Raw genomic sequence first — 55025 nt, forward strand, 5'->3', positions numbered from 1 at the left:
CGGTGGAGCGCCCCTCCAGGTGGTCAAGGACTACATCGAGAACCAGAAGCGGCCGGACTGAGCGCGGCTGTCGTCGTAGAGCATTCCGGAGCGATGCTGCGGCGCTCCGCGCCGCAGGGCCCAGGATCGGATTCCCTCCCCGCCTGAAGGCGGGGATTCCCTCCGAAGAGGAGGGCCGCCCTCCCGGTACGCCGCGGAGGCGGAGGCCCGGGCGAGGGCCGAGGCCGAGGCCAGGGCGCGGGCGGAAGCGGCGGCCGAGGCCGAGGCGGCGGCCAGGGCGGAGGCGGAGGCCGCGGCGCTCACCGCGCGCCGTCGGGCCGGCCGCTCGCGCCGGATCGCGGTGGACCTGCTGCCGCCGGTCGTCACCCGCACGATCCGCAAGGCCCGCGCCGGCCGCTGACCGCGCGCCGTGCCCGGGGCCCGGAACTCGGGGCCCGGAGGAATCGCGCCCCGGGGCCCGCAGGAGCCGCACGCCGAGGCCCGGGGCCCGCAGGAGCCGCACACCGGGCCCCCGCAGTCACAGTCGCAGCCGACCCGTAGCCGCGGTCAGCCGGGCCGGTAGCGGGCCTCGATGCCCGCGATCACCAGGTCCAGCCCTTCCGCGAAGCGCTGGTCGTACTGAGCGAAGATCTCCGCGCCCGCCGCCGCCGTCAGGGGGAAGTCGGCCAGCAGGCGGGCCCGTTCGCCGATGTCGTAGCCCTCGCGGCGCTCCCCGGGCAGCGGCTCGACGCCCTGTTCCTCGGTGACGAAGCCGAGGGTGTAGGCGAACGTGGTCGTCATGGCGCGCACCGCCTGGGTGAGGGTGAGGCCGGCGGCCGTGAAGAGGCGCAGGTCGTCCTCCATGCGCGCGGCGTGGTCGATGCCCGTGAAGCGGGAGCCGCTGAACACCTTGGCGCCGTCGCGGTAGGCGAGGAGCGCGTCCCGCAGGCCGTGGCCGGTCCTGCGCAGCCGCTCCTGCCAGGTGTCGCCGGGATCGGGTCCGGCCCCGGCGGCCATCCGGCGGTACATCTCGGTCGCCATCTCGTCGAGCAGCGCCTGTTTGTCCTTGAAGTGCCAGTACAGGGCGGGCGCCTTGACGTCGAGTTCCCTGGCGATGGCGCGCAGGGTCAGGCCGTCCAGGCCGACCTCGTTGAGCAGGTCGAGGGCGGTGGCGGCGACGCGACGGCGATCGAGGGGGGCACGGCGCTCGGTGGTCACCCTTGACAGCTTAACGGAGTTAAGGGCACGCTCGTCGACGACAGAACTTAACAACGTTAAGGGGGAGTGGGCATGCTGGACGTCCTGATCGCGGGGGCCGGGCCCACCGGTCTCACGCTCGGCGTCGACCTGGCCCGGCGCGGGGTGCGGGCGCTGGTGATCGAGGCCGGCGACGACGTCGCCGCCGGCTCGCGCGGCAAGGGCCTGCAGCCGCGCACGATGGAGGTCTTCGAGGACCTGGGCGTACTCGACGCCGTGCTGGCGGCCGGCGGCCGGTACCCGGTCAGCCTGATCTGGAAGAACGGCGAGCCGGCCGGGGAGCACGTCATGTTCGACCCGGCGGAGGAGGGCGAGAAGGACTGCCGCTTCATGGAGCCGTGGATGGTGCCGCAGGAGCGTACGGCGCGGATCCTGCTGGCCCGCCTCGGCGAACTGGGCGGCAGCGTGCGCTTCGGCGCGCGGGCCGTCGGCGTGGAGCAGGACGCCGACGGCGTCACCGTGCGCCTGGCGGACGGCGAGGCGCTGCGCGCCCGCCACGTCGTGGCCGCCGACGGCGGCCGCTCGACGGTCCGGCGCGCGCTGGGCGTCGCCATGACGGGCGGCGGAGTCGCCCCCGGGCGGGAGAAGCCGGGCACGGGGGAAGTGGACCCGGACCCGTTCCTGGTGACGGACGTGCGGATACCGGGGCTCGACCGCGGCCACTGGCACATGTTCCCGCCGCCCCGGGAGGGTTCGGGCTTCCTGGCGCTGTGTCCGCTGGCCGGCACCGAGGACTTCCAGCTGGTCGCCGGGTTCCCGGGCGGGGGAACTCCCGACCTGTCGCTCGCCGGGGTCCGCGCGGTCGTCGCCGAGCGCACCCACCTCGCCGCCGGGGACGTGACGGCGGTGAGCTGGGTGTCCGCCTTCCGGCCCCGCGCGGCCCTGGCCGACCGCTTCCGCGTCGGCCGGGTGTTCCTCGCCGGGGACGCGGCGCACGTCCACTCACCGGCCGGCGGCCAGGGCCTCAACACCAGCGTGCAGGACGCCTACAACCTGGGGTGGAAGCTGGGCGCGGTGCTGCACGGGGGAGCGCCGCCGCGGCTGCTGGACACCTACGAGGAGGAGCGCCGCCCGGTCGCCGCCGCGATGCTCGGCCTGTCCACGGCCATCCACCGCGCCGAACGGACGCGGGGCGCGGCGACCCGCCAGCTCGGCCTGCACTACCGCGAGTCCCCGCTCAGCGAGGAGACCCGCCGCGACCCCGGCCCGCTGCGCGCCGGGGACCGCTTCCCGGACGTAACGGTGGACGGCGTGCGCCTCTTCGACCGGCTGCGGGGCCCGCGGTGGACGTCGCTGACCCTGGACTCCGGCGTGTATCTGGTCCGCCCGGACGGCTATGTCGGCTGGGCGGGCGAGACCCCGGAGGGACTCGACGGGTACCGGCGGCGCTGGTCGGTCCCGGCCGCCTGAGCGGCCGGGCCGGGTCTCAGGCGCCGGCCAGCGACAGCTTCACCGCGAACCCGAGGAACAGCGCGCCCGCCGCCGAGGTGGCCCCGGCCGCCAGCCGTCCACGGCGCCGGAACGCCTCGGCCAGCCGTGTGCCGCCGAAGATCAGGAGGGACAGGTAGAGGAAGCTGGCGAGCTGGAGCAGGGCCCCCAGGACGACGAAGGACAGCGCCGGGTAGGCGTAGTCCGGGTCGACGAACTGCACGAAGAAGGAGATCAGGAAGAGGATCGCCTTGGGATTGACCAGGGAGACGGCCAGCGCCCGGCGGTAGGGCCGCTCGTCGCCGCCCTGGACGGCGGCGGGTTCCCGGCCCGTGGTCCGCACGGGTTGCCCGGTCCGCCCCCGCGCCCGCCACATCTCCCGCGCGGAGCGCAGCATCCCGTACGCCATCCACGCGAGGTAGCCGGCGCCGGCGTACTTGACCACGAGGAACAGCAGGGGGGTGGTGGTGAGCACGGACGCCGCGCCGAGCGCCGCGAGGGTCATCAGGACGGTGTCGCCGGTGAACACGCCGGCGGCGGCCGCGTACCCGGTGCGCACGCCCTTGCGGGCGGCCACGGACAGGACGTAGAGCGAGTTGGGCCCCGGGAGCAGCACGATGAGCACGAGCCCCGCCAGATAGGTGGGCAGGTCGATGACGCCGAACATGTGAAGGAGTGTCGCACGCGGGTACGACACTCCTTCCGGGTGACCGGGCCGGCACCGGCCGGACGGCTCAGAAGGCGTCCGACGGGACGTACGTCCCCCAGACCTCCCGCAGCGCGTTGCAGACCTCGCCGACGGTCGCGCGGGCACGCAGCGCGTCCTTCATCGGGTACAGCACGTTGTCCTCGCCCTCGGCGGCCTTCTTCAGCGCCGCGAGGGCGGTGTCCACGGCCTGCTGGTCGCGCTCGGCCCGCAGCCGGGCCAGGCGTTCGGCCTGCTGGGCCTCGATGGCCGGGTCGACGCGCAGCGGCTCGTAGGGCTCCTCCTCGTCGAGCTGGAAGCGGTTGACGCCCACGACCACGCGCTCGCCGCTGTCGGTCTCCTGCGCGATGCGGTAGGCGGAGCGCTCGATCTCGTTCTTCTGGAAGCCGTGCTCGATCGCGTTGACCGCGCCGCCGAGGTCCTCGACCTTCTGCATCAGCTCCAGCGCGGCGGCCTCGACGTCGTCCGTCATCCTCTCGATGACGTAGGAGCCGGCGAACGGGTCGACGGTGGCCGTCACGTCCGTCTCGTACGCCAGCACCTGCTGGGTGCGCAGGGCGAGCCGCGCGGACTTGTCCGTGGGCAGCGCGATGGCCTCGTCGAAGGAGTTGGTGTGCAGCGACTGGGTGCCGCCCAGGACCGCGCCCAGGCCCTGCACGGCGACCCGGACCAGGTTGACCTCCGGCTGCTGCGCGGTCAGCTGCACGCCCGCGGTCTGGGTGTGGAACCGCAGCATCAGGGACTTGGGGTTCTTCGCCCCGAACTCCTCCTTCATCACCCGCGCCCAGATCCGGCGGGCCGCGCGGAACTTGGCGACCTCCTCCAGGATCGTGGTGCGGGCCACGAAGAAGAACGACAGGCGGGGCGCGAAGTCGTCGACGTCCATACCGGCCGCGACGGCGGTGCGCACGTACTCGATGCCGTCGGCGAGGGTGAACGCGATCTCCTGCGCGGGGGACGCGCCGGCCTCCGCCATGTGGTAGCCGGAGATCGAGATGGTGTTCCACTTCGGGATCTCGGCCTTGCAGTACTTGAAGATGTCCGCGATCAGCCGCAGCGACGGCTTGGGCGGGAAGATGTACGTCCCGCGCGCGATGTACTCCTTCAGCACGTCGTTCTGGATCGTGCCCGTCAGCTTGTCGGCGCTGACGCCCTGCTCCTCCGCCACCAGTTGGTACAGCAGCAGCAGGAGCGCGGCCGGGGCGTTGATCGTCATCGACGTCGACACCTTGTCCAGCGGGATCCCGCCGAACAGCACCCGCATGTCGTCGACGGAGTCGATCGCCACGCCCACCTTGCCGACCTCGCCGTGCGCGATCGGCGCGTCGGAGTCGTGGCCCATCTGGGTCGGCAGGTCGAAGGCGACCGACAGGCCCATGGTGCCGTTGGCGATCAGCTGCTTGTAGCGGGCGTTGGACTCGGTCGCCGTGCCGAAACCGGCGTACTGGCGCATGGTCCACGGGCGGCCCGTGTACATCGTCGGGTAGACGCCGCGCGTGAACGGATACGACCCCGGCTCGCCCAGCTTGCGCTCAGCGTCCCAGCCGACGAGGTCGTCGGGTCCGTAGACCGGTTCGATCGGCAGCCCGGACTCGGACTCGCGTGCCATTTGTTGCCTCCGCGCTTATTGGTTACTCGCCAGTACGACCGACTCCTCGGCACGGACTGTAGCGGCGGCCGTGCGCCCGGTGGAGTGGACCAGGCTGGGAGCTTGCTCACAACGATGCCGTGTCGTTCGCAACCCGTCACGCACGGGCAGCATCTCTAGGGGAACAAGGGTCGCCGCCTCAGGCGACCGGTGGGACGGCTGGGGGCGCGATGGGCGGCGGGAGCAGAGGCAGATCCGGGCTGAGCGGCAGATCCGGGACCAGAAGCAGATCCGGGCTGAGCGGCGGATCCGGGCTCAGAAGCAGGTCCGGGACCAGAAGCGGAGCGGTGATCGCGACCGCCGGCCTGGCGGCCCTCGCCGTGCTCTGCGGCTGCACGGTCCGCACGACGGAGGCGGACGGCCCGCCGGTGCGGGTCACCCCCACCCGGCCGGGCGAGCCGAGCACCGCCACCCCGGCCACCCCGGCCGACGGCAAGCCGGGTGACGACACCCCGGCACCGTCCTCCGCCGAGCCGCCGTCCTCGCCCCCGCCGTCGTCCCCGGCACCGCCCTCCCCCACGCCCACCCCCGCCCGGGTGCTGTGGCGGCCCGGCGACCAGGGCCGCGACATCCGCGAGCTCCAGGCCCGGCTGCGCCAGGTCGCCTGGCTGTACGACGGGCCCACGGGCGTGTACGACGACCGCACCGAGGAGGCGGTACGCGGCTTCCAGGGCAAGCGCGGGCTGCCCGGGACGGGGACGACGGACACGGTCACCTGGCGGCGGCTGCTGGCCATGACGCACGAGCCGGGCCGGTGGGAGCTCTACCTCATGGGCGGCCAGGAGGCCGCCCCGCCCGACCCGCGCTGCCTGACCGGCCGGGTGCTGTGCATCGACAAGACCTCCCGCACCCTGCGCTGGATGATCGACGGCCGCACCCTGTCGACGGTGGCGGTCCGCTTCGGCGCGCAGTACACGCCGACCCGGGAGGGCGTCTTCCAGGTGTACTGGAAGTCCCGGCACCACGTGTCCACGCTGTACGACTCGCCGATGCCCTACGCCATGTTCTTCAGCGGGGGACAGGCCGTGCACTACTCGGCCGACTTCGCCGCCCGTGGCTATGCCGGCGCCTCGCACGGCTGCGTCAACGTACGGGACGAGGCGGCGATCGCGAAGCTGTTCGACCAGGTGCGCACGGGCGACAAGGTCGTCGTGTCCTGGTGAGCCGCCGGTGCGGCGCGCGAGATCCGCGGCAGGACCGGGAGTGAGCGGGAGGGAGATTGGGCGCGGGCGGGACCGGGGGAACGTGTCCCGCCCGCGCCAGGTGCACGAGCCGTAGGTACGGGGGGAACCCCGGCTCTGTGCGAGGGCCGATGACCAGTCGGCTCGCTTATTACTGCGCGCCCGGGGCCGAAAACGTCACACCTGCCGGGAAGAAATTTCCAGAACTTCCAAAACCGCAGGTCAGAGTGGTTCCGAGGGGGTCAGTGACCGTGGCGCCCGGGGTTGCCGCCCTGGGCGCCACCGTCTCCGTGGCCGCCGCCATGCCCACCGGACCCGCCTTGGCCACCGGACCCTCCGTGGCCGCCGTGAGCGCCGCCGGCGGCCCGCTCGCCGGTGCCCCCGGCACCTCGGGTGTCACCGGTTCCGCCGCTGCGGCCGTCCCGGCCGCCGGTCCGGCCGGTGCCGCCGCCTCCGGAGTGGCCCGCGCCGCCGGTACCGCCCGTACGTCCGGTGCCTCCGGTGTGGGCGCCCGGCTCGTCCCGGCCGTGGTGCCCGCCGTGGTGCCCGTCTTCGCGCTCGTCGTCACCGTCGTCGAGGACGTGCGCGCAGTACGACGGGACGCGGGCCGCGCCGCCCGCCGTGCGCTCCAGGGAGCGGCGCCGCTCGCCGTCCAGTGGACGGCCGTCGTGCAGGTCGCGGCAGGAGTCGGTGATGTCACGGGGCGGGGCGCCCCGGCGGTCGGTGCCGCGCGGGCCGGGCGTGGCGGGTGCGGCGCCCGGGTCGGCGGAGCCGCCCGTCGTGCCGGCCGCCCCGCCTTCCGACGCACCGGCCGTCGCTCCGTCCGGGGTGGCGGCGCCGGTGTCCGGGGTCGCGGAACGCGGCGGGCCGACCGGGCCGGGCGTGGCGGCGGAGACGGAGGCGGCGGGCTCGGGGCCACCGCCGTCGAACGGACCCGGCAGGATCCCGGTCCCGGCGGCGACGGCGACCCCGCCGGCCATTCCGGCGACCAGAGCGGCGGCCAGCCCGAACCGCACCGGCCGGCCCCACCGGGGCCGCGGCACGTCGAACCGGCGCCCGCGGCCGAGCCGGTACAGCCCGGCGTCGGACCCACGCGCGCCCCTCCGTGCCCCGTCCCCGGCGCGCTCCTCGGCCCGCTCCTCCGGCTCACCCGCGCCCGCGGCGCGGAACGCGGCGAGCGCGCCGGCCTCACCGGGCGACGCGGGGCCTGCGGGCGCGGACCCACCGAACCCGTCGGTGGCACCCGCCTCCACGGCCGCGTGCGCCGACGGCACCCCCGCCCGGCCGGACCGCTCCCCCGGCGCGGACGCGTCCGAGCGCGCGGCGGTGGCAGCGGCCCGCTCGTCCGGCACGGCAGCCCCGGACGCCGCCGGGGGAGCCGACGCGGACGAGACCGCGCGTGCCGCGCGGAAGGCGGCCAGTGCGGCGGCCTCACCGGGGAGTTCCGCCGCGGCCTGCGAGGTCCGCGGGGGCGGGGTGCCGAGGGCGGAGAGGGCGGCGAGAGTGCGGGCGAGGCGTTCGGCCTGGTCCCGGTCGGCGGGCCGGGCGCCGGCGTCGGGTGACTCGCCGCGCAGCAGACGCTCGGCGGTCTCCGGGTCCAGCCAGCGGGCGGGGGCCCCGGGCTCGTCCCCGGGGAAGACATCGCGCTCGTCGCCCATCACATGTCCTTCTGCGTCCGCGCCCGGGCGTGCGTCACGCCGGCGGAGCTGACCGCGCCGGCCCGCGGGCCCCGCTGCGGCGGCAGCGCGTCGAGCACCCCGGCGGTCTCCGGGTCCTCGCCGATCAGCTCGGCGAGCTTCTTCAGGCCGCGGTGCGCGGCGGTACGGACGGCGCCGGGCCGCTTGCCGAGCGTCTCGGCCGCGGTCTTGGCGTCCAGACCCACGACGACCCGCAGCACGACGGCCTCGGCCTGGTCCTGGGGCAGCCGCGAGATGAGGGAGAGGGTGCGGTTGGTGGCCAGCGCCTCGATGGCCTCCCCGGCGGTGTCCGACTCGGCGGCCCGGCCCGTCAGCTCGGTCTCGTCGCCGCCGACCGCGGGACGGCGGCCGCGCATGCGTATGTGGTCCAGGGCTCGGTTACGGGCGATCCTGGCGGCCCAGCCGCGGAAACGGTCCGCGTCGCCGCTGAAGCGTTCCAGGTCACGGGCGATCTGGAGCCAGGCCTCGGAGGTGACGTCCTCGGCGTCGATCTCGCCGACGAGGGTGCGGACGTATCCCAGCAGCCGGGGGTGCACCGCGCGGTACACGGAGCGGAACGCGTCCTCGTCCCCGTTCTGCGCCGCCAGCACGGCGGCTGTCAGCTCGGCGTCGTCCCCCAGCACCCTGGTTCCTCGATCGATGGTCGCGGTCCGCGCGACCGCGGGTCTTCGCGGTGGTCGGGCCGCCCGCAGTCACCCCCCGCGGTCCGGCGCGAAAAGGCACGTTACGGCGTGAAACCGCGACTCGTCCACGCCGGTCCGTCCTGCAACTATCTCGTGACATCGCCGACGCGCGACGGGGGTGTGACACAAAACGCACCGCCGGCGCTGTAGGGAGTACGGGCCGTACGCGGCTCGTGCCGCGCGACGGCCGGGGCCTCTCCTGTGGGGGGTGGCGGCCCCGGCCGTTGCCTCGGCCGGCCCCTCGCGAGGACCGGCCGCTCCTTCTTTCCCGCCCACGGCGATGGTCAGCGCAGGAGTGGCGGCCCACCGGGCCGCGGCTATCGTGGTCCAGGGGGCCGCGACTGCCGGTGAGCGAGGTCTCCATGAGCGGATCGGTCACTCCTGCGGGCACCGAGGGCGCCATGGGCCGCGGTTATGCGCGCCACTCCCGCGTCCAGCACCGCGCCGCCGACTACGGGATGCCCCTGCTGGGCCGGGCCCTGGACGAGGTCGTCCTGCCGGAGGAGGGCGCGCCCTTCCGGGCCGCGGACCTCGGCGTGGCCGCCGGAACCAACTCGCTGGACCCGTTACGGGCCGTGGTGGAGGGGATCCGCCGGCGTACCGGCGAGGACACCCCCGTGACGGTGGTGCACACCGACATCCCCGCCAACGACTTCAACGCCATGTTCACGACGATCATGGAAGCGCCCGGCTCCTACGCCCACCTGCCGCAGGTCTTCGCCCACGCCGAGGCGCGCTCCTTCTACGAGCCCCTCTTCCCGCCCGCCGAGCTGCACCTGGCGTGGAGCGCGATCGCCGTGCACTGGCTCTCCCGGGTACCGGAGCCCGTCCCCGGCCACATCTACTCCTCACGGGCCGCCGGCGGCACGCGCCGGGCCCTTCGGGAGCAGTCCCGCGCCGACTGGGAGGCGTTCCTCACCCACCGGGCGCGGGAGCTGCGTCCCGGCGGTCAGCTGGTCGTCCTGGGCGGGGGGCGCGCCGACGACGGGTCCGGCGGGGCCGACGGTCTGATGGACGCCGCCGACGCCGTGCTGGCCGACCTGGTGCGGCAGGGGCTGGTCACGCCGGGCGAGTACGCGCGGATGACGATCCCGACCTGGAACCGGACCAGGGAGGAGTTCCTCGCGCCCCTCGGGGCGGGTCCCCTGTCAGGGGTCCTGCGGGTCGAGGAGTGCGATCTGGTGGTGCTGCCCGACGTCCTCCTCGAACAGCTGCGGGCGAGCGGGGACGTCCACGACTTCGCCGGGCAGGTGACGGCGTTCTTCCAGGCGGCGTTCCAGTCCTCCCTGTTCAGCGCGCTGGACCCGGGCCGCGGCCCCGGCGGGGTGGACGCCCTGGCGGAGGCGTTCGCCGCCGGGATGCGGAGCCGGGTCGCCGCGGACCCGGAAGCGGTCGAGACCCACTGGCACGTCGTCCCGCTGCGCATCGCCCGTGCGTGACGCGCCGGGCGCCCGGACGACCCCTGCCGCCCCGCCGCGTCCCGCGCGCCGTGGCCCCGACGGGCCTCCGGCCCGTCACGCGCGCGGTGCCCGACGGAGTGCCGGGCGGGCCGCGTATCCGCCCATGCCGCCCAGGACGCCCGCCGCCGCGACCAGCAGGGCCGCGGTGATGCCCACCCGCAGCAGCAGGGTGCCGAGGGCCGCGCCGGTCAGCACCGCCACCAGGCCCGCGGCCCGGTAGGGCTGGAACGGGTCGCCCGCCCCACCGCCCAGAGCCGACTTCCGGATCCAGGTGACGAGGGTGCCGGTGACGAGCGTGGTGTTCAGGACCGCCCCGAGCCTCCACATGGTCGCGCTGCGCACGCCCATGGCCGCCGCGGTCGCGGCGATCACCGCGTAGTGCCGGGGCGAGGGCTCCTCCGCGGCGGGCGGCAGACCGACCGCGGCCACCGCCCCGGCCACCAGCAGGGTCGCGGCGATGGCGGCCGAGGTGAGGATCCACCGCCGCCGTCCGGCCTCCAGGGCCGCCCCCAGGCGGTTCCCGACGACGGCGCCGGCCATGAACGCGGCGAGCGCCGTGAACGACGCCAGCGGCGCCGGGCCCCCGCCCCGGGCGAGCGCGAAGCCGAGGAAGAGGATGTTGCCGGTCATGAAGGCGGTGAAGACCTGCCCGAGGCCGAGGAAGGCCACCGCGTCGACGATCCCCATGACCGCGGTGACCACGGCGAGCACCTTCGGCAGTGGATCGGGGTGAGCGGGTGCGGGTACGGACATCGGCTCGCCTTCCTGGTCCCGACGCGCCGGTGTGGAGGCCGGTCCGGGCAGCTCTCCCGGCGAGCGCCCGCGCCGCCCCGCGGAACGGGTCCGCCGCCCATTACAGCCCCGAACCACCCCGACCGGGTCACACGGCACGCCGGGGTCCGGGCCGCCGCCCCGGCTCCGCTAGGGGTTCCGGCCCTGGCCGGTGCCCGCCGTCGGCCGGCCCTGGCCGTCCTGCCGCGGTCCGTTCGTCCCCGCCTCGGCCGCGCTGCCGCCGCCCGGGGTGACGGGCACGCTGGGCGCGGACGGCTCCGTCGGCCGGCCCGCCGCGGCCGTGCCGGCCGGCGGCGTCGGTACGGCGGCCCCCGGGTCCCGGTCCTCGCCCGCCCCGGTCCCGGCCGTCTGCCGGGCGCAGAACGCGTCGACCTGGTCCGCGCCGCCCGCGGCGGCAGCCAGCCGCTCCCAGGCGGTGGCGTCCAGCGCCTTGCCCCGCGCCTCCACCAGCGCGTACGCCTGGCACTGGGCCTCGGTGTCCTGGGCGGTGTCCGGGCGGTCGGTGGCCCCGGGGTCGGCGGCGGAGCGGGAGGCGTCGGCGGAGCGGGAGGCGTCGGCGGACGGCTCGGCGGAGTGGTCCGGTGCCCCGGCCGACGGAACGGGCCGGCCGGGCCGGTCCTGCTCGGGGCCGTCGCCGGAGGATCCGGCCGTCCCGATCGCGGCGACCGCGACCCCGCCGAGGGCGAGGCCGGCCACCGCCATGGACAGCGTGACCCGGACCGGGCGGCGCCCGGACCGGCGCCGGTGGCCGCGGGGGCGCCAGTCGTCGCGGTGCCGGGTACGGGTGCGGTGCTCCCCCGCCTCGCGGGCGGCCCGGAAGGCGGCCACGGCACGCCGCTCGCCCTCGCTGCCGTCGAGCGGCCCGTCGCCGGTGTCCCGCAGCGCGACGGCGAGCAGTTCCTCCAGTCCGGCCGCGAGGCTCAGGTCGTCGGTGCCGCGGACGGGGCCGCCGGACGCGGTGGCGCCAGGGTGCGCACGCCGCCGGTGGCCGTGCGCGGCCCCGCCGTCGTCCTGCCGTTCACCCATGTCCTGTTCCGCCTCTGTCCCGTTGATACGTGTTGCCGTCCGCGCCGCCGCGCGCGGTTCCGCGAGCCGTCGGTGATCCATACGGATGTCCGCCCCGGCCGTTCATGTCGACTCACCCAGCGTCCGGGAGCCGCCATCCGTCACACCCTCGACCCCGAGCTGGCGGGCCAGCCGCTTCAGTCCGCGGTGCGCGGCGGTCCGTACGGCGCCGGGCCGTTTGCCGAGCACCCGGGCCGCCGCGGGCCCGTCGAGGCCGACCACCACCCGCAGCAGCACCGCCTCGGCCTGGTCGCGGGGCAGCCCCCGCACCAGCTCCAGGGCGCGCTCGGTGGAGAGGGTCTCCAGCGCCTGGTCGTGCGTGCTCTGCGGTCCGGGCAGCTCCAGTACGTCCTGCTCCAGGGCGGTGCCCCGGGGCCGTACCCGCAGCCGCCGCAGATGGTCCAGCGCCCGGTGCCGGGCGATGGTGGCGGTCCAGCCGCGGAAGCCCGCGCCGTCGCCCTTGAACCGGCCGAGGTCCCGGGCTATCTCCAGCCAGGCGTCGGACGCGACGTCCTCGGCGTCGTCGCCGACGATCCCGCGCAAGTAGCCGAGCAGCCCCGGCTGCACGATCCGGTACGCCACCGCGAACGCGGCCTCGTCGCCGCCCTGGGCCCGCACCACCGCCGCGCCCAGTTCCCCGTCGTACGCGTGAGCGCGCCGGGGTTCCCCTCCCTGGCCCAAGACTGTCCTCGTTCGTGCGGAGTTCGTGGCGGGTGCGCGGTCCCGGCGCCGGGTCGGCGGTCCGGCCGGGGGCACGCTCCCACGGTCATCAGCGTCGCCGCTGACGGAAACGTCACAGAGCACCGGCGACGCCGACGCGGCCCACCCCCGTAGGACCGTGCCGGTGCCGCCGGTGCGCCCCCCGGTCAGGCCGCTGCCCTCCTGACCCTGCCGGGCAGGGTCAGGAAGAAGAGGTGCAGGGACTCCTCCGGCCCGCCCACCTCGTACCGGTTGACGACCTTCCCGAGAGGGTTCCAGATCCGCCCGTCCGGCATCCGGACGCCGACGGGCTGACCGAAGTAGGCGCGCTGCTCGGTGTCGAAGTCGACCCAGACGGCCCCGGCGCGCCGGACGAGCACCTCACCGACGTAGGCGCCGAGCGAGACGAGGGTGTCGTGCACCAGTTCACGGCTCCCGCCACCCTTGCGCAGGCCGTCGACCAGCGAGTCGACGACGCGCAGGCTGGCGACGGAGTAGTCCAGCGGCAGCCGGCGGCGCGCGCCGACCCGGGCCACGAATCCGGCCGCCCGGGCCGTCATCGCGTCGGCGTCCTCCATAGGGTCCGTTCCCCTCCTCGACATGGCGGGGAACACCGAGTCAGGTCTCCCCGCCTGCCCCAGCGCACGGACCTCCGAAGACGTCACACCAGTCCCATGTGTCACCGCTCACACAACGCCCCCGCCCCGCCGCGTCACCCCACGGCGTCCCGGCACAGCAGCCGCAGCGACCCCTCCCCGGCGAAGCAGCGCCGGGCCTCGTCGAGGGGGTCCCACAGGCGGCCGTCGGGGGTGCGCACCCAGTGGTCGCCGCCGCTGGTCCACCACTCGCCGCCGGTCTCCCGGACGATCACCTCGCCGGCGTACGCGCCGAGGCCGCGCAGCGCGCTTGCCATGGCGGCGTACGGCGTGCCCTCGCGGCGGATGTCGTCGATCACCCGGTCGACGCGCCACAGACTCTGTGCCGAGTAGTCGAGGTACAGCCGGGCGCCCTCACGCATCGTCGCCACGGCGTCGGCGGCCCACCGCTGAGGTCTGGCGGCGGCCGTGGGCCGGGTCTCCTGGGTCTCGCTCATCGCACTGGTCACACAGGGAAGAGCGACTCCGGCCCGTCATTCGTCACCGGCGCGAGGCACCTGACACGGGACCGGCGCAGGACCGCCCCACCTCCCCCGCACCCCGGTCACCGGCGGTCCCCGGTGTGACACTCCGCCCCGGCCCTGCGCTCTCGAAGTGATGAGCGCGTACTTCCATCTCCGCGCCGTGCCCCCGGCGGCGCTGCGCAACAGCGCGTCCTGGCTGCGCAGGCTGTTCGACGACGACTGGAACACCGTGCGGGACCGGATCGACCGGCACCGCGAGGAAATGCTCGACGCCCGCTACCACGACCACCAGCTTCTCTACGCCGACGCCCCGCCGGAGCACACCGACGCCGGCCCCGGCGCCCAGGTGGTGCTCGGCGGCCAGCGGGTCTACACGACCGACACCGGGCAGCCACCGTTCCTCCTGCTGACGGCGGCCCAGACGGCGCGGGTGGCCGCCTTCCTGTCGGCCGCGGACTTCGACGCCCTGTGGCGCCCGGCCCGCGGCAGTCTCCTCGCCCACTACGGCGGCCCGGCCCACGAGCCGCGTGCCAAAGCCGCGTTCGCCTCCGCGCACCGCGACCTGACGGCCTTCTACACGACGACGGCCCAGTACGGGGACGCCGTGGTGAAGTGGCTGGTGAGATAGGGGGCGGTCGTCACCCCACGGCCCGTGCGCGGCGCGAGACCACCGCCCGCAGTACCCGCCGCCCCTCGGTGGACACGTCCAGCGCCCGGCGCAGCCCGCCCGCGCCGTGCTCCGCGAGGAGTTCCAGGATCGTCAGCTGACGGCGCAGCTCGGCGGCGGCCAGCGGCGGCATCCCGTCGGTACGGCCCTCGCGGCGCGCGTCGACCGGGTCGGGGTCGTCGGAGGGGTCGAGCAGCCGGTGTATCTGCAGCGCGGCGACCGAGCAGGCGTCGGCCCACGTCCGCAGCTCGCCGTTCGACCGCTCGGCCGGCACCGCGGCGAGCATCCGCCGGGCGAGCGCCGCGGCCTCGTCGCCGGCGCCCTCGGCGTCCTCGGGGGTCTCGCCGATCCGTTCGCGCGCCTGCTCCACCAGGCCGCTCCAGGCCGCCGCGTCGGCCCCCGCCGCGAGGTTCCCCCACAGCGGCCGCAGCACCTCGTCGTCGCCTCCCAGCAACGGCACGCACCGGTCCAAACAAGCCAAGCCGCTGGCGGCCAGTCCACGCTCGTCGGCCTGAGCGATCAGTTCCACCAGGCTCATCACGTCTCCCTCGCCGGGGCGCCATCCCTTACGGAGCCCGCACTTCCCCTTACTGCGTGCGACGGCACCGGAATGTCACTGGAGCACCACACCGAGTCCCGCCCCACTCACGACCGGCGCTTTTCAGCCAAGCACCGGGGCCTGCATGATCCCGCCGGCCACCGGTCCGCGCAACGCCTTCTCGTGCTGCATCCGCGTCAGCCGCAGCACCAGCAGGACGGCGAGCACGGCGGCGAGGGCGTCGGTGAGGTCGGCGAAGAGGAGCAGCCGGACGGCCGTACGCCCCACCTCGGCCTCATCGGCGCGCCCGTACATCCGCGACGCGACGCGGCTGACGCTGATCGAGACGACCCACATCACCCACCAGGCGTTGACCAGCCCGTGTCCGCGGGGCCGCTCCGGGTCGCCGCTGGCCTTCCAGACGTCCACCGTGATCCGGCGCGGGAACCACAGGTTCACGAGCGGCACGAACCACGCCCCGATCGCCCAGCCGCGCTTCATGGTGTGCCCGAACGGGTCGAACACCTCCGCGTTGACGCGCACCCGGTAGAACCAGCACAGGAACACGACCGCGGCGGCCAGCAGGGCGCCGCTCTGCAGCACCCCCGAGGTCTCGAACAGCGAGTCGGCGCGGTCGGCCCGCCGGGCCAGGTCCGCTCCCCCGCCTCCGTTCACGATGTCGTCCAGGACATTGTGGACGTACAGCTCGACCCCGACCGCGAACAGGTCGACGACCAGGACCAGCCCGAGCAGGGCCGCCGTCGCGCGCCCCAGTCCGACCGGCGAGCGCAGCCAGGCCACCGGCGCCACCCCCTTGGCCGGCGGCACCGGGCTCACCGGCGGCGCCGACGGCAGCTCCCGCGGGGTCCCGGACGGCGCGGCGGCGCACTGCCCGCACGACGGCTCCCCCTCCGGCACGGCACCGGCCCTCCCGCAACGCGCGCACGACATGAAGCCCCCTCCCCTCCCCGGCGGTCCCCCCGGACCGCATGGAGCGGAACCTACGGTTCATCACCGTCGCGGGTCCACACCCGTTACCGACCCGTCACCCCACGCGCCCGGCCAGCGCCCCGAACTGCGCCCACGTCAGCGCCGGCTCGCGGGCGTCCCACAGCTTCTGGGCGGTCGCCCGCAGCGGCATCCGTATACCGGCCGCCACCTGGTCCTGCGTCTGCGCGCCGGCCAGGTCGCACCACACCGCGAAGAACCCGCCGGGTATCTGCGCGTCGTACCGCGACGCCACCGGCGTCGTGCCGCGCAGCACCAGCGGCGTCCACTGCTCGTAGATCCGCCGCCCCGTCGGATAGACGAAGGTCTGCGGCTCGCCGAGCACGTAGTAGAGGAACTCGTCGTTGTAGTTGACGACCTTCCGGCCGGCGCTCAGGTACTCCACCGGCTTGCGCGCCCCGAGTTCCTTGCCGGTCCAGTACGCGGCCCGCAGGTCGTCGGCGGGCCGTACCGAGCTGTCGCGGAAGAAGCCGTCGTTCCACACCGACATGGTCCGGCCGTGGGCGCGGACGGTCCCGGCCCGGTCGTTGAGCCAGCCGGTGGTGAGGTCGGCGACCCCCGCCCCGGCCCCGTACCGCTTCCGCGCTGCGGCCGCCAGCTGCGGGTAGGAGGCCTCCGGGTCGGACGCCATCAGAGCCAGGTACTCGTCCCCGCCGAGGTGCCACTCGCCGCCCGGGAACAGATCGGCGTACTCGTTCAGCAGGTCGTCGACGAGCCGGGCGGCGGCGGGGTCGGATATGTCGACGGCGCCGCGAGCGGCGGCCCCCCGCACGTTGCGCAGCTGGAGCTCGGGGTGCGCGGCGATGACCGCGCCCAGGTGGCCGGGCGAGTCGATCTCGGGGACGACGGTGATGTGCCGCGCCGCCGCCAGCGCGACGATGTCCTTCACCTGCGCCTTGGTCAGGTGCTGCCGCGCCACGATCTCCGGATGGCTGTCGGACTCGATCCGGAAGGCCTGGTCGTCGGAGAAGTGCAGCTGCAGCCGGTTGTACTTCAGGTCCCCCAGCTCCCGCACCCGGTCCTCGATCCACCCGGCGGTGAAGTGCTTGCGCGCGATGTCCAGGGAGAGGCCGCGCACCGGCTTGGCCGGCTGGTCGCGCACCACGCCCTCCGGCGCCGTACCGCCCCCGCGCACCTCCTGCTTCAGCGTCCGGGTCCCGTAGAAGACCCCCGCCTCCGGCCCGCTGATGGTGACCCGCCCGTCGCGCACGGTCATCGTGTACGACTCCGGGTTCGCCCCCTTCCCGTCGTCGAGCTCAAGCCGCAGGTCCCCGGGCCGGGTCCCCGCCGACTCGCCCGCGTACGCCAGGCCCAGCTCCCCGGCTATCAGCCGGCCCTCGTCGGCGAGCCGGGCGTCGTCGACGACGACCCGCTGTCCCTTCGCCGGCCGCCACCCGGGTCCGCGCGCCGCCGTGTGCGACCGTACGGCGGGTATGGTCCGGGGCGCCTCGGACAGGGGGTACGTCCGGGTGGGTGACGGGTCGGCCGGGGTCGACGAGGCGGCGGACGGACTCTGCGCCGAGACCGTGCCCGGAGCCCGCTCCGCGCCGGCCCCGGCGTCGTCGCCGCCGGTCGACGCCCACACCCCGATCCCGACGCCGAGTCCGACCGTCGTGACGAGCGCCCCGACGAACAGCGCCCGCCGCCCCGTCCTGCCGTCGCCCCGCACCCTGCGCCTGTGCCTGCTCATTCCGCCAACCTACGACCGGCGGCAGCCGAACGTGTCCACCGGGCGTTCCGAAACTCTCCCGTTCGGGTGAAATTCAGGCAACCGTCGGCCGCCTCGTGACCATTCTGGATAGCGTGGCGTCACACCTTTCACAGCATCCCCTGCCGCACCACTTCGTGACGCGAGGATCCACGCTGCCCGCCCACCGACTCCCCCACCCGCCCGGCCCGGTCGCCATACCGGACCTGCCCCTGCTGAGGGGCTTCAACACCGCCCCGGCCCCCGAGGCCCACCGGGCCCTCCTCTCCTGTCTGCGCAGCCCGCGCTGGGCCCACCGCGTCGCCGCGCACCGCCCCTACCCCACCCCGGACGCCCTGCTGGCCGCCTCCGACGAGGCCGCCTACGACCTGACGTCGGCGGACCTGGCACAGGCCCTGGCGGGCGAATCGCTCCCCGCCCTGCCGGACGGCACCTACGAGGCCGCCCACACCGCCCTGAGCGCCGCCCACGCCGCCTACGAGGCGAAGTTCGGCCACGTCTTCGTCATCTGCCTGGCGGGCGTCTCCCCGCGCGAGTCGCTGGACCGCGTCCTGGAGGGAATCCGGTCACGATTGGCGAACGATCCGGAAGACGAACGTGTAGTGGCCACGGAAGAACTCCGCCACCTCGCCCGGGAGCGTCTGATCGCCCTCCTCACGGACGGAACTCACCCGTACGTGCGCTCTTGAATGCCAGTTTGATCACACCACAGACCCCCGGCTGAGCCCGGCGGCGGCGCATGGCTACGATGCTGGGGGCCGGTGGACCGTACCCGGCCGGGCCCGACCGACACCGAAGCCGGCGCGGCCCTAGTCCCCGCTCCCGGAGGGTTCTTCCGTGCCGGCTGGAACGCTGTACCGCGGCCGGGAAGGAATGTGGTCCTGGGTGGCTCACCGAGTCACCGGCGTCCTCATCTTCTTCTTCCTGTTCGTCCATGTGCTCGACACCGCTCTCGTGCGCGTCTCCCCCGAGGACTACGACAACGTCGTAGCCACGTACAAGACGCCCATCGTCGCCGTGCTGGAGTACGGCCTCGTCGCCGCCATCCTCTTCCACGCGCTCAACGGCCTGCGCGTCATCGCCGTCGACTTCTGGTCGAAGGGCGCCCGCTACCAGAAGCACATGCTGTGGACCGTTGTCGGCGTCTGGGTCGTGCTGATGCTCGGGGCGATCTACCCGGTGCTCGGCCACGCCGCTCGTGAACTGTTCGGGAAGTGACGTCGATGGCCACCACTGAAACCACCGCGTCGGGCGTCGGCCCGGTCGAGGACGCGCACGGCGGCTACGGCGTGGACAACCCCGCGCCGCTCATCGAGGCCCCGCGCAAGCGCACCAAGAAGACCCCGCGGTCCACCCGCGGCAACTTCGAGATGGCCGCCTGGCTGTTCATGCGCCTGTCCGGCATCGTCCTGGTCGTCCTGGTCATCGGCCACCTGCTCATCCAGCTGGTGCTGGACGGCGGCGTGTCGAAGATCGGCTTCGCCTTCGTGGCGGGCCGCTGGGCCAGCCCGTTCTGGCAGGTCTGGGACCTGCTGATGCTGTGGCTGGCGATGCTGCACGGCGCGAACGGCCTGCGCACGGTCATCAACGACTACGCGGAGCGCGCGAACACCCGGCTGTGGCTGAAGGCGCTGCTCTACACCGCCACGGTGTTCACCATCCTGCTGGGCACGCTGGTGATCTTCACCTTCGACCCGAACATCCGCTAGGCACGGGGCTGCGAGAATCATGAAGATCCACAAGTACGACACCGTCATCGTCGGCGCCGGCGGCGCGGGCATGCGCGCGGCCATCGAGTCGACGAAGCGCAGCCGCACCGCCGTGCTGACCAAGCTCTACCCCACCCGCTCCCACACGGGCGCCGCGCAGGGCGGCATGGCCGCCGCGCTGGCCAACGTGGAGGAGGACAACTGGGAGTGGCACACCTTCGACACGGTCAAGGGCGGTGACTACCTGGTCGACCAGGACGCCGCCGAGATCCTGGCGAAGGAGGCCATCGACGCCGTCCTCGACCTGGAGAAGATGGGCCTGCCGTTCAACCGCACCCCGAACGGCACCATCGACCAGCGCCGCTTCGGCGGCCACAGCCGCAACCACGGCGAGGCCCCGGTCCGCCGGTCCTGCTACGCCGCGGACCGCACCGGCCACATGATCCTCCAGACGCTGTACCAGAACTGCGTCAAGGAGGGCGTGGAGTTCTTCAACGAGTTCTACGTCCTCGACCAGCTGATCACCGAGGTGGACGGCGTCCGCAGGTCCGCCGGTGTGGTCGCCTACGAGCTGGCCACCGGCGAGATCCACATCTTCCAGGCGAAGGCCGTGATCTACGCCTCCGGCGGCTGCGGCAAGTTCTTCAAGGTGACGTCCAACGCGCACACGCTGACCGGCGACGGCCAGGCCGCCGTGTACCGCCGGGGTCTGCCGCTGGAGGACATGGAGTTCTTCCAGTTCCACCCGACCGGCATCTGGCGCATGGGCATCCTGCTCACCGAGGGCGCCCGCGGCGAGGGCGGCATCCTGCGCAACAAGGACGGCGAGCGCTTCATGGAGAAGTACGCTCCCGTCATGAAGGACCTGGCGTCCCGTGACGTCGTGTCCCGCTCCATCTACACGGAGATCCGCGAGGGCCGCGGCTGCGGTCCCGAGGGCGACCACGTCTACCTCGACCTGACGCACCTGCCGCCGGAGCAACTGGACGCCAAGCTCCCGGACATCACCGAGTTCGCGCGCACCTACCTGGGCATCGAGCCGTACACCGACCCGATCCCGATCCAGCCGACCGCGCACTACGCCATGGGCGGCATCCCGACCAACGTCGAGGGCGAGGTCCTCGCGGACAACACCACCGTCGTACCGGGTCTGTACGCGGCGGGCGAGGTGGCCTGCGTGTCGGTGCACGGCGCCAACCGCCTGGGCACCAACTCGCTCCTGGACATCAACGTGTTCGGCCGCCGGGCCGGCATCGCGGCCGCGGAGTACGCACAGAAGGCCGACTTCGTGGAGCTGCCGGAGAACCCGGCGCGGTTCGTGGCCGACCAGATCGAGCGGCTGCGCGAGTCCACCGGCACCGAGCGGGTGGCGACCCTGCGCAAGGAGCTGCAGGAGACCATGGACGCCAACGTCATGGTGTTCCGCACCGAGCAGACGATCAAGACGGCGGTCGAGAAGATCGCCGAGCTGCGCGAGCGCTACAAGAACGTGGCGATCCAGGACAAGGGCAAGCGGTTCAACACCGACCTGCTGGAGGCCGTCGAGCTGGGCAACCTGCTCGACCTGGCCGAGGTCATGGCCGTCTCCGCGCTGGCCCGCAAGGAGTCCCGCGGCGGTCACTACCGCGAGGACTACCCGAACCGCGACGACGTCAACTTCATGCGCCACACCATGGCGTACCGCGAGGTGGGCGACGACGGCACCGAGTCCGTCCGTCTCGACTACAAGCCGGTCGTCCAGACCCGCTACCAGCCGATGGAGCGTAAGTACTGATGGCAACCCCCGTTCTGGACAAGGTGGAAGCGGAGTCCGCCGCGTCCCCCTACATCACCGTCACCTTCCGCGTCCGCCGGTTCAACCCGGAGGTCTCGGCCGAGGCGACCTGGGAAGACTTCCAGCTGGAGATCGACCCCAAGGAGCGCGTCCTCGACGGTCTGCACAAGATCAAGTGGGAGCTGGACGGCAGCCTGACCTTCCGCCGTTCCTGCGCGCACGGCATCTGCGGCTCGGACGCGATGCGGATCAACGGCAAGAACCGCCTCGCGTGCAAGACGCTGATCAAGGACATCAACCCGGAGAAGCCGATCACGGTCGAGCCCATCAAGGGCCTGACGGTCCTGAAGGACCTGGTCGTGGACATGGAGCCGTTCTTCCAGGCGTACCGGGACGTGATGCCCTTCCTGATCACGAAGGACACCAACGAGCCCACGCGTGAGCGGCTGCAGTCGGCCGAGGACCGCGAGCGCTTCGACGACACCACCAAGTGCATCCTGTGCGCGGCGTGCACCTCGTCGTGCCCGGTGTTCTGGAACGACGGGCAGTACTTCGGCCCGGCGGCCATCGTCAACGCGCACCGCTTCATCTTCGACTCGCGCGACGAGGCCGGCGAGCAGCGCCTGGAGATCCTCAACGACCGGGACGGTGTGTGGCGCTGCCGCACGACGTTCAACTGCACGGACGCCTGCCCGCGCGGTATCGAGGTCACGAAGGCGATCGCCGAGGTGAAGAAGGCGCTGATCACGCGCCGCTTCTGAGCCGTCCGGCGCCCGTACGGCGGTTGTACGACGGCGAGGGCCCCGCTCCGTGAGGAGTGGGGCCCTCGCCGTTGCGGCGCCGGTGACGTCAGCCGCGCAGCACGCGGCCCTGCGCGTCGGTGCGGTCGTTGCTGGTGAGGAAGAGGATGCCGTCGATCAGCGCCCAGACGCCGAGGCCGCCGCAGGTCAGCAGCTGGGCGACGCCCACGCCGACGCTGCCGACGTAGAAGCGGCCGATGCCGAGGGAGCCGAGGAAGAGCTGGAGGATGCCCGCGACGATCTTCGACTTGTCGGAGTACGGGCGGCCCTGGGGGTCGTAGCCGTAGGGCGCGTCAGGGGTGGGGACGGTCATGTGAGCTTGCTCCTGGGATGACTTCGTGAGAGCCCGGAGCGGAACGGCTCCGGGGCCGGGGAGCACGCGCACGCACGTATCCGGCCGAACCCGGCCGCCCCCCGTCTGGCGTGAGACTAGAGAGACGGATGGGGCGAAGGGGAGGGACCCGGGCGGATCGTTCCTGTTCTGTGATCAGATTCTCGCCATGTAACAGCCGGAAAGCGTCACCGGTCGAAACGTCGGGCAACCCGCGGCCGTCAGACGACGTTGCGCACCACGGTCCAGGTCACGGCGAGTCCCAGGATCAGGATCTGGGTGCGGCGGCTGAGCCGCGGCCGCCAGCGGCGCCCGCGCAGCCCCTCCCACGCCCAGCGTCCGAGCAGCGCGAGGGCGAAGGGCGAGGCGAGCAGCAGGGCACGGTTGTCGTGCCAGGCCCCGGCCAGGTCGCCGTGCAGCAGGTCGTACGCCATGCGGGTGCCACCGCAGGCGGGGCAGAGCTGCCCGGTGACCAGGCGGAACGGGCACTGCGGCAGGAGGTGGCCGGGCTCGTGCGGGTTGGTGCCGTACAGGTACACGCTGCCCGCCAGACCGGCGGCGAGCACCGCGAGGGGTGCCGCCGCCGGGTGCCGCAGCAGGGCGGACGCGGGGGCAGGGGGCGTCCGGGGCGCGTCGGCCACGTCAGCCACGCAGCACCCGTCCGTTGGCGTCGGTGGTGTTGCTGCTGGTCAGCAGGATGATGCCGTCGATCAGCGCCCAGATGCCGAAGCCGCCGCAGGTGAAGAGCTGGGCGAGGCCGAGGCCGACGTTGCCGATGTAGAACCGGCCGACGCCGAAGGTGCCCAGGAAGAGCTGGAGGATACCGGCGACGATCTTCGACTTGTCGGAGTAGGGGCGCCCGTAGGGGTCGTAGCCGTAGGGCGCGTTGGGGTCGCCGGTGTAGCCGCCGGGAGCGGCGTACCCGGGCTGCTGGTAGCCGCCCTGGGCGTACCCCTGCTGCTGGTAGCCGGGCTGCTGGTAGCCCTGCTGCGGATACCCGTAGGGACCGGCCTGGCCTCCCGCGTACGGCCCTTGACCGGCGTTCGGATAGCCGTACCCCGGCTGGGGCTGCTGCGGCTGCTGCGGCTGTTCGGTCACGGTGACTACTCCCCGAGGCCAGATGATCGGATGTGACAGTTAAGTGAGTTCAGGTCATCTTGCAGGAGGAGGCCGCCCGTTAGGAAGTCGGGTCGGTACGGGGACGAACCCGTCAATCACGGCTTTTCATCCGGTGTGCACCTATTCTGACGGTATGTCGGATGACCAGTCCTACGAACTGCTCGGGTTCGACAACGTCCTGCTGCCCGTCGGGGATCTCGGCGAGGCGGTGGCGTTCTACGAGCGCGCGGGGTTCACCACGGCGTTCCGGTTCGACGAGGCCGGGATCGCCCTGCTCAAGGTGGGTGGTGAGACCCCGGGGATCCTGCTGCGGCAGGAGGACGGACTGGGGCACCGGCCGCCGTCGTGGCCGGCCCCGCGCCTGTGGATCGAGGTCCCGGACGCGTCCGCGGCCGCCCACCGGCTCGCGGAGGCCGGGATCACCCCGCTCGACGCCCCCTTCTCCGGGGCCACCGGCTGGACCGTCGAGTTCGCCGACCCCTGGGGCAACATCCTCGGCCTCACCGACTACTCCAAGCGCCCGGAACTGGCCCGCCACAGCTGACGCCGACGGCCGGACAGCCGCGCCCCGCAGGCGAGTTGAACATGTTCAAAAGGAGGTCTACAGTCTCCCCTTGTCAGCGTTTTGAACGCGTTCAAGAAGGGGTGGGGCATGGACCGCACCGTCATCGCCTACGTCATCTACCTGGTCGTCAGCGTCGGTCTGACCGTCTGGGTGGCCCGGACCCTCAGCCGCAACGGCCGGATCTTCCTCGCCGATGTGCTCCACGGCGACGAGAAGCTCGCCGACGCCGTCAACCACCTCCTGGTGGTCGGCTTCTACCTGGTCAACCTCGGCTTCGTCGCGCTGTACCTGAGCGACGACCAGACCGTCACGGACACCCGGGGGATCTTCGAGGCACTGTCGACCAAGCTGGGCGTGGTGCTGCTGGTGCTCGGCGGGATGCACCTGGGCAACGTGTACGTGCTCAACCGGATCCGGCGGCGCGGACTGCTGGAGCGCGAGCAGGTCCCGCCGGTCGCGCCGCAGGGCTGGACCGCTCCGGCGGCCGGCGCGTGACCGGGGTGGAGGCCACCGAGGCCGCCACCGCGGACCGGGGCGCCCCGCGCGTCCCGGTCCGCCGGCTGACCGTCCTCTACGACGCCGGGTGCGGGCTGTGCGCCTTCGTGCGCGACTGGCTCGTACGCCAGCCCCAGCTGGTGCCGCTGGACCTGGTCCCGGCCGGCTCGCCGCAGGCCCGCCGTCGCTTCCCCGGGCTCGACCACGACAGCACCCTCGACGAGATCACCGTCGTCGGCGACGCCGGCCAGGTCTACCGCTCCGCCGCCGCCTGGATCGTCACCCTGTGGGCCCTGCGCGGCCAACGGGCACTGGCCCACCGGCTGAGCACACCGGCGGGGGCCCGCCTGGCGCGCGGCGCGGTCCTGGCCGCCGCGAAGTGGCGCGGGCCGCGGACCGGCGGCAGGGGGTCCCGCCCGGGCGGCGGGGAGTGGGGCGGGCGGATGTACCGCGGCTCCGACGGCTGGTCGTACGACCCGCGCTCCGGCTGGACCCGCACTCCGCCCACCTCCTGTACGGACGGCGCCTGCGGCACTGACTAGGCTCTCTGTCCGTGCCCGCGAACCACGACGGCCCCCACGCGGCGGCCCCCGCCCCCGGCCCCCCGCCCAGCAAGTCCGAGCAGACCCGCGCGCTGATCCTGGAGACCGCCATGCGGCTCTTCCAGGAGCGCGGGTACGACAGGACGACGATGCGGGCCATCGCCCAGGAGGCCGGGGTCTCCGTCGGCAACGCGTACTACTACTTCGAGGGCAAGGAACACCTGATCCAGGGGTTCTACGACCGTCTGGCCGCCGAGCACCGGCAGGCGGTCCGGGCGGTCCTGGACCGGGAGACCGATCTGGAGGCGCGGCTGGCGGGGGTGCTGCGGACCTGGCTGGACGTGGCGACGCCGTACCACGAGTTCGCCGTCCAGTTCTTCAAGAACGCCGCCGACCCGGACAGCCCGCTCAGCCCGTTCTCGCCGGAGAGCGAGCACGCGCGCGTGGAGGCCATCGCCGTCCACCGCGAGGTGCTGGCGGGCTCGAAGGCGAAGGTTCCGCAGGAGCTGCGGGACGCCCTGCCCGAGCTGATGTGGCTCTCCCAGATGGGCCTCGTCCTCTACTGGATCTTCGACCGGACGGAGGGCCGCGAGCGCAGCTACCGCCTGGCCGAGCGCGGCGCCCGCCTCACCGCGCGCGGTGTGTCCCTGGCCCGCTTCCGGGTGCTGCGCCCGCTGGTCCACGACGTGCACGAGCTGTTCACGGACTTCCTGCCGGGCATGACGAGGGTCCTGCCGGACCCGGGGAGCAGGGGCGTCCGGAAGGACTGATCCACTTTCGGGTGAAGGGGCCGGAACGGGACACCGGGGGTGCGGGCTGCCTACGATGATGCTCTCGACACCAGCCCCTAGGAGGCACGCGATGTCCGCCGCATCCGTCGAGCAGCCCTTCGACGACGAGCCGTTCTCCCTCACGGCCATCGCCGACGAGATCATGGAGCGCCATCCGGGCTACCGCGTCGAGATCATCGGAGGCCACCTCCTCGTGACCCCTTCACCGGATGCCCCGCACGCCCGCGCTCTGACCAAGCTCATGCGCCCCTTCATCGCCGCCGGCCTCGACGACGGCGAGACCGAGGTCCTTCAGAACGTCGGCCTCTGGCTGCCCACCGGTACCGAGGACTACGCCATCCCCGACCTCGTCGTGGTGGACGCGGACATCGACGAGCACTTCGTCGAGAACAACTGCTACGACCCGGTCTGCTTCCGGCTCGTCCTGGAGGTCACCTCCAGCAACTGGAAGGACGATCTCAAAACCAAGGTCAAGGCGTACGCCAGCGCCGAGATCCCGGTCTACGTCATCGTCGACCGCAAGCACCAGCGCCTTCACGTCCTCACCGACCCCGTCGCGGGGGACTACGAGCACCACCGCCCGTACTCCCCCGGCGAGACCGTCACCCTGCCCGACTCCATCGGCGCCAAGGTCACGCTCGACGTCGCCGAAACCATCAAGGCCGGGCAGGCGAGAACGGCTAGCTGACCGCGTCCACCTCCCCCTCCGCCAGCTCCACGTCGTACACCACCGGCCCCTCCGCCACCGTCACCTGCCGGGCGCGGGGCGCGTACGACGGTGCCGTGACCGCGAGGAGGTAGCCGCCCGGGGACGGCACCGAGAGGATGTAGGAGCCGTCGGCCAGGGAGGTCACCCGGTCGAGCTGACGGCCGCCGGGGGACATCAGCGTGACCGCCGCGCCCTCGACCGGCGCACCCGAGGAGTCGCGCACGAGACCGTGGACCACCGAGGCGGGACCCGCCTCGACCGGTGCCGCCAGATCCTCCTCCTTCGGTTCGACCGCGAGGTGGGGCAGCCGCTTCTCCAGCCAGGCCGGCAGCCACCAGTTGGACGTGCCGAGCAGGTGCATCGCCGCCGGCACCAGGGCCGTACGCAGGACGAACGCGTCCAGGGCGACCGCCGCCGCGAGCCCGACGCCCGCCATCGCAGCGCCCGAGTCGCCGCTGAGCACGAAGGCGAGGAAGACGCACACCATGATCAGGGCCGCCGAGTTGATGACCCGGCTGGTCTCCGCGAGACCGACCCGGACCGCCCGCGCGTTGTCCCTGGTGTGGACCCACTCCTCGTGCATCCGGCTCACCAGGAACACCTGGTAGTCCATGGAGAGACCGAAGAGCAGGGACAGCATGATGACCGGGAGGAACGCGTTGATCGGGCCCTCCTTGCCGAGGCCCAGCAGTTCCAGGCCCCAGCCCCACTGGAAGATCGCCACCAGGACGCCGAACGAGGCCGCCGCCGCGATCAGGTTCATCACGGCCGCCGTCAACGGCACGACGAGGGAGCGGAAGGCGACCAGGAGCAGCAGGAAGCCGAGGCCGATGATCGTGCCGACGAACAGCGGCAGCCGGTCGCCGGTGACCGTCGCGAAGTCCTTGGACACCGCCGTCACACCGCCGACGTGCGCCTGGGCGCCCGCGTTCGGGATCACCTCGTCGCGCAGGGTGTCGATCAGGACGTCGGTCTCCTCCGACTGCGGTGAGGTCGTCGGGATCACCTGGATGACGGTGACGCCCTGCGCCGGGGGCAGCGCGGCCACCCGCGCCACGCCGTCCGTCGCCTCGATGCCCCGGACCAGTGCGGCGCTGTCACCGCCGTCCGACACCACCTGAAGGGGACCGTTGAAGCCCGGCCCGAAGCCCTCGGCGAGCAGGTCGTAGGCCTGCCGGGTGGTGGTGGACGTGTCGTCGTTGCCCTGGTCGGTCGCGCCGAGCCGCAGCGACAGCACCGGCAGGGCGAGCAGCGCCATCACGACCAGCGCGATCGCGCCGACCGTGCGCGGACGCCGCTGCACCACACCCGACCAGCGCACGGCGAGCCCGTCGGTGCGCTCCGGCTCCGGGCCGTTCTCCGCCAGCCGGCGCCGCTGCCCCCGGCTGAGGACCCGCGGGCCCAGGAAGCCCAGCAGGGCGGGCAGCAGCGTGGTCGCCGCCAGCACGCTCAGCACCACCGTCAGGGAGGTGCCGATGACCACGCCGTCCAGGAAGCGCAGGTTCGTCACGAGCATGCCGGCGAGCGCGATGCACACCGTGCCGCCCGCGAAGAGCACCGCGCGGCCGGAGGTGTTGAGGGCGGTGACCACCGACTCCTCGGGGTCCACGCCGCGCAGCACGCCGCGCCGGTGCCGGGTGACGATGAACAGGGCGTAGTCGATGCCGACGCCGAGACCGATGAGCGAGGACAGCAGCGGCGCCAGGTCGGGGATGTCGGTGCTGTGGCTGAGCAGCTGGGTGCCGAACAGGCCCATGCCCACGCCGAAGACGGCCACCGCGATCGGCAGCAGCATCGCGAAGAACGAGCCGAAGGCGAGGAAGAGGACGACAGCGGCGGCGGCGAGGCCGACCATCTCCGCCAGTCCGGTCGGCGGCTCCTGCACCCGCTGGACGGCCTGGCCGCCCAGTTCGACCCGCAGCCCGTCGCGCTCGGCGGCCCGCGCGGTGTCGACGACGTCCTCGACGAGTTCCTTGGGGACCTCGTTGGCGCGCAGGGTGAAGGTGATCTGCGCGTACGCGATCGTGCCGTCCTTGCTGATCTGTGCCGCGCCCTGCGCGCCCGTGTAGGGGCCGGCGACGTCGCCGACGCCCTTCATCGCGGCTATCTCGTCGAGGGCGGGCTGTATTCGGGACCGTACGTCCTGGTCACGCACACTGCCCCGGTCGACCTTCCAGACCACGGTGTCGGTGTCGCCCGCGCGCGCGGGGAACGCCTTCTCCATCAGGTCGTAGGCCTTCTTGGAATCCGTGTCCGGCAGGGAGAAGACGTTCGCGTAGTCCGTTCCGGCCGTCGAGGCGGCGAAGCCCGTGCCGAACAGCGCCCCCACCCACAGCAACAGGACCACCAGCCGGTGCCGGTAGCACCACCGTGCCCATGTGGCCACGTTCAAGCTCCTTCGTCAGGTCATCGGTTGTCGGTCGGTCCCCCAGGTCCTGCGCACCAGCATGGGCGGCCCTACGCGCGCGTGCCCGCCGGCCGCCCGGACTCTCAAGGAACTCCAAAGCGGGAACGGTCCGCGTTGTCGGTGGGCGCACCGATACTGGGGGCATGTCGACGGCTCCCGGGACCGTGCTGGTCGTGGAGGACGAACCGAGCATCGCGGACGTCCTCGCCATCGCCCTGCGCTACCACCGCTTCGAGGTCATGACCGCGGGCACGGTCCGCGAGGCGCTCGCCCTGGCCGAGCGCACCCGGCCCGACGTGGCCCTGCTGGACGTCATGCTGCCGGACGGCGACGGCCGCGCCCTGGGCCGGCGGCTGCGCGCCGACCGGCCGCAGACGGCGCTGGTGTTCCTCACCGCGCGGGACGCCCCCGGCGAGATCGTGGGCGCGCTCGGCTTCGGCGACGACTACATCACCAAGCCGTTCGACATCGACGTGGTCGTCGCCCGCATCAGGGCGGTGCTGCGCCGCACCCGCCCCCCGGCGGACGTGCTGCCGCAGCGGCCGCCGCTGCGGTACGGCGATCTGGAGCTGGACGAGACGACGTACAGCGTCCACCGCGCGGGCCGCACCGTCGAGCTGACCCCGACGGAGTACGCGCTGCTGCGCTTCCTGGTGCGCAACGGCGGCCGGATCGTGTCCAAGGAGCAACTGCTGCGGCACGTCTGGCAGTACGAGCACACGCCGCCCGAGTCGACCGTCGTGGAGACCTACATCAGCTATCTGCGGCGCAAGCTGGCCGTCCTGGGCCCGCCGATGATCACCACCCGGCGCGGGGTGGGGTACGGGCTGGCATGAGGCGGGGGATGCACTCCCTGCGGGTGCAGCTGACGCTGGCGAACGTGGCGCTGCTCGCGCTCGGCGTCGTCGCGGCCACCGCGGTCAGCCTGATGGGCATGCGGCACTACCTGATCGGGCAGATCGACTCGGAGTTGATCAAGACCCGCGACTCGCTGGCCAGTGCCCGGCTGACGGTGCGGCAGATCGACTCGCTGAGCGTGCTGTCGTTCGTCCGGGAGCGCATCGCCCCGCAGGAGGGCGACGACCGGCCCGCGCCCGACTCCGTCTTCACCGCCGTCGACGCCCGGGGCGCCCCCCTGTCCCTGTTCGGCGGGACCGTGACCGACGCCCAGCGGGACCTCGCGGCCGCCGTGGCCGACCCGGACGCCCTGACCCGCGAGCCGGCGCCCCGGGACGTGCGGGTGCGCGACGCCCCGTACCGGGCGACCGCGACCCGGCTCGCCGACGGCACCTACGTCCTGCTGGCCACCTCCACCGACGGCCTGCACAAGGGCATAGCGAAGGCCCTGAGACTGGACCTGGCGACGGGCACGCTGCTGCTGGCCCTGCTGGCCTGCCTGACGCTGTTCAGCGTCAGGCGGCGGCTGCGGCCGCTGGAGGACATGGTGGAGACGTCGTCGGCGATCGCGGAGGGCGATCTGACCCGGCGGGTGCCGTCCAGCCACCATCCCACCCAGGAGGTCGAGCAGCTGCGGCTGGCGCTGAACTCGATGCTGCACCAGGTGGAGGCGGCGTACCGTACGCGCGAGCGCAGCGCGGCCCAGCTGCGCCGGTTCGTCGCGGACGCCTCGCACGAACTGCGCACGCCGCTGTCCGCGATCCGGGGCTATCTGCAGCTGTACGACCAGGGCATGCTCCGCGACCCCGACGAGCGGCGGCGGGCCTGGGACCGGATGAACGGCGAGGTGGACCGCATGGGCCGGCTGGTCGACGAACTCCTCACGCTGGCCCGCCTGGACCAGCGGCCCGAGCTGCGGCTGCGCCAGGTCGACGTGAGCCGGCTGGTGCGGGACGCGGCGCAGGACCTGCGCGCGCAGCAGCCGGACCGGCCGGTGTCCGTGTCCGCCGACGGCACGGTCCTGGTCAGCGCCGACGAGTCCGGGCTGCGCCAGGTGCTCGGCAACCTGGTCGCCAACGTCCGCACGCACACGCCCCGCCACGTGCCGGTGCACCTGGGTGTGCGGCGGGTGGACGGCGTGGTGCGGCTGTCGGTGGCGGACAAGGGCCCGGGGCTGTCCCCGGAGGACGCGGCCCGGGTCTTCGACCGCTTCTTCCGGGCGGGCAGCGGCGCGGGCAGCGGCCTGGGCCTGGCCATCGTCCAGGGCGTCGTCGAGGCCCACCACGGCGAGGTGACGGTGCGTACGGCGCCGGGCGAGGGCCTGACCGTCACGGTCCTGCTCCCGCCGCGCGCGCAGGCCTGCGGCTGACGGTGCCGGAGCCCGCCGCGGCCGGTCGCCCGCCACGGCGTCGGGCCGCCGGAACGGGTGTTCCGGCGGCCCGACGGCCCGCTCGCGGTGGATCAGCCGGTCAGCAGGACGAGGTCCACTTGTGCGAGGAGTAGTCGTTGTCGTTCATGCCCCAGTCGTAGTAGTCGCCGCGGACGACGCAGAGGTCCTCGTTGACGTAGTTGACGTCCATGTACACACGGACGTCGTCGTACGTCGCCGGCGTGCCGTTGTTGTACAGCGACTCGGCGCGGTCGCCCCAGCCGTTGTCGTGCCAGTTGGAGTCGTTGCCGGTCCAGCCCATGCGGGCGCCGGTGTAGTCGTCGTCGTCCCAGACGCAGAACTGGCCCTGCGGGCAGTCGCCGAGGGCGGCCGACGCGGTGGAGGCGGGGAGCAGCACGCCGACTGCCGCCAGCGCCGCCGCCGCGACCGTTCCGAGAAGGGCTCGTCGCATGATGGTTCTCCTTCGTGAGGGTGTGGATGTGCGGTGGGGTGTCGGCCCGTCAGGAGGTGGGGGCGGCACCGCGGAGGACGGTGGCCGCCTCCGGCAGAGCCGCCCGCTCCAGGCGGACCAGGTCGTCGAGTTCCTCGCGGAACTGTGCGCGCAGGCGGGGGCGCCAGTACGCCTCCCGCTCCCGCACGGTGCGGGCCATGCCGGAGGACCGGGCGCAGGTCGCCTCGACGACGGCGGTGGCGACCTCCAGCGCCCGCGCCTCGGCGGGTGTCCGGCCCGTGACGCGCCGGTCGAGTTCCTCGCGCAGTTCGCCGGGTGAGCCGACGTCGTGCCCGTGGGTGCGGGCGCACCGGCTCCAGGCGGCGACGGCGTCCGTGAAGGCGCGGTCGTCGCGGACGCGCTGGCGGACGAACACGTCGATGTTGTCCGTGATCCTCCGGGCCGGGAACCAGCGTTCGAGGTCCCCGTAGAGGGTCTTGCGGGCGGAGGCCAGGCACCCGCGGTCGCTCGTGCTGAGCCGGCCGCCGCCGGGCAGTTCCACCGACACCTGGCGGCCCGTGCCGTAGAGCGCGCGTGTCCAGGCGGCCGACGGCCGCGCCGGGGCGCCCTGCGCGGTCCGGGAGGGCGCGTCCGTCTTCCCGTCCGGTCCGGTTCCGGGGTTCGGCGTGAACGCGTCGCCGTAGCCGTACTTCTTCGCCCAGGCGACGTCGTCCACCAGGTACGGGAAGCTGCGCCCGGCGCCCTCGGCCTCGGCCTGCGCGTCGGGGGGCTGCTCCCGGTAGGTCCAGCCCTGGTCCTGCATGCAACGGTGGACCAGGCGCTCCTCCGCGCGGTGCAGGGTCGCCTTCTGGGCCGCCGACAGGGGCGCACCGGCCGGCGTGCGGTCGGTGGGCGTGCGGTCGGCGGGCGCGGGCGGGTTCGCGGCGCATGCGCCCAGCAGCAGGGCGGCCGCCGTGACGGCCGTGGCGCCCAGCGCGTGCTTGGTGCGGCCCATGGTGCGGAACTCCTTCGCGGGTGTCGTACGCAGGGTGGGAAGGGCGGAACGGCGCTCGACCCGTGGCGGGCGGTGGGGCCCGGCCCGGGAAGCGACTGGTTCCAGGGAAGGGCGCCGGGGAGTTGTCCGGTAGCTTTCCGGGCCGGGCGCGGACAACCTGACAACCCGACAATGCGTCGGTGCCGGTCAGATGGGTTGTCGGGTACGGTCCGCGGGGTTGTCCGGGCCGGGTCGTCGTCCCGGTGGTCCGGACGCGCGGGCGAGGGCCGGGCAGTCGGCGGACCGGCCGCCGGTCGCGCGCTGTGGGCCTTCCGCGGGGGTCGTGCCGGGCGTGGCCGCCGTGAGGGGCGTACCGGCCGTAGCCGCCGAGGGGGACGTGGCGGTCGTGGCCGCCCGGGTAGGCGTACCGGCCACAGCCGCCGTGGAGGACGTGGCGGTCGTGGCCGTTGTGGGGGAGGCTCCCGTCGCCCGGCGGTCGGTGGGCGCGGCGCGGTCGTCGAGAACGGCGCGCAGCGCCATGACGCCGGCCAGCAGGGCCAGCGCGCTCACGGTGGCTATCAGCAGGCGTACGGCCCAGCGGCGGCGCCGCTCGGCCGTACGGGAGGCGGTCAGGAAGGCACGCTCGCGGGCGTTGAGCTCCGCCGGGTGCTCCCGGGCCCAGGACCGCGCGGCGGCCAGCCGCACACCCCGGTACAGCGCGCCGGGGTGGCGGCCCGCCGCGCTCCACTCCCCGGCGGCCTCGGTCAGCCGACGGTGGGTGCGCAGGCCGTCGCGGTCGTGGGCCAGCCAGTGGCGCAGCCTGGGCCAGGCGGTGACGACCGCCGCGTGCGCGGGCTCCACCGTGCCCGCGTCGAGGACGACGAGGCGGGCGCCGGCCAGTTCACCGAGGAGCCGGTCGAGGTTCCCGCGCGGTGCCAGGCCGCGCAGTTCCTCCCGGTCGACCCGGCGCGGGGTGTCGTCGGTGCCGTCCCCGAGGGCGGTCAGCCGGACGAACAGGGCGCGCAGGAGACGCCGTTCGTCCGGCCTACGCGCCGCGTACTCCCGTTCGGCGGTCCGGGCCACGGCGGCACCGACACCTCCCTCCGCGAGGTGGCCGGCCAGCCGCAGCACGCCGTCGGTACGGCGCTCCCACGCGCGGCGCAGCGCGTCCGACAGCAGGGCCGGGGCGCCGGGCTGTCCGTCCAGGTCCGCCAGGAGCGCGTCCACCAGGGCGGCCTCGACCGTCAGGCCGGCCGCCTCGGCGGGTCCGACGACGGCACGGCGCAGGTCGTCGGCGCGGAGCGGCGCCAGATCCACGCGGGCGGTCTCCCCCCACGCGGCCGGCGTGCGGGCGTCGGACCTCAGCGCGACGACCACGCGCAGGCGGTCGTCGCCGGCCCGGGCTGTGTGGGCGAGCTGCGCCAGGAACGCGTCGCGCTCGGCGGCGGGGACGTTCCCGGCGAGGACGGCCTCTTCGAACCGGTCGACCGTCACCAGCACCCGGGTGCCGGGCGGACGGCACAGCAACAGGCCGCTCAGCGCCAGGTACAGGGCCTTGGGGTCGTCGGTGAACGCCTCGCGCGGGGTCGGGGGACCGCCCCCGCCGGTCAGGTCCTCGACGGCGCCGGCGAGCGCGCCGAGAGGGTCGCGGGACGGGGTGAGGGCGAGGTGGAGCCAGTCCGGGCCGAGCGCGGGCAGCAGACCCGCGTGCAGCAGTGAGGTCCTGCCGCTGCCGGAGGGCCCGGACAGCACGACCGGGCCGGGCGTCTCGTCCCCGGTCACCAGGTCGATCAGTCGCCGGACCGGCTCCTCACGGCCGAAGAAACCCGGTGCGTCCCGCGCGGTGAAGGGACGCGGCCCCGGATACGGGCACTCCCGCCGCGCCACCGGCCGGTCCGGCCCCGGTGCTCCACGACCGGACCGCGTGGCGGGCTGTGTGGCGGCCTGTGTGGCGGCCCGCGTGCCGGTCCGGCCTCGGGCCGCCGCCCGCCAGCGGGCCGCCCACTCCTCCCGGTCGCCGCCGCACGCCTCGGCGAGGGCCACCGCGACGTCGAGGGTGGGCAGCCGGCTGCCCTTCGTCGCTTCGGCCAGGGTGCTGGCGGAGTAATGGGCCCGACGGGCCAGCTCCCGGTAGCTGGGCGCGCCCGCGCGGGTGCGCAACTGCCGCAGTTCCCAGGCGAATCGGGCCACCGGCCCGGCCTGGGGGTCCAGTGCGCGCTCCGGCCTGCCCGCGCGCCGTCCCCGTGATCCCCGTACCTGTCCTGTCACTCCCGAGCCTCGCTCCCCTGTCGCCGGGGGCGGGCCGGTCACGCCCGCCCTGCCGGGCCGACTCGCCGCCGGGGGCGCCGGGCGGCCAGGCGTCCGGACCGGCCCGACGGCCGTTCACCGACGGGACGGCCTGCCGGGGACACCGGTATGCCCGCACGGCGACGGAGCCGGGCGCAGGCGGGACTTTGGCAACAGGCCCTATATCCAGGTGAGCTTCCAGAGGCGGAAGATGCCGTTGCCGTCCGCGAGGTACTGTCCGCCGCCGACGGCCTCGCTGGTGACGACGTACTCCTTGCGCTGCCACAGCGGGATCACCGGCACGTCCTCGGCAACGGCCTCCTGGACCTTGCGGAAGTCGCCGTCGACCCGGCTGCGGTCGGCGTACTGCTGGCTGGCCCGGATCAACCGGTCGACCTTCTTGCTGCTGTAGCCGGTGCTCATCGTGGAGTCGGTGCCGATCAGTGGGGCGCCGAAGGTGTCTGGGTCCGGGTAGTCCGGGAACCAGCCGACGGCGTACGCGTCGAGCTTGCCCGTCGCCCACCGCTTCTGGAAGTCGGTCCACTCGTAGCCCTTGACGGTCACCTCGAACAGCCCGCCGGCCTCCAACTGCCGCTTCAGCTCCTTGGCCTCCGCCTCGGCGGCGCCACGGCCCTGGCCGTAGCCGTAGGTGAAGCGGACCGGGAGTTCCACTCCGGCGTCGGTGAGCAGTTCCCGGGCCTTCTGCGGGTTCTGGGCCGGGTAGTCGTCGAAGAACGACGTGGTGTGGCCGGTGATGCCGGTCGGGATCAGCGAGTACAGCGGGTCGACGGTGTTGTCGTAGACGCTGCTCGCGAGCCGCTCGCGGTCGATCAGCCAGGCCATCGCCTGACGGACCTTCACGTCGTGCAGCGGCGAGGAGGAACGGGTGTTGAGGTACAGGTTGCGGGTCTCGGCGCTGTCGGCCTCGGTGACCCGCTGGTCGGGGTCGCTGCCGTTCAGCGACGCCAGCGTCTTCGGCGGCAGTTGCCGGGTGGCGGCCTCGACGTCACGCTCCTTCCAGGCGGCGTCCAGTGCCTCGGAGTCCTCGTAGAAGCGCAGCTCGACGGGGCTGCCGGTCTGGACGGCGCCCTTGTAGCGGGAGTTGGGCTTCAGCTCCGCCTTCTCGCCCTCGGTGTAGCCGGTGAGCTCGTACGGGCCGGTGCCGTCGACCTCGTCGTCCTCGCGGATCTTGTCCGCCGGGTAGCGGCTGCTGTCGACGATGGAGCCGGCGCCGGTGGCCACCTTGAACGGGAAGGTGGCGTCGGGGGACGACAGGTGGAAGGTGACCTTGGCACCGTCCGCGTCGACCGACTTCAGCGTGGAGAACAGCGAGGCCGGACCGACCTCCGAATTGATCTTCTTGACCCGGTCGAACGAGAACTTCACGTCCTCGGCGGTCATCTCGCGCCCGCTGGGAAACGTCAGACCGTCGCGCAGCTCGCACTGGTACGTCGTCAGCCCGCCGCTGAAGCCGCACTCCTTGGCCGCGTCAGGCACCGGCGACACACCGCCCGTGTCGTACGTCAGCAGCGACTGGAACACATTGCTGAACAACGCCCAGGAGCCGGCGTCGTAGGCGCCGGCCGGGTCGAGCGAGGTGATGGTGTCCGTCGTGCCGACCTTGATGGTCTTTCCGTCGTCCTGCTCCTGCGGCAGCAGCTGCCAGCCGCCGATCCCGACGACGGCCAGTACGAGCAGCGTCACGAGAATCCGCATGCGAACCGATCGCATGGTGGTGCCTACCCTCCCCAGGCCCGCCATGGAGCCCGGCACTACAAACAAGCCACTCCCCTATTAGTGGCGGGCACACCTAATCACACGTGTTTCGTGCGGCGGAAGAGGATTCTTGCGAGATGAGAGAGAACTTACCGACGCGCTGTTTCGGCCGGGTTTCACAGCCTGCACACCACATCGCACATATCCCGTCATCACCGCACAAGGACGGCGCCCAAAGCACCCGAGGTGCCGGGGAGTTCGGGTGCACCGGCGGCCGCCCGCCCGCGGTGCTCACGGCGCTCGTCGCGCGCTCACGCCCGCGGTGAAGCCAGTTCGACCACCGTGATGTCCGACGGAGCGCCCACCCGGGTCGGCGGCCCCCACGCGCCCGCGCCGCGGGTGACGTACAACTGCGTGTCGCCGTACCGCTCCAGGCCCGCCACCGTCGGGTTCGCGGCGGCGGCGACGAGGTTGCCCGGCCAGAGCTGGCCGCCGTGGGTGTGCCCGGACAACTGGAGGTCGACGCCGTGGCGGACCGCCTCGTGGACCTGCACGGGCTGGTGGGCGAGGAGCACGCACGCGCGTGCCGGGTCGCGGTCGTCGAGCGCCCTGGCGAAGTCCGGGCCCCGGCCCTCCCTCTCGCCCGCCACGTCGTTGACGCCGGCCAGGTCGAACCAGGGCATCTCCGTACGGTCGTTCTCCAGCGGGCGCAGCCCGAGCCGCCGTACCTCCTCGACCCATTGCTCGGCGCCGGAGAAGTACTCGTGGTTGCCGGTGACGAAGTAGCTGCCGTGTCGTGCCGTCAGCCGGGACAGGGGCGCGGCGGCCGGGCCCAGGTCCTTCACGCTGCCGTCGACCAGGTCGCCGACCACCGCGATCAGGTCGGGCTGGGTGGCGTTGACGGTCTCGACGACCTTCTCGGCGAACCCGCGGCCGAGGACCGGGCTGAGGTGGATGTCGCTGACCACCGCGATCCGGTAGCCATGTGCGGCTCGCGGCAGCTTGGCCAGCGGGACGGTGACCCGCTTGACGCTGGGGCCGCGCAGGACGCCGTACGTGCCGTAGCCGACGGTGCCGACGGCGACGGCGGCCGCCGTACCGGCGAGGACGCGGGAGACGAACAGCCGACGGGAGGGCGCCGGGGCGGGGGGCGCTTCCCGCGTCGGCTCGGAGTCGTCGGCGGGGGGCGACGCGGGGTCGCCGCCGGAGGGCGATCGGGGGTCGCCTGCGGGGGGCGGCTCGGAGCCGGGTGCGGGGGTGGGCTCCGGGTCGCGTGCCCGGTCCGCGGCCGGTGGTACGCCGGAGGGTGTCGAGTCTGCGGGGGGTTCGGTGGGGGGCCCGGCGGGTGGATCGGCGGGGGGTTCGGTGGGCGGTTCGGTGGGGGGCTCGGTGGGGGGCTCGCGGTGCTGTGTGCGGTCGTCGGCCGGTACCGGCTCCGGATGCGGGCGGGGGGCCTCCGCGCGAGCCGCCGCGCGGCTGCGGGGCCACCTCAGCAGCAGGGGCCGTACCACCTCGCCCGCGATCATCGCCAGCAGCAGGTAGAGCGACAGCGCCAGCCACAGGAAGCCCGGCCAGGCCAGCGTGCGCTGCAGCCAGAACGGCGCTCCCGCGCGCTCGGCCACCAGGGCGCCGACGGCGGCCGCCCAGCCGCCCGCGATCACCGCCGCGCCGGTGCGCCGCACCCAGCCCCCGCGGGCGGTCGTGTCGCGGAACAGACGCCGCCACAGGTACCAGTTGGCCACCACCCCGACGGCCAGCACGGCCAGGGCGACCAGCACGAACAGCAGGACCATCGCGTTCTCCCCGGAGACGGACAGGAGGTACGGCCGGAAGGCGCGGGCGGGCGGCACGGCCGGGAAGTGCGGCCGGGAAGTGCGGCCGGGAAGTGCGGCCGGGAAGTGCGGCTATGACGTCCGGCGCAGCGCGCGCAGTCCGCGCAACCCGATGCCCCCGATGACCGTCCCCAATACGAAGGAGACGACGGCCAGCGTCAGGTGCACCCAGAAGAACGCGGTCGGCTGCCCGTCGTCGAAGGCCTGTCCGCTGCTGTCCTTGATCAGGTTTTTGACGAAAGTGACCCAGATGACCCAGCTCCACACCCCGAAGGCGAGCAGGAACCAGGAGACGGGGCGGCTGAGCTTCATGCGTTCAGTATCGCCGCCGGGCCTCCGGTCCTCGGACCGGGGTGGGGAGGGTGGTGGGACTTCCCGTCGTACGGCAGGTACGTTCTCCGTCGTGCCCGCACCCATGAAGCGTTCCGGCAGGCGTTCCCTGCAGGTCACCTCCGCCGCCCTCGTCTGTCTCGCGTCCGCCGCGTCGCTCGCGCTGACCGCGCCCGCCGCCGTCGCCGCACCCGGCCCGTCGACGAGCCCGTCGGCGAGCCCGTCGGTGACCCCGCCGGCGCGGATGTCCATCGTCGGCGGCGCCCGGCTCGGGCAGCCGGGAACCCAGGTGGACCTCGCGAACGGCGCGCCGGTGCTGCCGAAGGACCTCACCGCCCGCTCCTGGATCGTCGCCGACGCCGAGTCGGGCGAGGTGCTGGCCGCGCACAACGCACACTGGCGGCTGCCTCCGGCGAGCACCCTGAAGATGCTGTTCGCGGACACCGTGCTGCCGCGCTTCCCGAAGACCACCCAGCACAAGGTGACGGCCGAGGACCTGGCGGGCATGGGTGAGGGCTCCAGCCTGGTCGGCATAAAGGAGGGCGAGACGTACACCGTCCACGACCTGTGGCTCGGCGTCTTCCTGCGCTCCGGCAACGACGCGGTGCACGTGCTGTCGTCGATGAACGGCGGCGTCGCCGACACCGTGAAGCAGATGAACGCGCACGCCGAGGAGCTCCAGGCCCTCGACACCACCGCCGTCTCCCCCGACGGATACGACATGCCCGGCCAGGTGTCCTCCGCCTACGACCTGACGCTGATCGCCCGCTCCGGAATGCAGAAGAAGGACTTCAGGGAGTACTGCTCGACGGTGCGGGCCAAGTTCCCCGGCGAGACGAAGAAGGACGACAAGACCGGGAAGACCACCCGCGGCACCTTCGAGATCCAGAACACCAACCGGCTGCTGGCGGGCGACTACGACATCACCCAGTACCAGGGCATCGCGGGCGTCAAGAACGGCAACACCACCAACGCGGGCGCCACCTTCACCGGCGTCGCGGAGCGCAACGGCAAGGTGCTGCTGGTCACGGTGATGAACCCGCAGAAGCCGCAGCACAACCAGGTCTACAAGGAGACCGCCGCGCTCCTCGACTGGGGCTTCCGGGCGGCGGGCAAGGCGCGGCCCGTCGGACAGCTCGTGCCGCCGAAGAGCGCCGCGCAGCCGGGTGCGGGCAGCGCCACCGCGGCGGCGGACGCCGCCGGTGAGGCCGGCGGCGCCGGGAACGCCTCCGGTGCTCCGGTGGCCGCCGCCGCCTCCGAGGACGGCGGCAGCGGAATGGGCGTCGCGCTGGGCATCGCCGGGGGCGCCCTCGCACTGCTCGCGGGCGCCGCCTTCCTGGTCAACCGCCGCTGGCCGCTGCCCGATCTGGTACGTCGCCGGCACTGACGTCGTTCGGGGCGGGGGCAGGGGCAGGGGCAGTGCCAGGGGTGCCAGGGGCAGGGGCCGTCGCCCGGGCAGGGGGCGATGCCGGGGTCGTGTCGCTATCCGGCTTCGACTCCCGCTTCGACTTCCGACCGGGTTCCGGTTCGGTTGCGTGTTCCGGGGTGTGCTGCTGATCCGGGGCAGATTCCGGTTCTGGTTCCGCGCTCGATCCCGGTTCCAGCTCTGATTCCGGTTCCGGTTCCGGTTCCGGCTCCGGGGCGCTCCCGGTCGCCGTCCACGACGCGCAGAACAGCACGAGCTTCGAGGTGAAGTTGATCCACAGCAGCAGGGCGACGGGCACCCCGAACGCGCCGTACATGCTCTTCGTGGCCACGCCCTGCAGATAGCTGCTGAGCAGCAGCTTCAGCAGTTCGAAGCCGATGCCGCCGAGGAGCGCGGCGACCACCAGCCGACGGCGCGGCGGTTCCGCGCCCGGCAGCAGGGTGAGAACGTACAGCAGCATCAGGACGTCGGCGAGGACGGCGACGGTGAAGGCGGCGATCTGGAGCAGCAGGGTGCCCCAGCCGTGTTCGTCCAGGCCGAGCCCCTGGGAGATCCGGCCGACCGCCCAGGACGCCACGGTGGAGGCGGCGATCGTGACCAGCACGGCGCCGCCCAGCCCGACAAGGACGCCCATGTCCTTCGCCTTGTGCAGGAACGGGTTCTCCTGCTTGTCCGGCAGCTCCCACACCGCGCGCAGGCACTCCCGCACCTGTCCGACCCAGTTGATGCCGGTGAACAGCAGCACGGCGCCCGCGATGAGTCCGACGGTGCCGGCATTCTCGACCAGGGTGTCGATGTTCAGCTGGTCGGAGATGCCGGGGACCTGGTCGGCGATCCGGTCCTGGAGGTCCTGCTGCTGTTCCTCGCTGAGCGTGGCCGCGGCGATGGCGGCGGCGACCGTCAGCAGCGGGAACAGCGAAATGAAGCTGATGAACGTCATGGCGGCGGCCAGCCGCGTCCACTTCACCCGGTCCAGACGCTCGTACGACCGCCACGCGTGCGTGGTCATCAGGCGTGTGACGTACGGCCCGATGACGGGGAGCCCTTTCAGCCAGTCCATGATCCGACTCTGCCCTCCTCCTGGAAGACCCATGTCCGGGTACCCCAGAACCGCAGGACCGTGGCCAACGCCATGCCGACGCCCAGACCCGAGACGGTGTCGGCGCGCTGCGAGGTGAGGCCGAGTCCGTAGTGGCTGACGGTCAGACAGAGCAGTTGCACGAGGACTCCGGCGGCGTTCACCGCGAAGAACACCGGGTACTGCCGCCAGGGGGAGGCCCGGCGGCCCCGGTAGGTGCCGAGCGTGTTCCCCGCGTACGCCACCGTGCAGCCGGCGAGGAACGACAGTGCCTTCGCGGTCAGCGGGTCCAGGGCACCGGGGCCGCGCAGCCCGGTGAAGACGGCCAGATCGGCGGCGTAGGCGAGGACACCGACGGTGAGGAAGCCGAGCACCTCACGGCGGGTCACGGGCGAGTACGGCGTGCGCGCGGTCGCAGCACGGCCGTTGCGGCGGCTCACCAATTGGCCACCGCCAGGCCGTACATCGCCAGCCAGGCCACACCGATGAGGGCGAGGGCGCGGTCGCCCAGGACGACCTCCTCGGGTTCGCCGGCGGTGCCCCGGTCGGCGAAGACGGCGTAGCGCAGGACGGCCAGGACGAACGCCACCATGGACAGCTGGCGCCAGGGCAGCACACTCGTGTGCGGCACCCCGCCCTCCTCCAGCGCCCACAGGCAGTAGCCCAGGACGGCCACCCCGGCGGCCAGCTGCCACACGAACCGCAGGTAGCCGACGGTGTACTCGGTCAGCAACGCGCGCGTGGCTCCCGCCTTCCCGGCCATCTGCAGCGCCTCGGAGTACCGCTTCGCCGCCACCATGAACAGCGCGCCGAAACCCGTCGTGATCAGGAACCAGCGTGACAACGGGATGCCCAGAGCCAGTCCGCCCACCATCGCCCGCATCAGGAAACCGGTGGTGACGACGACGAGATCGACGACCAGGACGTGCTTCAGACTGATGCAGTACGCCAACTGCATGCCGAGGTAGGCCGTCAGCAGCGCGGCGACGGCCGGGGTGGTGAGCCATGCGGCGAGCGACGGCGCGAGGACGGCGAGGGCCCCGCCGACGCCGTAGGCGACCGGGACCGGCACCTGCCCGGCGGCCACCGGCCGGTGCCGCTTGGTGGGGTGCGCGCGGTCGGCGTCCGCGTCCCGGGCGTCGTTGATCAGGTACACGGCCGCGGCGCAGGCGGTGAACAGCGTGAAGACGGCGGTGAGTTCGGCCAGCGACCGCCAGGAGAACAGTCGCCCCGCGGCCGCCGGCGCGGCGACCACCAGCACGTTCTTGACCCACTGCTTGGGGCGCGCGGTCCGCAGCAGCCCGCCGAGGAGCGCGGCCGGACGGGAGCGCGGGGGTGGGGAGCTCGCACGCCGGGCGCGTTGTCCGAGCAACGCGCCGGAGCGGGAGGCGGGGCGGGAGCCGAGGTGCACGTCGGGGCGGGGGGCGGGACGGGAGTCAAGAAGGGCGTCGAAATGGGGGGCGGGCTGGGAGTCGCGGTGGGTGCCGGTACGTCCGGTGGGGCGGACGTCGGGGCGTGCTTCGGAGTCCGTGGGGCGTGACGGCGTGACGTGGGGCGCGTTCTCGGTGGTGCGCGCCGGGCTCGCAGTCGACGTCGTGCCCCCGGCGTGTGCCGTATCGATGAAGCGCGGTGTGTTGTCGAGGCGCGCCGCTTCAGACATGTGCGCCCCCCAGCAGCACCGGAGTCATCGCCGGAGTCACCACCGAAGTCACCATCGGAGTCATCGACCGCCCCACGGGCATCACCGACCCCCTTCGGCCCACTGCCCCACCCGCGGCCCCCTGCCTCACCCAACGCGCCCCCGCACAAGCCGCGAGCGCCCCGAGGGCCGCGCCCGCCGCGACGTCCGACGGGTAGTGCACGCCCACCACCAGCCGGGAGAGGCACATCGCTGCGGCGAGCGGCGAGACGGCGTACGCGCCGAGCGCGCCGTAGGCGACGGCGGCGGCCGCGGCGGAGGTGGCGTGGGAGCTCGGGAAGGAGTGCCGGCCGGCGGTGCGCACCAAGGGCTCGACGTGCGCCGGGCGCGGGCGGCGCACGACCCTTTTCACGCCCATGCTCACAGCGTGCGCGCTCGCGGTGAGCGCTGTCGCGCGCAACCACGCGCCGCGCCGCGCGCCGTCCACGGCGGCCCCGGCCAGCCCCGCCGCGAGCCACAGCGCCCCGTGCTCACCCGCCCAGGACAGGGCGCGTGCGGCACCGGCGACGCCCGGGTCGGCGCCGCGGGCGCGGAGCACGGCGAGGAGCCGGCGATCGACGCCGCGTCGCGTCCTCCTGCCGCCCTTCCCGCCCAACTCTTCCTTCGTGTCCATGTGGACTCACTGTTCATGCCGGGCCCACCGGAACACCGGCAATATTGAGCGACATCCCATTAATCACCCATTTCGGGGAGCGCTCCCTGTGGCACGGACAAAGCGCCGCACAGCGCGCGATACGGTCACCGGCATGTCTGCCGAGACCGCTTCCGTCACCGGTTGGGGCCGCACCGCCCCGTCCGTCGCCCGTCTGGTCCGCCCCAGGACGTACGAGGAGGCCGTGGCGGCCGTCCGGGACTGCGGGGCCCGCGGGAGCATCCCGAGGGGCCTGGGCCGGGCCTACGGGGACGCGGCGCAGAACGCGGGCGGCGACGTGCTGGACATGACCGGCCTGGACCGGATCCACGCCATCGACGCCGACGACGGGTCGGTCCTGTGCGGCGCGGGCGTCTCCCTGCACCGCCTGATGGAGGTGCTGCTGCCGCTCGGCTGGTTCGTGCCGGTGACCCCCGGCACCCGCTACGTCACCGTCGGCGGTGCGATCGGCGCGGACATCCACGGCAAGAACCACCACGTCTCCGGCTCCTTCGCCCGTCATGTGCGCTCCATGGAGCTGCTGACGGCGGACGGCACCATCCGTACCGTCCGCGCGGGCACCCCCCTGTTCGACGCGACGGCGGGCGGGATGGGCCTGACGGGGGTGATCCTCACCGCGACGGTCGAGCTGCAGCCGGTCGAGACGTCCCTGATGTCGGTCGACACCGAGCGTGCCGCCGATCTGGACGACCTGATGGCCCGGCTGACCGCCACGGACGACCGCTACCGCTACTCGGTGGCCTGGATCGACCTCCTCGCGCGCGGGGCGGCCACCGGGCGCGCGGTGCTCACCCGGGGGGACCACGCGCCCCTGGCCGCCCTGCCCGCGGGTATGCGCGCGCGCCGTGACCCGCTGGCGTTCCGTCCCGGCCGGCTGCCCGCGGCCCCGGCCTTCCTGCCGGACGGCCTGCTCACCCGCCGCACCGTTGGCCTCTTCAACGACCTCTGGTACCGCGGGGCGCCCCGGGCGCGGACCGGCGAGCTGCAGCGGATCTCCGCGTTCTTCCACCCCCTGGACGGCGTGCCGCATTGGAACCGGGTCTACGGCCGGGGCGGCTTCGTGCAGTACCAGTTCGTCGTCGGGTACGGCCAGGAGGAGGCGCTGCGCCGGATCGTGGCCCGGATCGCCGTCCACCGCTGCCCGTCCTTCCTGGCCGTGCTCAAGCGGTTCGGCGACGCCGATCCCGGCTGGCTGTCCTTCCCGCGCCCCGGCTGGACGCTCGCCCTGGACATCCCGGCCGGCCTGCCCGGCCTCGGGGCCCTGCTCGACGAGCTGGACGAGGAGGTGGCCGGAGCCGGCGGCCGGGTCTACCTGGCCAAGGACTCCCGGCTGCGGCCGGACCTGCTCGCCGCGATGTACCCGCGCCTGGAGGAGTTCCGCGCCCTGCGCGCCGAGCTCGACCCGCGCGGGGTGTTCGTCTCCGACCTGGCCCGCCGGCTGGGGCTGTAGCGGCCCGGGCGGCAGGTCCAGGGCGAACGGTCCCGCCCACCCGGTTCACTCGTAAGGAGCTGCAGTGAAGGACGCCTTCGGTCTCCCCCAGTCCCTGCTCGTCCTAGGCGGTACGTCGGAGATCGCCCTGGCCACGGCGCGCCTGCTGATCGCGCGCCGCACGCGCACGGTGTGGCTGGCCGGCCGCCCCTCCCCCGCCCGGGACGAGGCCGCCGACGAACTGCGCGCGCTCGGCGCCGACGTGCACACCGTCGGCTTCGACGCGCTCGACCCCGCGGCGCACGAGGCGGCGCTCGGCAAGGTCTTCGCCGAGGGCGACATCGATCTGGTGCTGCTGGCGTTCGGCGTCCTCGGCGACCAGGCGCACGACGAGCGTGAGCCGGTCGCCGCCGCGCGCGTGGCGCAGACCAACTACACCGGGGCGGTCTCGGCCGGTCTGGTGTGCGCCCGCGCGCTCCAGGCGCAGGGCCACGGCTCCCTGGTCGTCCTGTCCTCCGTCGCCGGTGAGCGGGCCCGCCGGGCGAACTTCATCTACGGCTCCAGCAAGGCCGGCCTGGACGCCTTCGCCCAGGGCCTCGGCGACGCTCTGCAGGGCACAGGCGTGCACGTCATGGTCGTACGGCCCGGGTTCGTGCGGTCGCGGATGACCGCCGGGCTGCCCGAGGCGCCGCTCGCGACGACGCCCGAGGCGGTGGCGACGGCGATCGAGCTGGGGCTGCGGCGCCGCTCGGAGACGGTGTGGGTGCCGGGGGTGCTGCGCGTGGTGATGTCCGCGCTGCGGCACCTGCCGCGCGGGGTGTTCCGCCGGCTGCCGCTGTGAGTGGTCCGGCGGGGGCTCAGTGGGCGGGCAGGGTGTCCTGCCGCTCGACCGGCGCGGACGCCTGCGGCGGCACGACCGAACCGCCGAAGGCGTACTCGCGCAGCTTGCGCCAGACGCCGTCGGGGCCCTGCTCGTAGAGGGCGAAGCCGGTGCAGGACCAGTCGGCCTCGTAGTCGGCGAGTTCCGCGTGGGCCCGGTCCATGGCGGCGTCGTCGATGCCGTGCGCCACGGTGACGTGCGGGTGGTAGGGGAACAGCAGGTCGCGGGCCACGGGACCGGAGGCGTCGCGGATCTGCTGCTGCAGCCGGGCGCACTCCTCGCCGCCCTCGACGACCCGCACGAAGACCACCGGGGACAGCGGCCGGAAGGTGCCGGTGCCGCTCAGCCGCATCGGGAAGGGCCGCCCGGCACCGGCGACCCGGGTCAGATGCGCCTCGACGGCCGGCAGGCCGCTCCGGTCGACCTCGGTCGGCGGCAGCAGCGTGACATGCGTCGGGATGCCGTGAGCCGCGGCGTCGCCGAAGCCCGCGCGCCGCTCCTGGAGCAGGCTGCCGTGAGGCTCCGGGACCGCGATCGACACGCCGATCGTTACGGTCCCCACGTCGTCTCCCTGTCTCGGGCTGCCCGGCAGGGGCACTGCCGGGTGGTGTCAGTTATCGACTGTACGGCCACCGCCGCCGTGTTGGGCGGCGGTGGCCGTGTGCTCTACGGCTCAGTGCTTCGCGGGCAGGAAACCGACCCGGTCGTACGCCTGCGCGAGCGTCTCCGCGGCGACGGCGCGCGCCTTCTCCGCGCCCTTGGCGAGGATCGAGTCGAGCGTCTCGGGGTCGTCCAGGTACTGCTGGGTGCGCTCGCGGAACGGCGTCACGAAGTCGACCATGATCTGAGCCAGGTCGGTCTTGAGCGCGCCGTACATCTTGCCCTCGTACTCCCGCTCCAGCTCGGCGATCGACTTGCCGGTGAGCGTGGAGTGGATGGTGAGCAGGTTGGAGATGCCGGGTTTGTGCTCGACGTCGTAGCGGATGACCGTGTCGGTGTCGGTGACCGCGCTCTTGACCTTCTTGGCCGTCGTCTTCGGCTCGTCCAGGAGGTTGATGAGACCCTTCGGCGTGGATGCCGACTTGCTCATCTTGATCGCCGGGTCCTGGAGGTCGTAGATCTTCGCCGTCTCCCTGAGGATGTACGGCTTCGGGATCGTGAAGGTCTCGCCGAACCGGCCGTTGAACCGCTCGGCGAGGTCGCGGGTCAGCTCGATGTGCTGGCGCTGGTCCTCGCCGACCGGTACCTCGTGCGCCTGGTACAGCAGGATGTCCGCGACCTGCAGGATCGGGTACGTGAACAGGCCGACGGAGGCCCGGTCGGCGCCCTGCCTGGCGGACTTGTCCTTGAACTGGGTCATGCGGGACGCCTCGCCGAAGCCGGTGAGGCAGTTCATCACCCAGCCGAGCTGGGCGTGCTCGGGCACATGGCTCTGGACGAAGAGGGTGCAGCGCTCGGGGTCGAGGCCGGCCGCGAGCAGCTGGGCCGCGGCCAGCCGGGTGTTGGCGCGCAGCTCCTTCGGGTCCTGCGGGACCGTGATCGCGTGCAGGTCGACGACCATGTAGAACGCGTCGTGGGTCTCCTGCAGCGCCACCCACTGACGGACGGCGCCGAGGTAGTTGCCGAGGTGGAAGGAGCCTGCGGTGGGCTGGATTCCGGAGAGCACTCTCGGACGACGCTGCATGGCGGAGCCATTCCCCTGAGGGTGGTGGTGGGCGACGGGTGGGCGGTCAGAGGCCATGGTCCTCATTCTCTCAGGTCGCGGCGGCCGATCCGGAACTGGCCGGAAACAGGCGGGAACCGATCCGCCCCCGGCGGTGTAACAAGAGCATGGCGGGTGCCGGGGGGTCCAGGGGAGGAACGGGTATGAGCGGGAGACGACGGGGGCCGGTGCGGGCGCGGGGCAGGGGGCTCGTGCCGGGCACGGTGGTGGCGCTGGTGGCCGGCTCGGCGCTGCTGGGGCTGCCTGCGGGCGAGGCGGTCGCACGGCCGCCCCAGCCGGACGCCCCCGATGTGGCGGTGGTGACGCGGGGTGACACGGGCCGGACGACGACCCTGCGGTCCGGCGAACCGGATTTCACGCGGCTGTGGCAGCTGCTGCAGCCCACGTACACGGGGACGACGCCGGTGTCACGGGCGTGGGACGAGGGTCGCTACCCCGCGGTCCGGGCGACGGTGGTGTGGGGGCTGACCGGGGTCGGGGGGTGGCCGCGGACCAGCCGGCCGCCGGGTGGTGACGTGGCGCTGGAGCGGCAGGACCAGGTGTTCCTGGCCGAGGACGGCACCCCGTGGGTGCGGTCGGATCCCGCGCCGGAGGTGGCGGACGACGACATCCGCTGGCACCGGGCGTCCCGTGCGGCCTTCGACCGGCTGGAGCGGTCGGGGCTGCTGGGCGCGGAGCGGGCGCGGCCGACGGCGCAGACCGGGTCCGGGCGCACGGGCGCGCTGCGGTGGGCCGTGCCCGGGCTGGCGGTGGGTGTGCTGCTCGGCGCCGCGGGCACGGCGCTGATCCGCCGTGCGGCACTCCTGCGGGACTCGGGACCGCCGCACGGTGAACCGCGACAGGAGCTGATCGACCTCTGATCCGGGCCGGTGACCCGGATCGGTGGCCGGGATCGGTGGCCGGGATCGGTGGCCAGGGTCCGGGGCCGGGATCGGTATCCGGGATCGGTGGCCAGGGTTGGTGACCGGGGCCGGTGACCGGGATCGGTGGCCAGGGTTGGTGACCGGGGCCGGAGGCCGGGGCCGGTGACCCGGAGCTTGGCCCGGTGTCCGGCCCAGGGCTCTGCCCCGGGTGCCCGGTCCGGAGTTCTGACTCGGCCCCGGTCCGGGCTCTGACCGGCACGTCCGGCCAGTGCTCTGACCGGCACCTCCGGCCGGCGCTCCGACCGGCGCGTCCGGCCCGTGGGCTTCCGGCGCGTCCCGTCCGGCACGGCCGACCCGGGGCGGCCCGTGCGGCCTACAGACCGGCCGCCGTCGTGACCCCGGCCGGTCCGCCGGGGTCCGCCCGGGCCCGGGGTCAGCCCAGGTCGATCTCCGGGTACAGCGGGAAACCGGCGACGAGGTCGGTGGCCCGGCGGGAGATCTCGTCCGCGATCTTGGGGTCGAGGACGTGGGCGGCCTTGGACGGGGTGCCCTTGGCCGTGGTGCCCGCCTCGGTGGTGGTGAGGACGCGGTCGATCAGGCCGGCCACCTCGTCCATCTCCGCCGTGCCCAGGCCGCGCGTCGTCAGCGCGGGCGTGCCGACGCGGATGCCGGAGGTGTACCAGGCGCCGTTGGGGTCGGCGGGGATGGCGTTGCGGTTGGTGACGATGCCGGATTCCAGCAGCGCGGCCTCGGCCTGGCGGCCGGTGAGACCGTAGGACGTGGCCACGTCGATCAGGTTGAGGTGGTTGTCGGTGCCGCCGGTCACCAGGGTGGCGCCCCGGCGCGTGAGCCCCTCGGCGAGGGCGCGGGAGTTGTCGACGATGCGCTGGGCGTAGTCGCGGAAGGACTCCTGCCGCGCCTCGGCCAGAGCGACCGCCTTGGCGGCCATGACGTGCGGCAGCGGGCCGCCGAGGACCATCGGGCAGCCGCGGTCGACCTGGTCCTTGAGGGAGTCGTCGCACAGGACCATGCCGCCGCGCGGGCCGCGCAGCGACTTGTGGGTGGTGGTGGTGACGATCTGGGCGTGCGGGACCGGGTCGAAGTCGCCGGTGAGGACCTTGCCCGCGACCAGGCCGGCGAAGTGCGCCATGTCGACCATCAGCGTGGCGCCGACCTCGTCGGCGATCTCCCGCATGATCCGGAAGTTCACCAGCCGGGGGTACGCGGAGTAGCCGGCGACGATGATGAGCGGCTTGAACTCGCGGGCCTGGGCGCGCAGTGCCTCGTAGTCGATGAGGCCGGTGGCCGGGTCGGTGCCGTAGGAGCGCTGGTCGAACATCTTGCCGGAGATGTTCGGGCGGAAGCCGTGGGTGAGGTGGCCGCCGGCGTCCAGGGACATGCCGAGCATGCGCTGGTTGCCGAAGGCTCGGCGCAGCTCGGCCCAGTCGGCCTCGGAGAGGTCGTTGATCTGGCGGACGCCGGTCTTCTGGAGGAAGGGCGCCTCGACGCGGTCGGCGAGGACGGCCCAGAAGGCGACCAGGTTGGCGTCGATGCCGGAGTGCGGCTGGACGTAGGCGTGGCGGGCGCCGAAGAGTTCGCGGGCGTGCTCGGCGGCGAGGGACTCGACGGTGTCGACGTTGCGGCAGCCGGCGTAGAAGCGGCGGCCGACGGTGCCCTCGGCGTACTTGTCGCTGAACCAGTTGCCCATGGCCAGGAGCGTGGCCGGGGAGGCGTAGTTCTCGGAGGCGATCAGCTTGAGCATCTCGCGCTGGTCGGCGACCTCCTGGCCGATGGCGTCGGCGACCCGCGGCTCGACGGCGCGGATCACGTCCAGGGCGGCGCGGAAGGCGGTGGACTCGGTGGACGGGTGCTGGTCTGGCATGTCGTCGGCCTCCGGGTGGCGTGGCGGGTGTCGGTCACGATGCTCGGCTGGCCCAGGCGCACGGCACTTGATCACTCAGGGCCGCTCCCCGATGGTCCGTCCCATCCCAGCGCGCCAGTCACGGCCCGTCGTCAGCCTACCCGTCGCCCCCGGTGGCCAGGGCCGCCGGTCCACCATGCGGGCGACCGAGCGACCGGGGCGCGACAGGTCCTGGACGCTGCCGCGAGCAGCCCCCCGGGCCCCGGGCCCCTGGTCCCTGACCCCTGGTCCCTCACCGCTAGAGGATCACGTGCGGGAGGAAGCGGGCGTACTCGTCGGTGATCAGGCCGGCGGATTCGCGGATGCCGAGGCCGGCGGACTCGTCGCCGACGACCCAGGCGCCGAGGACGACGTGGTTGCCGTCGAAGGCGGGGAGGGGAGCGAGTCCCTGGTAGCAGCAGGCTTCGTCGCGGACGACCGGGTCGGCACCCGGCGGGTGGACGGTGACACCGGCGCCCTCCCGGCCCAGCAGCGGCTTGGCGACGTAGCCGCCGGTGGCGGCGAGCTCGCGGGGGCCGTCGAGGTGGGCCGGCAGCAGGTTGGGGTGGCCGGGGTGGAGTTCCCAGAGGACGGCGAGCAGGGCCTTGTTGCTGAGCAGCATCTTCCAGGCGGGCTCGATCCACAGGGTGCTGCCGGTGCCGCCGCCGTTGTCCAGGGTGTCGAGGACGTGGTCGGCGAACCGGTCCTGGGTCATCCACTCCCAGGGGTAGAGCTTGAAGCAGCTGCGGATGAAGCGGAGCCGGTTGTCGACGAACCGTTCCGCGAGGGGGTCCCAGCCGATCTCCTCCATGGAGATCCAGTCGGTGTCCAGGCCGGCCTGCTCGGCGGTCTCCTTGAGGTAGGCGACCGTCATCAGGTCCTCGCCGAGTTCGTCCGCGGCGGAGTGCGCGAAGTAGAGCGGGCTGCCGGGCGGGAGGAGGGGGGCCTGCCGCTTCCAGGCGGCGACGAGGCGTTCGTGGAGGGAGTTCCACTGGTCGGCGCCCGGGAAGCGTTCCTCCATCCAGAACCACTGGGGGCTCGCGGCCTCCACCAGGGAGGTGGGGGTGTCGGCGTTGTACTCCAGCAGTTTGGCGGGGCCGGTGCCGTCGTAGCGCAGGTCGAATCGGCCGTACACGGACGGGAGTTCGGCGCGCCGGTGCCAGGCCTCGGCGACCGCTGCGGCGACGCGCGGGTCGGTGATGCCGAGGTCGGCGAAGCGGCCGGTGGTGACGATGTGGTCGGCGGCGGCGAGGCACATGCGGTGCAGTTCCTCGACGGTCTCCTCCAGCGCCTCGACCTCGTCGAGGGAGAAGACGTAGTACGCGCTCTCGTCCCAGTAGGGGCGCAGGTTGCCGTCGGGGTGGCGGGTGAGCGGGTAGATCAGGCCCTGTTCCTCGACGGTCCGCTGCCAGCCGGGGCGCGGTCGTACGGTGCGGCGTTCCATGCGCGGGTCTCCGGCTCAGCCGCCGTAGCTGCCGGAGCCGCCGCCGAATCCGTCGCGGTCGACTCCGCTGCCGCCGCTCGACGAACTGCCGGAGCCCTTGCCGGGCTTGGTGAAGGAGCCGCCCCAGACCCAGCCGTCGTCCTTCTTGCCGCCGTAGTACCAGCTGTCGGTGCCGGTCTTGCAGTTCCGGTCGGAGGTCACCTTGTAACCGCGGCCGACCTGGTAGCTGTTGCGGTCGACGCAGCGCTTGTCGGGGGCCGAGGAGCAGGCAGTGAGGGCGGTCGCGAGCAGCCCCACGCCGCCGAGTACGACCGTGCCGGACCTGAAACGCCTGCGTGCCTGTTCCGCCATGTCCCCGTCTCCCCGTTGTCCCGCGGGGGCTGCCCCGCGCGCTGTCCTCGCGCCGTCGTCGCGCTGTCGTCGCATCGTCGCGCTGTTGTCGCGTTCCCCCGCGCCGTGCTCGCGCCGTCTTCGCGCGGCGTTGTGCGGCGTTGTGCGGCGGTGCGCGTGGGTACTGTCCGAGGTCAGCCTAGAGATCGCCGGTACTCCCCGTACGAGCGGCCCCCGCCCCCGCCGCCAGATCCGTCACGGCAGTACGCGGCACAACGCCTCCAGCGCGCCCGGCCAGGCCCGGTCCGAGGGCGCCCCGTAGCCGACCACCACGGCGTCCGCCGGCTCGGTCGTGGCGGCCGGGTGACGGAACCAGGACAGGCCCGTCAGGGCCAGGCCCTGCCACGCGGCGGCCCGCACCACCGACTCCTCGGTGCCGGGCGGGAGCCGGAGCACGGCGTGCAGCCCGGCGGCCATCCCGGTGACCCGGACGTCGGGCGACTGGGCGGCGACGGCCTCGACGAGGGCGTCCCGGCGCCGCCGGTACCGCAGGCGGCAGGCGCGCACATGGCGGTCGTAGGCGCCGGAGGTGATGAACTCGGCGAGAGTCAACTGGTCGAGGACGCCGGTGGAGCGGGCTGCGGCGAGCCGGGTGATCCCGGGGGTGAGCGCGGGCGGCAGCACCAGCCAGCCCAGCCGCAGCCCGGGGGCGAGCGACTTGCTGGCGGTGCCGAGGTGCACGACGTGGTCGGGGTCGAGGTCCTGGAGGGCGCCGACGGGCTGCCGGGCGTCGTAGCGGAACTCCCCGTCGTAGTCGTCCTCCAGGACCAGCCCGCCGGTACGCCGCGCCCGGTCCACGACGGCGGCGCGCCGCTCGGCCCGCAGGGCGCCCCCGAGCGGGAACTGATGGGCGGGCGTCAGCAGCACCGCCCCGCCGGCCGGCAGCTCCGCCACGCGTGTGCCGTGTTCGTCCTGCGGCAGCGGCACGGTGCGCAGGCCCGCCCGTTCCAGCAGGGTCCAGTGGGGTGCGAGGCCGTACGACTCCACGGCGAGGTCGCGCAGTCCGCCGGCGCGCAGGGCCTCGGCGAGGAGACGCAGGCCGTGCGAGAAGCCGGAGCAGACCACGATGTGCTCGGGGTCGGCGCGGACGCCCCGGGCCCGGGCGAGGTAGCCGGCCAGGGCGGTACGCAGTTCGGGCCGGCCGCGCGGGTCGCCGTAGCCGAGGGCGTCGGCAGGGGCCGCGTTCAGGGCGCGGCGGGCGGCCTTGAGCCACTCCGCGCGCGGGAAGGACGACAGGTCGGGGGTGCCCGGCATCAGGTTGTGGGCGGGCCTGCCGGGCTCCCGTCGGCGGGCGGTCCGCGGCTCGGCCGGCCGGGGCGCGGCCGCGCCCTCGGCGACCCGCGTGCCGGAGCCCTGCCGGGCGGTCAGCCAGCCCTCGGCGACGAGGTCGGCGTACGCGCCGGCGACCGTGTTGCGCGCGACACCCAGGTCGGTGGCGAGGGAACGGGAGGACGGCAGCCGGGTGCCGGGGGCGAGCCGGCCGCCGCGGACGGCCTCGCGCAGCGCGTCGGTCAGCCCGCGCCGCACGCGCGGACCGGTGACTTCCAGGTGCAGGTCCACGCCCAGAGTGGCCCATGAATCACGCATGGAAATGGACCATACTCCTGGGCTGCTTCCTTCCTAGGGTGGAGACCATGACCACCACGCAGACCACCGGAACCACCGGCGGAACCACCGCCGGGACCGGCACCGAAGCCACCACCGCGACCAGCACCGGCTACGCCGTCGAGGAGCCCGCCCGGCTCAACTGGGCCGAGCACGCGCCCGAGGTCTACAAGGCGATGATCCGGCTGGACGCGGCCGCCCGGCGGGGACTGGACCCGACGCTGTACGAGCTGGTGAAGATCCGCGCCTCGCAGCTCAACCGCTGCGCGTTCTGCCTGGACATGCACACCAAGGACGCGCTCGCGGCGGGCGAGAGCGTCGAGCGGATCATCCAGCTGAGCGCGTGGCAGGAGTCGCGCCACTTCTACACCGAGAAGGAGCTGGCGGCGATCGAGCTGACCGAGGCGGTGACCGTGCTGACCGACGGGTTCGTGCCCGACGAGGTGTACGCGCGGGTCGCGGGCCACTTCGAGGAGGCCGAGCTGTCGCAGCTGATCTCCGCGATCGTCACGATCAACGCCTGGAACCGCTTCGGTGTGACCGCGCGCATGACCCCGGGCCACTACCGGCCGGGGCAGCACCGGTGACCACCGCGCCTGGGACGGTACGAACGCGGCTGCTGGACCGCGAGGTCGCCCGGGCGATGTCCGCCCTGAGCGCCGCCGCGAAGCGGGGACTCGGCGACCCGGTGCTCGCCGAACTGGTCGTCCTGCGCGCCTCGCAGCTCAACCACTGCGCGTTCTGCCTGGACATGCACCTCGCCCTCGCGCGCGAGCACGGGGTGAGCGAACGCCAGTTGGACCTGCTGGCCGCCTGGGAGGAGGCCGAGGACGTCTTCGACGCGCGGCAGCGGGCGGCGCTCGCGCTGACGGAGTCGATCACCGTCCTCGCGGACGGGTTCGTGCCGGACGCGGTGTACGAGCGGGCCGCCGAGCACTTCGACGACGTGCGGCTGGCCCACCTGGTGGGGCTGGTGGTGGCGATCAACAACTGGAACCGGACGATGGTCGCCCGCCGCGTCCCGCCCGGGGGGTACACCCCGTGAGCGCGGACCCGACCGGTAAGGCCGGCACGTTCCGCGCGCTGCACCGCCGTACCGCGCCCGGCGATCCCCTGGTGCTGCCGGGCCCCTGGGACGCGGCCTCCGCGCGCGCGTTCGCCGGCGCGGGCTTCGCCGCGCTGG

The 55025-nt window shown here is 73.5% G+C and carries 54 protein-coding genes, 2 pseudogenes and 1 riboswitch (1 of these 57 running past the window's edge); of the genes and pseudogenes, 23 read left to right on the forward strand and 33 right to left on the reverse strand.

Annotated features, from left to right (window positions below; all coding sequences use genetic code 11):
* Positions 1-546: 546 nt before the first annotated feature.
* Entirely contained in the window at positions 547-1197 is a 651-nt protein-coding gene (locus AC3ET3_RS01995; protein ID WP_432134851.1) for a TetR/AcrR family transcriptional regulator C-terminal domain-containing protein, read from the reverse strand.
* A gap of 72 nt (positions 1198-1269) precedes the next feature.
* Here AC3ET3_RS01995 and AC3ET3_RS02000 point away from each other — a divergent pair, with 72 nt between their 5' ends.
* Positions 1270-2646, forward strand: coding sequence for an FAD-dependent monooxygenase (locus AC3ET3_RS02000; RefSeq protein WP_435611507.1), 1377 nt, complete (start codon positions 1270-1272; stop codon positions 2644-2646).
* Positions 2647-2662: 16 nt separating this feature from the next.
* Here AC3ET3_RS02000 and leuE read toward each other — a convergent pair whose 3' ends face one another.
* Positions 2663-3331 carry a leucine efflux protein LeuE gene (gene leuE / locus AC3ET3_RS02005; RefSeq protein ID WP_432134853.1) on the reverse strand — a complete coding sequence of 223 codons (669 nt, stop codon included), beginning with the start codon at positions 3329-3331 and terminating at the stop codon, positions 2663-2665.
* A gap of 67 nt (positions 3332-3398) precedes the next feature.
* Positions 3399-4979, reverse strand: a complete 1581-nt coding sequence (locus AC3ET3_RS02010; protein WP_432134854.1) for an acyl-CoA mutase large subunit family protein — start codon at positions 4977-4979, stop codon at positions 3399-3401.
* Between the two features lie 326 nt (positions 4980-5305).
* On the opposite strand from AC3ET3_RS02010, the gene AC3ET3_RS02015 reads away from it, so the two are divergent.
* Positions 5306-6181 (forward strand): L,D-transpeptidase family protein, encoded by an 876-nt coding sequence (locus AC3ET3_RS02015; RefSeq protein WP_432134855.1) that lies wholly within the window; start codon positions 5306-5308, stop codon positions 6179-6181.
* A 260-nt stretch (positions 6182-6441) separates the two neighbouring features.
* Here AC3ET3_RS02015 and AC3ET3_RS02020 read toward each other — a convergent pair whose 3' ends face one another.
* Together AC3ET3_RS02020 and AC3ET3_RS02025 are read right to left on the reverse strand one after the other, a co-directional pair.
* The gene (locus AC3ET3_RS02020) at positions 6442-7857 is read right to left on the reverse strand and encodes a hypothetical protein (protein WP_435611508.1); all 1416 of its coding nucleotides are present in this window, start codon (positions 7855-7857) and stop codon (positions 6442-6444) included.
* Entirely contained in the window at positions 7857-8519 is a 663-nt protein-coding gene (locus tag AC3ET3_RS02025; RefSeq protein WP_432134857.1) for an RNA polymerase sigma factor, read from the reverse strand. The genes AC3ET3_RS02020 and AC3ET3_RS02025 overlap by 1 nt, the downstream gene beginning before the upstream one ends.
* 422 nt (positions 8520-8941) lie before the next feature.
* Between AC3ET3_RS02025 and AC3ET3_RS02030 the strand changes: the two genes are divergently transcribed.
* Positions 8942-10018 (forward strand): class I SAM-dependent methyltransferase, encoded by a 1077-nt coding sequence (locus AC3ET3_RS02030; protein WP_435611509.1) that lies wholly within the window; start codon positions 8942-8944, stop codon positions 10016-10018.
* A gap of 75 nt (positions 10019-10093) precedes the next feature.
* Here AC3ET3_RS02030 and AC3ET3_RS02035 read toward each other — a convergent pair whose 3' ends face one another.
* The 5 genes from AC3ET3_RS02035 to AC3ET3_RS02055 form a co-directional block, all read right to left on the reverse strand.
* Entirely contained in the window at positions 10094-10792 is a 699-nt protein-coding gene (locus AC3ET3_RS02035; protein ID WP_432134859.1) for a YoaK family protein, read from the reverse strand.
* A 168-nt stretch (positions 10793-10960) separates the two neighbouring features.
* The gene (locus AC3ET3_RS02040) at positions 10961-11857 is read right to left on the reverse strand and encodes a hypothetical protein (RefSeq protein ID WP_432134860.1); all 897 of its coding nucleotides are present in this window, start codon (positions 11855-11857) and stop codon (positions 10961-10963) included.
* A 102-nt stretch (positions 11858-11959) separates the two neighbouring features.
* Entirely contained in the window at positions 11960-12577 is a 618-nt protein-coding gene (locus AC3ET3_RS02045) for an RNA polymerase sigma factor (RefSeq protein WP_432134861.1), read from the reverse strand.
* A gap of 185 nt (positions 12578-12762) precedes the next feature.
* Positions 12763-13173, reverse strand: a complete 411-nt coding sequence (locus AC3ET3_RS02050; RefSeq protein ID WP_432134862.1) for a hypothetical protein — start codon at positions 13171-13173, stop codon at positions 12763-12765.
* A 134-nt stretch (positions 13174-13307) separates the two neighbouring features.
* Positions 13308-13688: a hypothetical protein gene (locus tag AC3ET3_RS02055; protein ID WP_435611510.1), complete on the reverse strand. Its 381-nt coding sequence runs from the start codon at positions 13686-13688 to the stop codon at positions 13308-13310.
* Positions 13689-13848: 160 nt separating this feature from the next.
* On the opposite strand from AC3ET3_RS02055, the gene AC3ET3_RS02060 reads away from it, so the two are divergent.
* Positions 13849-14343 (forward strand): DUF1877 family protein, encoded by a 495-nt coding sequence (locus tag AC3ET3_RS02060; protein WP_432134864.1) that lies wholly within the window; start codon positions 13849-13851, stop codon positions 14341-14343.
* Positions 14344-14353: 10 nt separating this feature from the next.
* Here the strand turns inward: AC3ET3_RS02060 and AC3ET3_RS02065 are convergent, their stop codons facing one another.
* From AC3ET3_RS02065 to AC3ET3_RS02075, 3 genes are all read right to left on the reverse strand, one after another.
* Positions 14354-14920 (reverse strand): hypothetical protein, encoded by a 567-nt coding sequence (locus tag AC3ET3_RS02065; RefSeq protein WP_432134865.1) that lies wholly within the window; start codon positions 14918-14920, stop codon positions 14354-14356.
* 123 nt (positions 14921-15043) lie between these two features.
* On the reverse strand, positions 15044-15838 hold the full coding sequence (locus tag AC3ET3_RS02070; RefSeq protein WP_435611511.1) for a DUF4328 domain-containing protein: 795 nt from the start codon (positions 15836-15838) through the stop codon (positions 15044-15046).
* 127 nt (positions 15839-15965) lie between these two features.
* On the reverse strand, positions 15966-17618 hold the full coding sequence (locus AC3ET3_RS02075; RefSeq protein ID WP_435611512.1) for a beta-N-acetylhexosaminidase: 1653 nt from the start codon (positions 17616-17618) through the stop codon (positions 15966-15968).
* Positions 17619-17773: 155 nt separating this feature from the next.
* Between AC3ET3_RS02075 and AC3ET3_RS02080 the strand changes: the two genes are divergently transcribed.
* The 5 genes from AC3ET3_RS02080 to AC3ET3_RS02100 all read left to right on the forward strand — a co-directional run bounded on the left by AC3ET3_RS02080 (position 17774) and on the right by AC3ET3_RS02100 (position 21880).
* A complete protein-coding gene (locus AC3ET3_RS02080) occupies positions 17774-18325 on the forward strand; it encodes a 2-oxo-4-hydroxy-4-carboxy-5-ureidoimidazoline decarboxylase (protein WP_435611618.1) in 552 nt (183 codons plus the stop codon).
* Positions 18326-18473: 148 nt separating this feature from the next.
* Positions 18474-18854 (forward strand): succinate dehydrogenase, cytochrome b556 subunit, encoded by a 381-nt coding sequence (sdhC, locus tag AC3ET3_RS02085; protein WP_432134868.1) that lies wholly within the window; start codon positions 18474-18476, stop codon positions 18852-18854.
* Between the two features lie 5 nt (positions 18855-18859).
* Positions 18860-19345, forward strand: coding sequence for a succinate dehydrogenase hydrophobic membrane anchor subunit (locus AC3ET3_RS02090; protein ID WP_435611513.1), 486 nt, complete (start codon positions 18860-18862; stop codon positions 19343-19345).
* 19 nt (positions 19346-19364) lie between these two features.
* Positions 19365-21119: a succinate dehydrogenase flavoprotein subunit gene (sdhA, locus tag AC3ET3_RS02095; RefSeq protein ID WP_432134870.1), complete on the forward strand. Its 1755-nt coding sequence runs from the start codon at positions 19365-19367 to the stop codon at positions 21117-21119.
* Complete coding sequence (locus AC3ET3_RS02100; RefSeq protein ID WP_432134871.1) at positions 21119-21880, forward strand: succinate dehydrogenase iron-sulfur subunit; 762 nt, start codon at positions 21119-21121, stop codon at positions 21878-21880. The genes sdhA and AC3ET3_RS02100 overlap by 1 nt, the downstream gene beginning before the upstream one ends.
* 88 nt (positions 21881-21968) lie before the next feature.
* Here the strand turns inward: AC3ET3_RS02100 and AC3ET3_RS02105 are convergent, their stop codons facing one another.
* From AC3ET3_RS02105 to AC3ET3_RS02115, 3 genes are all read right to left on the reverse strand, one after another.
* Positions 21969-22232: a TM2 domain-containing protein gene (locus AC3ET3_RS02105; protein ID WP_432134872.1), complete on the reverse strand. Its 264-nt coding sequence runs from the start codon at positions 22230-22232 to the stop codon at positions 21969-21971.
* Positions 22233-22471: 239 nt separating this feature from the next.
* Positions 22472-22900, reverse strand: coding sequence for a DUF2752 domain-containing protein (locus tag AC3ET3_RS02110; protein ID WP_432134873.1), 429 nt, complete (start codon positions 22898-22900; stop codon positions 22472-22474).
* A complete protein-coding gene (locus tag AC3ET3_RS02115) occupies positions 22893-23348 on the reverse strand; it encodes a TM2 domain-containing protein (RefSeq protein ID WP_435611514.1) in 456 nt (151 codons plus the stop codon). Before AC3ET3_RS02115 ends, AC3ET3_RS02110 begins: the two co-directional genes overlap by 8 nt.
* 154 nt (positions 23349-23502) lie before the next feature.
* Between AC3ET3_RS02115 and AC3ET3_RS02120 the strand changes: the two genes are divergently transcribed.
* From AC3ET3_RS02120 to AC3ET3_RS02140, 5 genes are all read left to right on the forward strand, one after another.
* Positions 23503-23913, forward strand: a complete 411-nt coding sequence (locus tag AC3ET3_RS02120; RefSeq protein ID WP_432134875.1) for a VOC family protein — start codon at positions 23503-23505, stop codon at positions 23911-23913.
* Between the two features lie 108 nt (positions 23914-24021).
* The gene (locus AC3ET3_RS02125; RefSeq protein WP_435611515.1) at positions 24022-24429 is read left to right on the forward strand and encodes a hypothetical protein; all 408 of its coding nucleotides are present in this window, start codon (positions 24022-24024) and stop codon (positions 24427-24429) included.
* Complete coding sequence (locus AC3ET3_RS02130; RefSeq protein ID WP_435611516.1) at positions 24426-24971, forward strand: thiol-disulfide oxidoreductase DCC family protein; 546 nt, start codon at positions 24426-24428, stop codon at positions 24969-24971. The genes AC3ET3_RS02125 and AC3ET3_RS02130 overlap by 4 nt, the downstream gene beginning before the upstream one ends.
* 11 nt (positions 24972-24982) lie before the next feature.
* Positions 24983-25741, forward strand: coding sequence for a TetR/AcrR family transcriptional regulator (locus tag AC3ET3_RS02135; protein ID WP_432134878.1), 759 nt, complete (start codon positions 24983-24985; stop codon positions 25739-25741).
* Positions 25742-25832: 91 nt separating this feature from the next.
* On the forward strand, positions 25833-26450 hold the full coding sequence (locus tag AC3ET3_RS02140; protein WP_432134879.1) for a Uma2 family endonuclease: 618 nt from the start codon (positions 25833-25835) through the stop codon (positions 26448-26450).
* Here AC3ET3_RS02140 and AC3ET3_RS02145 read toward each other — a convergent pair.
* Positions 26443-28857, reverse strand: a complete 2415-nt coding sequence (locus AC3ET3_RS02145) for an MMPL family transporter (protein WP_432155375.1) — start codon at positions 28855-28857, stop codon at positions 26443-26445. The two genes, AC3ET3_RS02140 and AC3ET3_RS02145, sit on opposite strands and share 8 nt — an antisense overlap.
* A 164-nt stretch (positions 28858-29021) precedes the next feature.
* Between AC3ET3_RS02145 and AC3ET3_RS02150 the strand changes: the two genes are divergently transcribed.
* Both AC3ET3_RS02150 and AC3ET3_RS02155 read left to right on the forward strand, forming a co-directional pair.
* Complete coding sequence (locus AC3ET3_RS02150) at positions 29022-29714, forward strand: response regulator transcription factor (RefSeq protein WP_435611517.1); 693 nt, start codon at positions 29022-29024, stop codon at positions 29712-29714.
* Between the two features lie 8 nt (positions 29715-29722).
* Entirely contained in the window at positions 29723-31144 is a 1422-nt protein-coding gene (locus AC3ET3_RS02155; RefSeq protein WP_432134882.1) for a sensor histidine kinase, read from the forward strand.
* Between the two features lie 100 nt (positions 31145-31244).
* On the opposite strand, the gene AC3ET3_RS02160 is transcribed toward AC3ET3_RS02155, so the two are convergent.
* The 6 genes from AC3ET3_RS02160 to AC3ET3_RS02185 form a co-directional block, all read right to left on the reverse strand.
* Positions 31245-31616, reverse strand: coding sequence for a peptidase inhibitor family I36 protein (locus tag AC3ET3_RS02160; protein ID WP_432134883.1), 372 nt, complete (start codon positions 31614-31616; stop codon positions 31245-31247).
* Positions 31617-31665: 49 nt separating this feature from the next.
* A complete protein-coding gene (locus AC3ET3_RS02165; RefSeq protein WP_432134884.1) occupies positions 31666-32610 on the reverse strand; it encodes a hypothetical protein in 945 nt (314 codons plus the stop codon).
* A gap of 186 nt (positions 32611-32796) precedes the next feature.
* Positions 32797-34779 (reverse strand): nSTAND1 domain-containing NTPase, encoded by a 1983-nt coding sequence (locus AC3ET3_RS02170; RefSeq protein ID WP_435611518.1) that lies wholly within the window; start codon positions 34777-34779, stop codon positions 32797-32799.
* A gap of 276 nt (positions 34780-35055) precedes the next feature.
* Positions 35056-36591: an ABC transporter substrate-binding protein gene (locus AC3ET3_RS02175; protein ID WP_432134886.1), complete on the reverse strand. Its 1536-nt coding sequence runs from the start codon at positions 36589-36591 to the stop codon at positions 35056-35058.
* Positions 36592-36902: 311 nt separating this feature from the next.
* Entirely contained in the window at positions 36903-38384 is a 1482-nt protein-coding gene (locus tag AC3ET3_RS02180; protein WP_435611619.1) for a metallophosphoesterase, read from the reverse strand.
* 111 nt (positions 38385-38495) lie between these two features.
* Positions 38496-38735 carry an SCO4848 family membrane protein gene (locus AC3ET3_RS02185; RefSeq protein WP_432155379.1) on the reverse strand — a complete coding sequence of 80 codons (240 nt, stop codon included), beginning with the start codon at positions 38733-38735 and terminating at the stop codon, positions 38496-38498.
* A 103-nt stretch (positions 38736-38838) separates the two neighbouring features.
* Between AC3ET3_RS02185 and AC3ET3_RS02190 the strand changes: the two genes are divergently transcribed.
* Positions 38839-40140, forward strand: a complete 1302-nt coding sequence (locus AC3ET3_RS02190; protein WP_435611620.1) for a D-alanyl-D-alanine carboxypeptidase family protein — start codon at positions 38839-38841, stop codon at positions 40138-40140.
* A 238-nt stretch (positions 40141-40378) separates the two neighbouring features.
* On the opposite strand, the pseudogene AC3ET3_RS02195 reads toward AC3ET3_RS02190, so the two are convergent.
* The 4 genes and pseudogenes from AC3ET3_RS02195 to AC3ET3_RS02210 all read right to left on the reverse strand — a co-directional run.
* A pseudogene (locus tag AC3ET3_RS02195) lies at positions 40379-41239 on the reverse strand (YihY/virulence factor BrkB family protein); the annotation flags it as partial.
* Positions 41227-41697: a GtrA family protein gene (locus AC3ET3_RS02200; RefSeq protein ID WP_432155382.1), complete on the reverse strand. Its 471-nt coding sequence runs from the start codon at positions 41695-41697 to the stop codon at positions 41227-41229. The gene AC3ET3_RS02200 and the pseudogene AC3ET3_RS02195, both read right to left, overlap by 13 nt.
* Positions 41694-42629 carry a decaprenyl-phosphate phosphoribosyltransferase gene (locus tag AC3ET3_RS02205; RefSeq protein ID WP_435611621.1) on the reverse strand — a complete coding sequence of 312 codons (936 nt, stop codon included), beginning with the start codon at positions 42627-42629 and terminating at the stop codon, positions 41694-41696. Before AC3ET3_RS02205 ends, AC3ET3_RS02200 begins: the two co-directional genes overlap by 4 nt.
* A gap of 403 nt (positions 42630-43032) precedes the next feature.
* A pseudogene (locus tag AC3ET3_RS02210) lies at positions 43033-43569 on the reverse strand (phosphatase PAP2 family protein); the annotation flags it as partial.
* A 133-nt stretch (positions 43570-43702) separates the two neighbouring features.
* Between AC3ET3_RS02210 and dprE1 the strand changes: the two are divergent.
* Complete coding sequence (gene dprE1, locus AC3ET3_RS02215) at positions 43703-45058, forward strand: decaprenylphosphoryl-beta-D-ribose oxidase (RefSeq protein WP_435611519.1); 1356 nt, start codon at positions 43703-43705, stop codon at positions 45056-45058.
* Positions 45059-45122: 64 nt separating this feature from the next.
* Complete coding sequence (dprE2, locus tag AC3ET3_RS02220; protein WP_432134890.1) at positions 45123-45878, forward strand: decaprenylphospho-beta-D-erythro-pentofuranosid-2-ulose 2-reductase; 756 nt, start codon at positions 45123-45125, stop codon at positions 45876-45878.
* 16 nt (positions 45879-45894) lie between these two features.
* On the opposite strand, the gene AC3ET3_RS02225 is transcribed toward dprE2, so the two are convergent.
* Together AC3ET3_RS02225 and trpS are read right to left on the reverse strand one after the other, a co-directional pair.
* Complete coding sequence (locus tag AC3ET3_RS02225; RefSeq protein ID WP_432134891.1) at positions 45895-46479, reverse strand: 2'-5' RNA ligase family protein; 585 nt, start codon at positions 46477-46479, stop codon at positions 45895-45897.
* A 111-nt stretch (positions 46480-46590) separates the two neighbouring features.
* Positions 46591-47601: a tryptophan--tRNA ligase gene (gene trpS / locus AC3ET3_RS02230; protein ID WP_432135023.1), complete on the reverse strand. Its 1011-nt coding sequence runs from the start codon at positions 47599-47601 to the stop codon at positions 46591-46593.
* A gap of 182 nt (positions 47602-47783) precedes the next feature.
* Here trpS and AC3ET3_RS02235 point away from each other — a divergent pair, with 182 nt between their 5' ends.
* Entirely contained in the window at positions 47784-48500 is a 717-nt protein-coding gene (locus tag AC3ET3_RS02235) for a hypothetical protein (RefSeq protein ID WP_432134892.1), read from the forward strand.
* Between the two features lie 436 nt (positions 48501-48936).
* On the opposite strand, the gene AC3ET3_RS02240 is transcribed toward AC3ET3_RS02235, so the two are convergent.
* The 4 genes from AC3ET3_RS02240 to pdxR all read right to left on the reverse strand — a co-directional run bounded on the left by AC3ET3_RS02240 (position 48937) and on the right by pdxR (position 53824).
* Positions 48937-50385 carry a glycine hydroxymethyltransferase gene (locus AC3ET3_RS02240; protein ID WP_432134893.1) on the reverse strand — a complete coding sequence of 483 codons (1449 nt, stop codon included), beginning with the start codon at positions 50383-50385 and terminating at the stop codon, positions 48937-48939.
* A gap of 43 nt (positions 50386-50428) precedes the next feature.
* A riboswitch (ZMP/ZTP riboswitch) is annotated at positions 50429-50517 on the reverse strand.
* A 145-nt stretch (positions 50518-50662) separates the two neighbouring features.
* Positions 50663-51847 carry a glutathionylspermidine synthase family protein gene (locus AC3ET3_RS02245; RefSeq protein ID WP_432134894.1) on the reverse strand — a complete coding sequence of 395 codons (1185 nt, stop codon included), beginning with the start codon at positions 51845-51847 and terminating at the stop codon, positions 50663-50665.
* A 15-nt stretch (positions 51848-51862) separates the two neighbouring features.
* Positions 51863-52198: a hypothetical protein gene (locus AC3ET3_RS02250; RefSeq protein WP_432134895.1), complete on the reverse strand. Its 336-nt coding sequence runs from the start codon at positions 52196-52198 to the stop codon at positions 51863-51865.
* A 234-nt stretch (positions 52199-52432) separates the two neighbouring features.
* Positions 52433-53824: a MocR-like pyridoxine biosynthesis transcription factor PdxR gene (gene pdxR / locus AC3ET3_RS02255; protein ID WP_435611520.1), complete on the reverse strand. Its 1392-nt coding sequence runs from the start codon at positions 53822-53824 to the stop codon at positions 52433-52435.
* Positions 53825-53871: 47 nt separating this feature from the next.
* Between pdxR and AC3ET3_RS02260 the strand changes: the two genes are divergently transcribed.
* The 3 genes in view from AC3ET3_RS02260 to AC3ET3_RS02270 are tightly spaced (each overlapping or abutting the next) and all read left to right on the forward strand, a layout consistent with a single transcriptional unit that may run on beyond the window.
* On the forward strand, positions 53872-54429 hold the full coding sequence (locus tag AC3ET3_RS02260) for a carboxymuconolactone decarboxylase family protein (protein ID WP_435611521.1): 558 nt from the start codon (positions 53872-53874) through the stop codon (positions 54427-54429).
* Entirely contained in the window at positions 54426-54887 is a 462-nt protein-coding gene (locus AC3ET3_RS02265; RefSeq protein WP_432155389.1) for a carboxymuconolactone decarboxylase family protein, read from the forward strand. Before AC3ET3_RS02260 ends, AC3ET3_RS02265 begins: the two co-directional genes overlap by 4 nt.
* Positions 54884-55025 carry the beginning of an isocitrate lyase/PEP mutase family protein gene (locus tag AC3ET3_RS02270; protein ID WP_432134899.1) on the forward strand. Its footprint extends 593 nt past the window's final position, so 142 of the gene's 735 nt are visible here — the first part of the coding sequence; the start codon lies at positions 54884-54886; its stop codon lies off the right edge, out of view. The genes AC3ET3_RS02265 and AC3ET3_RS02270 overlap by 4 nt, the downstream gene beginning before the upstream one ends.

The sequence above is a fragment of the Streptomyces sp. bgisy159 genome (genome assembly GCF_057707805.1).

Excerpts from the sequence above, each read along its gene's own strand:
- AC3ET3_RS02125 (WP_435611515.1), top strand. The coding sequence starts at position 24,022 with ATGGACCGCACCGTCATCGCCTACGTCATCTACCTGGTCGTCAGCGTC.
- AC3ET3_RS02235 (WP_432134892.1), top strand. The coding sequence starts at position 47,784 with ATGAGCGGGAGACGACGGGGGCCGGTGCGGGCGCGGGGCAGGGGGCTC.
- AC3ET3_RS02150 (WP_435611517.1), top strand. The coding sequence starts at position 29,022 with ATGTCGACGGCTCCCGGGACCGTGCTGGTCGTGGAGGACGAACCGAGC.
- AC3ET3_RS02030 (WP_435611509.1), top strand. The coding sequence starts at position 8,942 with ATGAGCGGATCGGTCACTCCTGCGGGCACCGAGGGCGCCATGGGCCGC.
- AC3ET3_RS02260 (WP_435611521.1), top strand. The coding sequence starts at position 53,872 with ATGACCACCACGCAGACCACCGGAACCACCGGCGGAACCACCGCCGGG.
- AC3ET3_RS02000 (WP_435611507.1), top strand. The coding sequence starts at position 1,270 with ATGCTGGACGTCCTGATCGCGGGGGCCGGGCCCACCGGTCTCACGCTC.
- AC3ET3_RS02180 (WP_435611619.1), bottom strand. The coding sequence starts at position 38,384 with ATGGTCCTGCTGTTCGTGCTGGTCGCCCTGGCCGTGCTGGCCGTCGGG.
- AC3ET3_RS02035 (WP_432134859.1), bottom strand. The coding sequence starts at position 10,792 with ATGTCCGTACCCGCACCCGCTCACCCCGATCCACTGCCGAAGGTGCTC.
- AC3ET3_RS02175 (WP_432134886.1), bottom strand. The coding sequence starts at position 36,591 with ATGCGGATTCTCGTGACGCTGCTCGTACTGGCCGTCGTCGGGATCGGC.
- AC3ET3_RS02240 (WP_432134893.1), bottom strand. The coding sequence starts at position 50,385 with ATGCCAGACCAGCACCCGTCCACCGAGTCCACCGCCTTCCGCGCCGCC.
- AC3ET3_RS02120 (WP_432134875.1), top strand. The coding sequence starts at position 23,503 with ATGTCGGATGACCAGTCCTACGAACTGCTCGGGTTCGACAACGTCCTG.
- sdhA (WP_432134870.1), top strand. The coding sequence starts at position 19,365 with ATGAAGATCCACAAGTACGACACCGTCATCGTCGGCGCCGGCGGCGCG.
- AC3ET3_RS02050 (WP_432134862.1), bottom strand. The coding sequence starts at position 13,173 with ATGGAGGACGCCGACGCGATGACGGCCCGGGCGGCCGGATTCGTGGCC.
- trpS (WP_432135023.1), bottom strand. The coding sequence starts at position 47,601 with ATGCAGCGTCGTCCGAGAGTGCTCTCCGGAATCCAGCCCACCGCAGGC.
- AC3ET3_RS02060 (WP_432134864.1), top strand. The coding sequence starts at position 13,849 with ATGAGCGCGTACTTCCATCTCCGCGCCGTGCCCCCGGCGGCGCTGCGC.
- AC3ET3_RS02040 (WP_432134860.1), bottom strand. The coding sequence starts at position 11,857 with ATGGGTGAACGGCAGGACGACGGCGGGGCCGCGCACGGCCACCGGCGG.
- AC3ET3_RS02155 (WP_432134882.1), top strand. The coding sequence starts at position 29,723 with ATGCACTCCCTGCGGGTGCAGCTGACGCTGGCGAACGTGGCGCTGCTC.
- AC3ET3_RS02090 (WP_435611513.1), top strand. The coding sequence starts at position 18,860 with ATGGCCACCACTGAAACCACCGCGTCGGGCGTCGGCCCGGTCGAGGAC.
- AC3ET3_RS02075 (WP_435611512.1), bottom strand. The coding sequence starts at position 17,618 with ATGAGCAGGCACAGGCGCAGGGTGCGGGGCGACGGCAGGACGGGGCGG.
- AC3ET3_RS02020 (WP_435611508.1), bottom strand. The coding sequence starts at position 7,857 with ATGGGCGACGAGCGCGATGTCTTCCCCGGGGACGAGCCCGGGGCCCCC.
- pdxR (WP_435611520.1), bottom strand. The coding sequence starts at position 53,824 with ATGCGTGATTCATGGGCCACTCTGGGCGTGGACCTGCACCTGGAAGTC.
- leuE (WP_432134853.1), bottom strand. The coding sequence starts at position 3,331 with ATGTTCGGCGTCATCGACCTGCCCACCTATCTGGCGGGGCTCGTGCTC.
- AC3ET3_RS02105 (WP_432134872.1), bottom strand. The coding sequence starts at position 22,232 with ATGACCGTCCCCACCCCTGACGCGCCCTACGGCTACGACCCCCAGGGC.
- AC3ET3_RS02010 (WP_432134854.1), bottom strand. The coding sequence starts at position 4,979 with ATGGCACGCGAGTCCGAGTCCGGGCTGCCGATCGAACCGGTCTACGGA.
- AC3ET3_RS02185 (WP_432155379.1), bottom strand. The coding sequence starts at position 38,735 with ATGAAGCTCAGCCGCCCCGTCTCCTGGTTCCTGCTCGCCTTCGGGGTG.
- AC3ET3_RS02190 (WP_435611620.1), top strand. The coding sequence starts at position 38,839 with ATGAAGCGTTCCGGCAGGCGTTCCCTGCAGGTCACCTCCGCCGCCCTC.
- AC3ET3_RS02100 (WP_432134871.1), top strand. The coding sequence starts at position 21,119 with ATGGCAACCCCCGTTCTGGACAAGGTGGAAGCGGAGTCCGCCGCGTCC.
- AC3ET3_RS02140 (WP_432134879.1), top strand. The coding sequence starts at position 25,833 with ATGTCCGCCGCATCCGTCGAGCAGCCCTTCGACGACGAGCCGTTCTCC.
- AC3ET3_RS02165 (WP_432134884.1), bottom strand. The coding sequence starts at position 32,610 with ATGGGCCGCACCAAGCACGCGCTGGGCGCCACGGCCGTCACGGCGGCC.
- AC3ET3_RS02250 (WP_432134895.1), bottom strand. The coding sequence starts at position 52,198 with ATGGCGGAACAGGCACGCAGGCGTTTCAGGTCCGGCACGGTCGTACTC.
- AC3ET3_RS02160 (WP_432134883.1), bottom strand. The coding sequence starts at position 31,616 with ATGCGACGAGCCCTTCTCGGAACGGTCGCGGCGGCGGCGCTGGCGGCA.
- dprE1 (WP_435611519.1), top strand. The coding sequence starts at position 43,703 with ATGTCTGCCGAGACCGCTTCCGTCACCGGTTGGGGCCGCACCGCCCCG.
- AC3ET3_RS02245 (WP_432134894.1), bottom strand. The coding sequence starts at position 51,847 with ATGGAACGCCGCACCGTACGACCGCGCCCCGGCTGGCAGCGGACCGTC.
- AC3ET3_RS02055 (WP_435611510.1), bottom strand. The coding sequence starts at position 13,688 with ATGAGCGAGACCCAGGAGACCCGGCCCACGGCCGCCGCCAGACCTCAG.
- AC3ET3_RS02065 (WP_432134865.1), bottom strand. The coding sequence starts at position 14,920 with ATGAGCCTGGTGGAACTGATCGCTCAGGCCGACGAGCGTGGACTGGCC.